This is a genomic window from Streptomyces sp. NPDC006134 (assembly GCF_040628835.1).
In the GTDB taxonomy this organism is placed as follows: domain Bacteria; phylum Actinomycetota; class Actinomycetes; order Streptomycetales; family Streptomycetaceae; genus Streptomyces.
This window is the reverse complement of the sequence record NZ_JBEXTV010000020.1, coordinates 56267-113262: the sequence shown is the minus strand read 5'-3', so window position 1 is coordinate 113262 and position 56996 is coordinate 56267. Positions and strand designations below refer to the sequence as shown.

The 56996-nt window shown below is 72.9% G+C and carries 51 protein-coding genes and 4 pseudogenes (2 of these 55 running past the window's edge); 17 read left to right on the top strand and 38 right to left on the bottom strand.

Translation table 11 applies throughout. The features are described from left to right. Both ABZ340_RS15940 and ABZ340_RS15935 read left to right on the top strand, forming a co-directional pair. On the top strand, positions 1–572 hold the 3' portion of the coding sequence (locus ABZ340_RS15940; RefSeq protein ID WP_358782372.1) for a hypothetical protein. It extends 91 nt beyond the left edge of the window; the window shows 572 of its 663 coding nt (coding positions 92–663); its start codon lies off the left edge, out of view; its stop codon occupies positions 570–572. 73 nt (positions 573–645) lie between these two features. After that, a pseudogene (locus ABZ340_RS15935) lies at positions 646–792 on the top strand (AAA family ATPase); the annotation flags it as partial. A gap of 81 nt (positions 793–873) precedes the next feature. Here the strand turns inward: ABZ340_RS15935 and ABZ340_RS15930 are convergent. The 3 genes from ABZ340_RS15930 to ABZ340_RS15920 all read right to left on the bottom strand — a co-directional run bounded on the left by ABZ340_RS15930 (position 874) and on the right by ABZ340_RS15920 (position 3037). Next, positions 874–1419, bottom strand: coding sequence for a GNAT family protein (locus ABZ340_RS15930; RefSeq protein ID WP_358782371.1), 546 nt, complete (start codon positions 1417–1419; stop codon positions 874–876). Between the two features lie 31 nt (positions 1420–1450). Further along, complete coding sequence (locus tag ABZ340_RS15925) at positions 1451–1804, bottom strand: hypothetical protein (RefSeq protein ID WP_358782370.1); 354 nt, start codon at positions 1802–1804, stop codon at positions 1451–1453. A 303-nt stretch (positions 1805–2107) separates the two neighbouring features. Beyond that, complete coding sequence (locus tag ABZ340_RS15920; protein ID WP_358782369.1) at positions 2108–3037, bottom strand: MFS transporter; 930 nt, start codon at positions 3035–3037, stop codon at positions 2108–2110. A 79-nt stretch (positions 3038–3116) separates the two neighbouring features. On the opposite strand from ABZ340_RS15920, the gene ABZ340_RS15915 reads away from it, so the two are divergent. Beyond that, positions 3117–3266: a hypothetical protein gene (locus ABZ340_RS15915; RefSeq protein WP_358782368.1), complete on the top strand. Its 150-nt coding sequence runs from the start codon at positions 3117–3119 to the stop codon at positions 3264–3266. Between the two features lie 221 nt (positions 3267–3487). Here the strand turns inward: ABZ340_RS15915 and ABZ340_RS15910 are convergent, their stop codons facing one another. Then, positions 3488–3889 carry a RidA family protein gene (locus ABZ340_RS15910; protein WP_358782367.1) on the bottom strand — a complete coding sequence of 134 codons (402 nt, stop codon included), beginning with the start codon at positions 3887–3889 and terminating at the stop codon, positions 3488–3490. Positions 3890–3990: 101 nt separating this feature from the next. Here ABZ340_RS15910 and ABZ340_RS15905 point away from each other — a divergent pair, with 101 nt between their 5' ends. Further along, positions 3991–4374, top strand: coding sequence for a helix-turn-helix domain-containing protein (locus ABZ340_RS15905; RefSeq protein WP_358782366.1), 384 nt, complete (start codon positions 3991–3993; stop codon positions 4372–4374). Beyond that, positions 4311–4961: pseudogene (locus ABZ340_RS15900) on the top strand (hypothetical protein); the annotation flags it as partial. The gene ABZ340_RS15905 and the pseudogene ABZ340_RS15900, both read left to right, overlap by 64 nt. Here the strand turns inward: ABZ340_RS15900 and ABZ340_RS15895 are convergent. Together ABZ340_RS15895 and ABZ340_RS15890 are read right to left on the bottom strand one after the other, a co-directional pair. Next, positions 4955–5836, bottom strand: coding sequence for a phosphotransferase (locus ABZ340_RS15895; RefSeq protein ID WP_358782379.1), 882 nt, complete (start codon positions 5834–5836; stop codon positions 4955–4957). The pseudogene ABZ340_RS15900 and the gene ABZ340_RS15895 overlap by 7 nt on opposite strands. A gap of 1063 nt (positions 5837–6899) precedes the next feature. Next, positions 6900–7061, bottom strand: a complete 162-nt coding sequence (locus ABZ340_RS15890; RefSeq protein WP_358782365.1) for a hypothetical protein — start codon at positions 7059–7061, stop codon at positions 6900–6902. Positions 7062–7654: 593 nt separating this feature from the next. Here ABZ340_RS15890 and ABZ340_RS15885 point away from each other — a divergent pair. Next, complete coding sequence (locus ABZ340_RS15885; RefSeq protein WP_358782364.1) at positions 7655–9070, top strand: MFS transporter; 1416 nt, start codon at positions 7655–7657, stop codon at positions 9068–9070. Positions 9071–9462: 392 nt separating this feature from the next. Here the strand turns inward: ABZ340_RS15885 and ABZ340_RS15880 are convergent, their stop codons facing one another. The 22 genes from ABZ340_RS15880 to ABZ340_RS15775 form a co-directional block, all read right to left on the bottom strand. Beyond that, positions 9463–9885 (bottom strand): hypothetical protein, encoded by a 423-nt coding sequence (locus ABZ340_RS15880; RefSeq protein WP_358782363.1) that lies wholly within the window; start codon positions 9883–9885, stop codon positions 9463–9465. A 477-nt stretch (positions 9886–10362) separates the two neighbouring features. Next, positions 10363–11112 (bottom strand): GNAT family N-acetyltransferase, encoded by a 750-nt coding sequence (locus ABZ340_RS15875; protein WP_358782362.1) that lies wholly within the window; start codon positions 11110–11112, stop codon positions 10363–10365. A 240-nt stretch (positions 11113–11352) separates the two neighbouring features. Continuing rightward, positions 11353–12459, bottom strand: a complete 1107-nt coding sequence (locus ABZ340_RS15870; RefSeq protein WP_358782361.1) for an endonuclease/exonuclease/phosphatase family protein — start codon at positions 12457–12459, stop codon at positions 11353–11355. Between the two features lie 41 nt (positions 12460–12500). Beyond that, a complete protein-coding gene (locus ABZ340_RS15865) occupies positions 12501–13478 on the bottom strand; it encodes a hypothetical protein (RefSeq protein WP_358782360.1) in 978 nt (325 codons plus the stop codon). Between the two features lie 32 nt (positions 13479–13510). Next, positions 13511–13741 (bottom strand): hypothetical protein, encoded by a 231-nt coding sequence (locus tag ABZ340_RS15860; protein ID WP_358782359.1) that lies wholly within the window; start codon positions 13739–13741, stop codon positions 13511–13513. 23 nt (positions 13742–13764) lie between these two features. Continuing rightward, positions 13765–15261 (bottom strand): hypothetical protein, encoded by a 1497-nt coding sequence (locus ABZ340_RS15855; RefSeq protein WP_358782358.1) that lies wholly within the window; start codon positions 15259–15261, stop codon positions 13765–13767. A 100-nt stretch (positions 15262–15361) separates the two neighbouring features. After that, positions 15362–15961, bottom strand: a complete 600-nt coding sequence (locus ABZ340_RS15850; RefSeq protein WP_358782357.1) for a hypothetical protein — start codon at positions 15959–15961, stop codon at positions 15362–15364. Next, entirely contained in the window at positions 15958–20166 is a 4209-nt protein-coding gene (locus ABZ340_RS15845; protein ID WP_358782356.1) for a LamG-like jellyroll fold domain-containing protein, read from the bottom strand. Before ABZ340_RS15845 ends, ABZ340_RS15850 begins: the two co-directional genes overlap by 4 nt. Further along, the gene (locus ABZ340_RS15840; RefSeq protein WP_358782355.1) at positions 20163–21479 is read right to left on the bottom strand and encodes a baseplate J/gp47 family protein; all 1317 of its coding nucleotides are present in this window, start codon (positions 21477–21479) and stop codon (positions 20163–20165) included. The genes ABZ340_RS15845 and ABZ340_RS15840 overlap by 4 nt, the downstream gene beginning before the upstream one ends. Continuing rightward, positions 21472–22056 carry a hypothetical protein gene (locus tag ABZ340_RS15835; RefSeq protein WP_358782354.1) on the bottom strand — a complete coding sequence of 195 codons (585 nt, stop codon included), beginning with the start codon at positions 22054–22056 and terminating at the stop codon, positions 21472–21474. The genes ABZ340_RS15840 and ABZ340_RS15835 overlap by 8 nt, the downstream gene beginning before the upstream one ends. Then, positions 22053–22433, bottom strand: coding sequence for a hypothetical protein (locus tag ABZ340_RS15830; protein WP_358782353.1), 381 nt, complete (start codon positions 22431–22433; stop codon positions 22053–22055). Before ABZ340_RS15830 ends, ABZ340_RS15835 begins: the two co-directional genes overlap by 4 nt. Continuing rightward, complete coding sequence (locus ABZ340_RS15825) at positions 22433–24211, bottom strand: hypothetical protein (RefSeq protein ID WP_358782352.1); 1779 nt, start codon at positions 24209–24211, stop codon at positions 22433–22435. Before ABZ340_RS15825 ends, ABZ340_RS15830 begins: the two co-directional genes overlap by 1 nt. Further along, positions 24202–24606 (bottom strand): hypothetical protein, encoded by a 405-nt coding sequence (locus ABZ340_RS15820; protein ID WP_358782351.1) that lies wholly within the window; start codon positions 24604–24606, stop codon positions 24202–24204. Before ABZ340_RS15820 ends, ABZ340_RS15825 begins: the two co-directional genes overlap by 10 nt. Then, the gene (locus ABZ340_RS15815) at positions 24603–25112 is read right to left on the bottom strand and encodes a hypothetical protein (protein WP_358782350.1); all 510 of its coding nucleotides are present in this window, start codon (positions 25110–25112) and stop codon (positions 24603–24605) included. The genes ABZ340_RS15820 and ABZ340_RS15815 overlap by 4 nt, the downstream gene beginning before the upstream one ends. Next, positions 25097–28741: an AHH domain-containing protein gene (locus ABZ340_RS15810; RefSeq protein ID WP_358782349.1), complete on the bottom strand. Its 3645-nt coding sequence runs from the start codon at positions 28739–28741 to the stop codon at positions 25097–25099. The genes ABZ340_RS15815 and ABZ340_RS15810 overlap by 16 nt, the downstream gene beginning before the upstream one ends. 27 nt (positions 28742–28768) lie before the next feature. Continuing rightward, entirely contained in the window at positions 28769–28948 is a 180-nt protein-coding gene (locus ABZ340_RS15805) for a hypothetical protein (protein WP_358782348.1), read from the bottom strand. 20 nt (positions 28949–28968) lie between these two features. After that, entirely contained in the window at positions 28969–29367 is a 399-nt protein-coding gene (locus ABZ340_RS15800) for a hypothetical protein (protein WP_358782347.1), read from the bottom strand. Positions 29368–29394: 27 nt separating this feature from the next. Continuing rightward, entirely contained in the window at positions 29395–30702 is a 1308-nt protein-coding gene (locus tag ABZ340_RS15795; RefSeq protein WP_358782346.1) for a hypothetical protein, read from the bottom strand. A 58-nt stretch (positions 30703–30760) separates the two neighbouring features. After that, positions 30761–31576, bottom strand: coding sequence for a hypothetical protein (locus ABZ340_RS15790; RefSeq protein WP_358782345.1), 816 nt, complete (start codon positions 31574–31576; stop codon positions 30761–30763). Between the two features lie 514 nt (positions 31577–32090). After that, a complete protein-coding gene (locus ABZ340_RS15785) occupies positions 32091–32720 on the bottom strand; it encodes a DUF998 domain-containing protein (RefSeq protein WP_358782344.1) in 630 nt (209 codons plus the stop codon). 100 nt (positions 32721–32820) lie between these two features. Then, positions 32821–33117, bottom strand: coding sequence for a hypothetical protein (locus ABZ340_RS15780; protein WP_358782343.1), 297 nt, complete (start codon positions 33115–33117; stop codon positions 32821–32823). A gap of 3 nt (positions 33118–33120) precedes the next feature. Next, a complete protein-coding gene (locus tag ABZ340_RS15775) occupies positions 33121–33378 on the bottom strand; it encodes an AsnC family protein (protein ID WP_358782342.1) in 258 nt (85 codons plus the stop codon). A gap of 71 nt (positions 33379–33449) precedes the next feature. On the opposite strand from ABZ340_RS15775, the pseudogene ABZ340_RS15770 reads away from it, so the two are divergent. From ABZ340_RS15770 to ABZ340_RS15755, 4 genes and pseudogenes are all read left to right on the top strand, one after another. Next, a pseudogene (locus ABZ340_RS15770) lies at positions 33450–34115 on the top strand (MFS transporter); the annotation flags it as partial. A gap of 74 nt (positions 34116–34189) precedes the next feature. Further along, on the top strand, positions 34190–34966 hold the full coding sequence (locus ABZ340_RS15765) for an MFS transporter (protein ID WP_358782341.1): 777 nt from the start codon (positions 34190–34192) through the stop codon (positions 34964–34966). A 57-nt stretch (positions 34967–35023) separates the two neighbouring features. After that, complete coding sequence (locus ABZ340_RS15760) at positions 35024–35368, top strand: hypothetical protein (protein ID WP_358782340.1); 345 nt, start codon at positions 35024–35026, stop codon at positions 35366–35368. Positions 35369–35458: 90 nt separating this feature from the next. Continuing rightward, positions 35459–36742, top strand: a complete 1284-nt coding sequence (locus ABZ340_RS15755) for a serine hydrolase domain-containing protein (RefSeq protein WP_358782339.1) — start codon at positions 35459–35461, stop codon at positions 36740–36742. On the opposite strand, the gene ABZ340_RS15750 is transcribed toward ABZ340_RS15755, so the two are convergent. Beyond that, complete coding sequence (locus tag ABZ340_RS15750; RefSeq protein ID WP_358782338.1) at positions 36714–38114, bottom strand: erythromycin esterase family protein; 1401 nt, start codon at positions 38112–38114, stop codon at positions 36714–36716. The genes ABZ340_RS15755 and ABZ340_RS15750 overlap by 29 nt on opposite strands. Positions 38115–38353: 239 nt before the next feature. On the opposite strand from ABZ340_RS15750, the gene ABZ340_RS15745 reads away from it, so the two are divergent. The 3 genes from ABZ340_RS15745 to ABZ340_RS15735 all read left to right on the top strand — a co-directional run bounded on the left by ABZ340_RS15745 (position 38354) and on the right by ABZ340_RS15735 (position 42271). Further along, positions 38354–39388, top strand: a complete 1035-nt coding sequence (locus ABZ340_RS15745) for a phytase (protein WP_358782337.1) — start codon at positions 38354–38356, stop codon at positions 39386–39388. A gap of 862 nt (positions 39389–40250) precedes the next feature. Then, positions 40251–41654, top strand: coding sequence for a cytochrome P450 (locus ABZ340_RS15740; protein ID WP_358782336.1), 1404 nt, complete (start codon positions 40251–40253; stop codon positions 41652–41654). Between the two features lie 164 nt (positions 41655–41818). Next, positions 41819–42271, top strand: a complete 453-nt coding sequence (locus ABZ340_RS15735) for an MmpS family transport accessory protein (RefSeq protein ID WP_358782335.1) — start codon at positions 41819–41821, stop codon at positions 42269–42271. Positions 42272–42442: 171 nt separating this feature from the next. On the opposite strand, the gene ABZ340_RS15730 is transcribed toward ABZ340_RS15735, so the two are convergent. From ABZ340_RS15730 to ABZ340_RS15715, 4 genes and pseudogenes are all read right to left on the bottom strand, one after another. Then, positions 42443–43168, bottom strand: a complete 726-nt coding sequence (locus ABZ340_RS15730; protein WP_358782334.1) for an aspartate/glutamate racemase family protein — start codon at positions 43166–43168, stop codon at positions 42443–42445. Between the two features lie 23 nt (positions 43169–43191). Beyond that, positions 43192–44673: an NCS1 family nucleobase:cation symporter-1 gene (locus ABZ340_RS15725; protein WP_358782333.1), complete on the bottom strand. Its 1482-nt coding sequence runs from the start codon at positions 44671–44673 to the stop codon at positions 43192–43194. 965 nt (positions 44674–45638) lie between these two features. Further along, a complete protein-coding gene (locus ABZ340_RS15720) occupies positions 45639–46298 on the bottom strand; it encodes a GntR family transcriptional regulator (RefSeq protein WP_358782332.1) in 660 nt (219 codons plus the stop codon). 168 nt (positions 46299–46466) lie between these two features. Beyond that, a pseudogene (locus ABZ340_RS15715) lies at positions 46467–47898 on the bottom strand (amidohydrolase). A 391-nt stretch (positions 47899–48289) separates the two neighbouring features. Here ABZ340_RS15715 and ABZ340_RS15710 point away from each other — a divergent pair. From ABZ340_RS15710 to ABZ340_RS15700, 3 genes are all read left to right on the top strand, one after another. Then, on the top strand, positions 48290–48856 hold the full coding sequence (locus ABZ340_RS15710) for a heme-binding protein (protein ID WP_358782331.1): 567 nt from the start codon (positions 48290–48292) through the stop codon (positions 48854–48856). A gap of 126 nt (positions 48857–48982) precedes the next feature. After that, positions 48983–50149 (top strand): hypothetical protein, encoded by a 1167-nt coding sequence (locus ABZ340_RS15705; protein ID WP_358782330.1) that lies wholly within the window; start codon positions 48983–48985, stop codon positions 50147–50149. Positions 50150–50276: 127 nt separating this feature from the next. After that, positions 50277–50894: a DinB family protein gene (locus ABZ340_RS15700; RefSeq protein WP_358782329.1), complete on the top strand. Its 618-nt coding sequence runs from the start codon at positions 50277–50279 to the stop codon at positions 50892–50894. Positions 50895–50958: 64 nt separating this feature from the next. Here ABZ340_RS15700 and ABZ340_RS15695 read toward each other — a convergent pair whose 3' ends face one another. Next, positions 50959–51744, bottom strand: coding sequence for an SDR family oxidoreductase (locus tag ABZ340_RS15695; protein ID WP_358782328.1), 786 nt, complete (start codon positions 51742–51744; stop codon positions 50959–50961). A 152-nt stretch (positions 51745–51896) separates the two neighbouring features. Here ABZ340_RS15695 and ABZ340_RS15690 point away from each other — a divergent pair, with 152 nt between their 5' ends. Then, entirely contained in the window at positions 51897–52553 is a 657-nt protein-coding gene (locus tag ABZ340_RS15690; RefSeq protein ID WP_358782327.1) for a TetR family transcriptional regulator, read from the top strand. A gap of 540 nt (positions 52554–53093) precedes the next feature. On the opposite strand, the gene ABZ340_RS15685 is transcribed toward ABZ340_RS15690, so the two are convergent. From ABZ340_RS15685 to ABZ340_RS15670, 4 genes are all read right to left on the bottom strand, one after another. Beyond that, entirely contained in the window at positions 53094–53672 is a 579-nt protein-coding gene (locus ABZ340_RS15685) for a TerB family tellurite resistance protein (RefSeq protein WP_358782378.1), read from the bottom strand. Positions 53673–53949: 277 nt separating this feature from the next. Continuing rightward, on the bottom strand, positions 53950–54357 hold the full coding sequence (locus tag ABZ340_RS15680; RefSeq protein WP_358782326.1) for a DUF779 domain-containing protein: 408 nt from the start codon (positions 54355–54357) through the stop codon (positions 53950–53952). Continuing rightward, positions 54357–55874, bottom strand: coding sequence for an aldehyde dehydrogenase (gene adh, locus ABZ340_RS15675; RefSeq protein WP_358782325.1), 1518 nt, complete (start codon positions 55872–55874; stop codon positions 54357–54359). Before adh ends, ABZ340_RS15680 begins: the two co-directional genes overlap by 1 nt. A gap of 134 nt (positions 55875–56008) precedes the next feature. Further along, positions 56009–56996, bottom strand: partial view of a transcriptional regulator gene (locus ABZ340_RS15670; RefSeq protein WP_358782324.1) — the 3' portion only. The gene runs 242 nt beyond the window's last position; the window shows 988 of its 1230 coding nt (coding positions 243–1230); its start codon lies beyond the right edge, outside the window — the gene reads right to left on this strand; it ends in the stop codon at positions 56009–56011.

Genomic DNA, 56996 nt, shown 5'->3' with positions numbered 1-56996 from the left:
GCGCCCGCGGTATCGACGCGGACGAGTTCCTCATCGCGCTGGGCGCCGACCTCGACGAGCTCGCCGGCCGTATCCCCTGCAAGGACCTCGTCGTGCTGGCGAAGCGACGAGGTGACCGGTCACCTCACGTGCATCGCGCGATGTACGGGACGTGCGGCGACTGGGTGTACGTGCTGGAGGACTGGGGCATGGCGACGTGGGCCACCGGCTACCGAACGGTGGAGTCGATGTGGCCCGCACCGGACGAGGAGATCGTCTGCGTGACGATGAACCGGTGGAGCCCACCGCAGAGGATCATCCATGTGCCGGGAGACGTGCCCGCCCGGCAGGCCGAGTTCGGGGAGGACACCGGGGAGGACTCGGCCCTGGACGCGGCGCTCCACGCGGCCGGCGCGGTGTTCCCGTCCATCGGAGAGGTGGGTGAAGCCGCCGTGGTGGCGTACTACGAGGAGCACGGGTCCCGGCTGCCCGTAGCGGTGTTCACAGCCGTCGGCGACCACTGCGGCCTGTCCATCGATCAGGAAGCCGTCCGGGCCGGTGACCTTCCCGCGGTCCTGCTTCCCATGGCCTGACCACCCCGCGACGGTGCAAGCGGGTGGTCGGGGTTACTGCCGGGCGGCTCCCCCTCCCTCTCTCCCCGCCGCCCAGCCGGTCGAAGCCGCGGATGAGGAACAGTCGCACAAGGCCCTCACCCGCTACGGCCGCGTCGAGCTTTTGCGCATCGACGAGCTGGGCTGCACGGAACCCGCCCGGCGTGGCGCCGGACTCCTCTTCCAGGTCCTGGCCGAACGCCCCGCCCAGGCAGGCCGGCCCAGGCACCCGCCCGACGGCTTGCCGGCCCTCACGGGCAGCGGGCCGTCCCGCACCGCCCTCTCACCCGGACACGGGCTCCGCATCCGTTGCCAGACGGGCATGGAGTTCCACGTCGAAGCGGACACCGTCGTATTCGAGCTTCTGCCGTTGCCGCCCTTCCACCGCGAAGCCGGCGGCGCGAGCCACTCCGCACGAGGCCGGGTTGTTCATCCGGTGCCCGAGCTCCAGCCGGAAGAGTTCCGCATCGTCGAAAGCCCAGCGGGCCACAGCACGGCAGGCGCGGGAAGCTGTACCCCGGCCACGAGCCGTCGCCGTCGTCCAGTAGGACACCCACCCGACGGCATGACGCCGATCCACCGAGCCGACGCATACCTGGCCGAGAACGAGGCCATCGCCGTCGACGACGGCGAAGGAGTAGGCGGAGTCCGCAGCCCATTGGTCACCACGAGCTGTTATCCACCGCTCGGCAGCCTGGACGGAATCAACCGGCTCGATGGACTGTCCACGCATGAGCGGATCCGCGAACGCGGTCATCACCGCCCAGGCATCCTCGGTCCTCCACCTCCGCAGCACCAGGCCGGAGGAGGCATCCACACGATCGCGCACGACGCGAGTCTTCCTCGGCCGGCATCGCCTGTCACGTCGGTTTTCCCAGCGGTGGTCCCCTCAGGGGCCGGGCTCCTGTCAGGGACGTGACCCGGCTTCCATCACAGTGAGTGGCTGTCATTTCTCGTCGGCACCAGTGCGGTCGGCGTGCGGGGCCGGTGGCCGACACGACACGAACGGCGACCAGGTCATCGTGGCCGGTGGCCTCCGGGTCCGGGGAGGAGACGATGGCCATGTGCTCGCCGTGACCGTCCCGGCGCCAGGCCGGCGCGGTCTGCGCCGCCAGGTCCAGGGTGGGCACCACGAGCAGCACCAGCCGTGAGAGGGCGTCGGTCTGGTCGGCGGACAGCGGCCGCTTCCCGGGCCGGCCTGGTGCGGGAGCCACGCCCTCCCCCTGGACGAGGTGGCCGCCGCCCTGGACGTGCGGCGGGCGACCGTCAGCGGCTGGGGATCGGGCAAGACCGGGCCACGGCCGCCGGAACGGGAGGCTCGCCGCCGAAGCCCTCGGTGAGGTCTGCTTCCGCGACAACGGCCGCCGCGCCCACGGCCTGGAAGTGGAGTTCACCGGCCTCGGGCACCTCGAGTCCGAGCTGTACGGGTGCGGTGCGGGTCTCCCGAGTCCGGGCAGTCGATGAGCCGAAGCGCGGTAGTGGTCACACAGGCAGGCGTGATGTCACCGATGTGACGACTACATCGGCCAGGCGCGCATGGAGCGCTTGCGGGCCGCGACGATGGCCGCTGGCGCAGCGACAGAGGCGAGGGCGCCGCACAGGACGGCGAGGACCGGGTAGCTGGTGATGGCGACGACGACGCCGGAGGCCAGACCGCCGACAGCGCCCGCGATGGCGAGGGCGACGTCGACCAGTCCCTGGACCTTGGCGCGGGTGGCCAGGGGCGTGCTGTCGGTGACGATCGCGGTGCCGGTGACCAGGCCGAAGCTCCAGCCGACGCCGAGCAGCACGAGGGCGAGGGCGATCAGGGTGAAGGAGTGGCCGGGCGCGAGGGCGGCGACTGCTCCCGCGGCGAGCAGTGTGCCGGCCGTCACCGCGCTCATCGCAGTGGCGCCGAATCGGTCGACGAGGCGGCCGGCCAGTGGCGACGGCAGGTGCATGGAACCCGTGTGCAGGGCGATGACCAGGCCGGACGCGGCGGTGCCGAAGCCGTGGGCGTGCATGTGGATGGGGGTCATGGTCGTCACGGCGGCCATGACGAGCTGGCTGAGGACGAGGACGACGACGCCGGCGGGCAGGCCGGGGCCGAACCGGGAGCGGGCATGCGCGGGTGTGTCCTCGTCCGAGGCCGCGGGCAGGGTGCGGGCGAGCAGCAGCGGGTCTGGGCGCAGCCATACGAGGAGGGTGAGTGCGGCCAGGGTGAAGGCGACTGTGGAGAGGAGGAACAGACCGGTCAGTTCGGGCAGGTGGAGCGCGGTCGCGAGGTGTCCGGCGGGGGTGGTGAGCAGGGGACCGGCGATGCCGCCGGCGGTGGTGGCGACGATGACGGTGGAGGTGGCGCGGACGCGTTGACGGGGTGCGGCGAGGTCGGCTCCCACGTACCGGGCCTGGAGGTTGGAGGTGGTGCCGGCGCCGTAGGAGATCGAGCTGGTCTTCGACGAGATCAAGACCCACCAGCGCGGCCGGCCGGTCCTCAGATCGCAGACCCCGGACGGAGTCCGGCAGGAGATCTACGCGCACCTGATCGTGCACCATGCCACCCGCGAGCTGCTGGACGAAGCCGCCCGCCTGCACCGCAGTACGGCAGAGCGGACCTCGTTCACCCGGGCCCTGCACGTCGTCCGCCGCACGGCGATCTCGCCGAGCGGCTTTTCCCCCCTCCGCCCGCAGACGTGACCGGCGCCTCGGGCTCGCCGAGATCGGACACAGCCTGTTACCCCGCCGCCGGCCCCGCAACTGCCCTCGCAAGATCCGCTCGTGCATCACCGGCTACGGCAGCAAGGCCTCTGGAGAACCCGCCAGCCACCGCCGTTCCCCAGTCGTCGTCACCCTGAACCACCGATGACACGACCACTAAAGCAACGGCATTGTGGTGTGGGACGTGCGAGGAGGAGATCTCAAGCGGGCAGTTTCGTGTCGATGACGAAGCTGATTTCGACGACCTGGCCGGGCAAGGTCAGTTCGGTGACCCCCAAGACCGTGCTGGCCGGGCGGTGGCCGCCGAAGTACTCCAGGTTGCCCTCCGCCGTCGCCGCGGCGTTCTGCCGCAGGTTCACCACGTACAGGGTCTGCGAGACGACCTGGTTCCGGGTGGCGCCGTAGTGGTCCAGGACTTTGTCCATGTTGGCGTGGGTCTGCTCGAGCTGGGCGGCGAAGTCGCCCGCGTGGAGGAACTCGCCCGCCTCATCGAACGAGAGCTGTCCGGAGACGTGGATCAGCTCGCCGGACTTGATCGCCTGTGCGTAGCCGAAGTCGCTCTCGGCCGGCACGCCGTAGGTGAAGACATCCATGGTGTCCACAGTGCTCGCCCTTCCGTTCTGCTCTCTTGTGGTTACTCGGAAACCGTAGGAGAGTAAAGGCCGACCTGGAAGAACGCACTTTTCGGTGACTGAGGAACCTGATGGTGACCAAGCAACTGGTCAAGGGCCTGCCCGAGGACGCCGACCTGCGGCGCGCGGACTCCCTGGCGCGGGAGATCTTCTCGGACATCGCCAACAAGTGGGCGCTCCTGATCATCGAGGCGCTCGGCGAGCGCACCCTGCGCTTCAGCGAACTGCGGAACGAGGTCGAGGGCGTCAGCCACAAGATGCTCACCCAGAACCTGCGCATGCTGGAGCGCAATGGCCTGGTCGACCGGAAGGTGCACCCCACCGTGCCGCCGCGCGTCGAGTACACCCTCACCGAACCGGGCCGGGCCCTGCGCACCGCGGTCGACGCCATATGCGGCTGGACCCACCAGCACCTCGGTCACATCGAGAGCGCACGCGGCCGTTTCGACGCCTGAGGGACACGCGGCGGCGCCCCCGCGCGTTGCGCGACTCCTTGACCGTTCTCACGTGGGCGGCCACCGGCACGGCCCGCGCTTCTCCTGCCCGGGCTACCGAGCCGCCCGGTGCCACCGGTTCAGAACCAGACGTCTCACAGGCGGCGGACCGTCCCATGGACTCGATGCCGTTTGAAGCGGACGAAGCCATGGCGGCCTGGTCGTGTCCTGGCGCGCCGCCCGTGGGGGCGAGAGGCCGGTCACGCGTACCGGGGGCGGGGTCCGGACAGTCCCCTGGAACGACGTCACGGTGGAGACGATCAACTGCCTTGCGGCGTGGGCTCGTCGGTGCCGGCGGGACCGAGCGTGCGCGAGGGTCCGTCCACGGTCCGTCCCCAGGAAGTCCCCGTGCCAGAGAGCACGGTCCTGCCCGCCCGCTCGGGCCCACCGGCATGCGGCTGTCCCGCGTCGGTCCCGGCACGTGGGCCATGGGCGGGCAGGGGCCCCGGATGTCCTGGGGGCCGCAGGACGGCGAGGAGTCCGTGCGGACGATCCTGCACGCGGCCGAGCAGGGCATCGGCTGGCCCGACACCGCGCCGGTCTACGGGCTGGGACATGCCGAGGGGGTCGTGGGTGCGGCGCTGCGGCGGCCGAACACCTGGCGTGCCAGTTCCCGTGCCTCCCGGGCCCAGGAGGTGAGCATGCGGAAGACCTCGGCCCGCTCCCCGTACAGCCGGTCGGCGTCCACGTTCCGGCTGCCGTAGACGGTGTGCCGGAAGTCCTGCGCGGCGCGCTTGAGCATGACGGGCACGAGCCAGGTCCACTTGGCGGCCATGACGCACATGCCCAGGCGCACCGCCGCCGGGTCGCCGTCCCAGCCGCCGTCGCGCAGGCCGGCGCAGTAGCTCTCGTACACGGTGCGGTCCAGGGCCGGGAGTTCCTCGGCGGGGCGGAGCAGGTCCAAAGCGGTGTCGGACACGTAGTTGCCGATGTCCGCGCCGATCCAGCCGGAACCGGCGAACGCCCAGTCGATGCCGACCGTGCGGTCCGCCTCCTCCAGGAAGTTCCTGGGCCAGGCGTCGTGGTGGCACAGGGTCTGCGGCAGCCGCTCGCCCAGCTCCACCAGGTCGTACCGCTCGTCGCAGAGCCGCAGGACGTCCTCGCGCAGGGCGCCGCCGAAGTGGCGCCGCATCAGCGGGGTCTCCCACAGCTCACGGTCGTGCAGCAGATGCCACTCGATGTCCGCCGAGGCCGCGTCCGGGGTGTCGAGGTACTCGCGCAGCATCCCGCTGCTCCAGGGGACTCCGCCCGCCGCCCAGCTGTCGTCGACGGCGCAGCGCCCCTGGGCCCGGCCGAGCCGGCGGGCGTGCCGGCCGGTGCGGTCGACGCTCCATGCCTCGCCCGAGGGCCCGGGCACGTCCCGCAGCCACAGGCTCAGCCGGCCGTCGGCCCGCTCGAAGACGCGCAGCAGGGCGGGTTGCACGACGCCCGCGTCCGTGTACGCCGCGGGCAGCCCCGCCAGGTACACGTCGGCCTCACGCCGCCAGTAGCGGTAGCTCGCCGGGGCATGGGAACCGCACCAGGTGTCGCCGACGCGCCCCGGTGAGATCACTTTCACGACCGCGGACCGGCCGCCGCCCGAGATCCTGGCCACCCCGGCGGTGACGCCGATGCGGTGCCCGTGGGCGAACTCCGTGATCCCGACTTCGCCGGTGCCCAGAATCTCCTCGGCCTCGGCCGCGATGGCCTTGTCCTCCGGAGTGAAATCCCGCACGGTTCAGCGCCCTTCCAGGTCGGCGGCCGGCCTCGGCCGCAACATTCTGATCCCAGGTCTCTCGGCGCCGCAAGAACGTCCGGCAGGGAAGGGGGCGCATTTGCAGCGCCTCCCGCAAGCGCTTTCTCGGAACGTTGCCGACAGGCTCCCGGGAGAGCGCGGAGCATGCTGCACCGTCTGTGCCACCCCGCCGGGATCCTGGACGCGCTTGGGCCGCCGGCCGCCGTGCCCGCCCTCCCCGACGAAGAGATGGGGCCATGCCGGCACCCTGCGCGACGCGTCCCCCGGGCCCGTGCGGTGCGCCCGGCCCGGGACAGGCTCGGGCTGCTGCGATTGCTGTCCGGCAGTCCCGGACGGGTGGGCGTGCTCGCGTCCTCCGGGGTGTGCCCGGCCGTGCTGCCGCCGCGACGGCCCTGGTCAGCGGATGGCTGATCGCCCGGATGACGGCGGTGGTCCGGGGCGGCGCCCCGGCCGCGGAGGCCGTCTCCCACCACTTCGACATCACCTCCCAGTGGCCGGTGCGGGACACGGTGTTCACCGCCGGGGGACGACCGCGCCGGGTCGGTGCCGTCCCGTCCCGCATGGCAGCCGGCCTCCTGGGCTGCGACCTGCTGCGCGGGAAGGCCGGTGAGCCCTCGGCGCACCAGCCGCCGGGCCGGGCGGCCCGCGAGCAGTCCGCCGCCGGACAGGAGGAACCGGCCGCCACCCTGGAGCGGTGGCGGGCGGCGGCCGAGAAGGCCCCGTCGCCCTTCCCCGCGGCGCAACGCCCCCATCACGGGCCGCGCCACCCCTCGACCACCCTGTACGCCAAGGGGCTGGGACACAGGGTCAGACGGGCCGCGGACCGGCTCAGGGTCCGCAGCTCGGCGTTCTTCGTGGCCGCCGCGGCCACCGCGCTCACCCGGCAGGCCGGGGCCGGCTCCTGCGCGCTCACGACCACCTGTGCCGACCGCACCACCGCGCGCACTCTCGACTACGCCGGGACCATCGCCCAGCAGGGCCTGCTCGTGTTCGGCTCGGTGGGATCGCCGTTCCACGACACGGTCCGCCGCGCCCGGCCGGGGCTGCTTCCTCCAGCAGCCGGCGATCCCTCCCCAGGCGGGCTTCTTCGACCCGGGCGGCTCGTCACTCGCCGCGCTCCGGATCGCGTCGATGGCGCAGGAGCGGCACGGCGTTTCCCCGGACGTCCTCGACGCCTTCGTATCCGAGCGCCCGGAGGCACTCCCCCGGAAAGTCCATTCCCTCCCGGCCCAGCCCCGGCGGCCACGGGTCCGTCCACGACGAGGACGGACCCGGGCACGGGACCACGGCCGCGCCGGGAGCCGGACACCGGCAGGCGCGCGGTACACGGTGTACGGTTCCGCCTCGCCCAGGGCGTCTCACATACTGGTACGCACTTCCCGGAAAGTAAGATGCCTGAGATCGTTACGGTGCCCGTACAGTTCGCACAGTCTTTCGGCGAGGGGGACGCGTGCGGAGGTCCGGGCCCTCGGTGACCGATCTCCACCTCGCGCGAAAGACCGAGCAATGCCCGCACCAGCCACCGGCTCAGCCCAGACCCCCGTCAATCCGCGGTCCCGCGTCCTCATCGCCAGCCTCATGGGCACGACGATCGAGTTCTACGACTTCTACATCTACGCGACCGCCGCCGTTCTGGTCTTCCCCTCCCTCTTCTTCCCGAGCAGCGACCCGACCACGGCGCTGCTGTCGTCGTTCGCGGTCTTCGGCGCCGCGATGGTCGCCCGTCCGATCGGGGCCGTCTTCTTCGGGCACCTCGGCGACCGGCTCGGCCGCAAGTGGACGCTGGTGGTCTCCCTGCTGACCATGGGGATCGCCACGTTCCTCATCGGCGTCCTGCCCACCTACGCACAGGCCGGCTGGATCGCCACCGCCCTGCTCGTACTGATGCGGCTCGCACAGGGCTTCGCGCTCGGCGGCGAGTGGAGCGGTGCCGCGCTGGTCGCGACCGAGAACGCCCCCAGCGGCAAGCGCGCCCTGTACGGCACCTTCCCGCAACTGGGCGCCCCGCTCGGCTTCATCATCGGCAACGGCCTGTTCCTGCTCATCGGGGCGCTGCTGCCGTCCGCGGCGGGTGCCGACCCCACGCAGCCCTCGGACGCCTTCGTCAGCTGGGGCTGGCGCATCCCGTTCCTGTTCTCCGCCGTGATGGTCGTGATCGGCCTGTGGGTGCGGTCGCGGCTCGTGGAGTCGGCGGTCTTCGCCAAGACCCGCGAGGCCGGGAAGGTGCGGAAGCTGCCGCTGGCGGCCGTGGTCCAGGGCCACTGGAAGCAGCTGATCCTGGGCACTTTCATCATGCTGGCGACGTACGTGCTCTTCTACCTGATGACCACGTTCTCGCTGAGCTACGGACGCGCCGCGAAGGACGCCGCCGTGCCCGGTCTGGGCTACAGCTACACCACGTTCGTCCTGATGATGATCTTCGGGGTGGTGTTCTTCGCGGTGTTCACCCTCGTCTCCGGCCCGCTCGCCGACAAGTACGGACGGCGCACCACCCTGATCTGGATCACCGCCGCGATCGTGGTCTTCGGGCTGGTCTGGGTGCCCCTGATCGGCCTGGGCACGCTCGGCGTGGTGCTGTGGCTCGTGCTCGGCTTCACCCTGATGGGCATGACGTTCGGCCCGATGGGCGCGCTCCTGCCCGAGCTCTTCCCGACGAGCGTGCGCTACACCGGATCCGGCATCTCGTACAACGTCAGCTCGATCCTCGGGGCGGCCGTCGCCCCGTTCATCGCGGTGGCGCTGTGGGAGGCCGGTGACGGCTCGCCCTGGCTGGTCGGCGTCTACCTCTCCGCGATGGCGGTGCTGACGCTGACCGCGCTCCTCCTCGGCAAGGAGACCAAGGACGTCTCCCTGGACGACGGCGAGGCCGTCGCCTCCGCCGACGACGGCGCCCACGCCGCGGTCGCCTCCGCAGCCTCCTGATCCGGCCGGCGTTCGCCACCACCGGGTGCCGTCTTCCTGGTGGTGGCGGCCGGGGAAAGGCGGCCTCAGGCGGGCCGGGGCCGGCGAGGCTTCCCGGGCGTGACGCGGGTGCGGAGAGCACGGCAGCCGCCGCCGGTGCTCGTGGAGGACCCGCCCGGCCGGGGTGGGCGGAGGCCGGTCACCGAGCCGTCCCCACCGCCCCGCACCCGGTGAAGCGGCCCCGCGGGCCGGAACGCGCCCGAGGCGGGCATCGCGGGGCCGCGCGCACACGGCTACGACACCAGGCGGGCCGCGGCGGCGAGGAAGGCGGTGCGCGGGGCCGCGCACACGGCTACGACCCCCGGGGACGGCTCCGGCACGTACCCGGCCGTCGCGGGGCCGCGCGCACGCGACTACGGCTGCGTCGCCGCCGGTACGAGGCGGGACAGACCGACCTTCTCACGCGGGCGAACGGTCGCCCTCTCGTCGAGGGTCCAGCCGTACGGTCCCGCGATCTCCAGCAGGCCGCGCACGCCGACGCACCGGTACAGGTGTGCGGCGATGTCCACCGTGCGCCGATCGCTCTTCTGCTTCCGGAGCAGCTTCTCTATCCGCTCCCGGTGGAAGGCGGGGTCGTCCTCGTGCCGCAGCTCGCCCCACGTCGTCCACCAGCGTGGCCGCGCGGGGAAGAGACCGAGGGCCCGGGTCGCCCCTTTCTCAGCCGAGCGCTCGAGGAAGGGAAGGATCCCGCAGACGACCTCCATCACCAGCCCGTAGGCCAGGAGGAGCGCCATGATGACCACCCACAGCACCACGTGGAACGGGAAGTACAGCACCGTCAGAACGAAGCGGAACCACCGTCCCGCCTTCGAACGCGGTGGGCGAGGCTCCCATACGCCGGACAGTCCCGCCGGTGGTGCGGCGGGCTGGTGGCCGGGCGGGGGTCCTGCGGCAGGGGGCGCCGGCTGGGCGTACGGCTGCTGCTGTTGCGGCCGGCCGTACGGGGGCGCCTGAGGCGGGTACGAGGGGTGTGCCGGGCCTGGGTGCCCGGCCTGGTGGTACGGGCCTGGCTGTCCGTACGGCCCGCTTTGCCCGTAAGGGGGTTGGGGAGATGACGGTTGCACCATGCCACCCAATCATCAGCACGTGAACATGGCAAAGCCCCGTCCCCTCGGCAACACGAAATCGCACGGCCCCTGTTCGCGGCGTTCGCCCGCGGGAGGGGGCGAGGCCGCGCGGGTTCCGCCCGGTGTGCGTGACGCCGCACGCGCATGTGTCCGCCCGGGACCCCTTCGGCCCTGTGCGTGTCCCGCTCAGTAGAGGATCGAGGGCAGATACGCCCCGGCGGGCTCGTTGTAGAGGCCGATGCTCATCAGGCTCAACAACTGCACCACCCGAAGGCTGTTCGCCAGACACCACTGCAGCAGCAGCGTGTTCCTCGCGGGAACGAGGATGCCGGGACCGCCGAAAGCCGGCGCCGAGGCGATCAGGGCCTGGAGGTCCGCGGTGGTCTCGGCCACGGCATGTGCGAAGAACGCCAGGTCCGTGGCGTAGCCGGTGAGCCGTCCCGCGCGCTCGACGACACGGGCCGTGCCCTGCTCGAGCGCGTCGGCGACTTCGCCGCCACGGTCCACGCCGTGGACCCGTCGGCACAGTTCGTTGCACGCGACGAGGTCCGCACCGGTGGCCTCCCGTACGGGAAACCCGGATATCGCACGCAGGATCGCCGGTCCCTGCATACAGGCGACCGTCTCCCGGAAGGCGAACCCCAGGCTCGCGTACAACGAGAACGACCTGGTGTGATATCCGCTCTGCAGCAGCCGGATCCCCGGCGCCCCGCGTTCATCGGCCCGGTCCATCACGTCCCGCATCAGCCGGCGGCCCACACCCCGGTTCTGCACGGCGGGGTCGATGGTGATCGGCCCGACCCCGGCGACCGGTGAGCGCTCGTCGAGAAAGTTGCTCCCCACGACCCGTCCGCCGAGCTCGGCGACGACGCTGTAGAACGCCGGGTGGGTCAGCCCCGCCTCGATCAGCGCCACACCGACCTCGGGGCTGGGCACATCGGGTGGAAAAGCGTGTGCGCGGGCGATCCCCGCGAAGGCTTCGAAACAGATCCTCCCGCATTCCGCGGCATCGTCCGCGGTCCCCGGACGCAGTACGAGATCCACGGTCGGTCACCTCCTCGGCCTCACTCGCCGTCGTCCCGGCCGGCCGGTGTCCCGGCTGTGCCGGCCGGGGCGAGGACGACGGTCGGTAGTCACAGGTCCTCGGGCGCTTCGCCCTCGCAGCCGGTCCGCGCGTCACACGTCGAGGTCCGCGTACAACGCGGCGTGGTCGGACGCCTGGGTCGTCTTCGACGTCACCGTCGGGAACGAGTCGAAGGTGTCGGGCGCCCAGATCCCCCGCCGCTCCACCTCCACCGCCCGGACCGCCTCGAACAGGTCCGGCGAGAACATCAGATAGTCGATCTTCTGCCGGAGCGAATTGCCGGTCCCGTAGGTGCCGGGCGGTCCCGTGTAACCGCTGTGGCTCATCGCGTCCCGCAGCCCGGTGTCCAGGAGGAGACCGATGGGCTCGCTGTCCGGGGAGTCGTTGAGGTCTCCCGCCACGGTGACGAGCGGGGTCCGCCGGAGCGCGTCCTCGTAGATCTCCTTGACGCGCCGGGCCTGGGCCTCGCGCTTCTTGGCGCTTACGGCCGGGGCGCCGAAGCCCTTGCTCTTGAAGTGATTGCCGAGGACCCACAGCGGCTGCCCGTCGCCGAGCTCGACCTCGAACTCCGGGCAGTCGCGGCTGAAGACCGGGGGCCGGCCGGGGGCGCCGTCGAAGATGTGCGAGCGCACCGAGGTGACGGGGCGCCGGCTGAGCAGTCCGATGTCGATGCCCCGGCTGTCGTTCCCGTCGATCAGCATGTTGAACGGGTACCGCTTCTCCCCCATCCGGCCGGCCAGGACCTGGTTGTTGAAGCGCTCCAGGGTGAGCCGGTCCTCGACCTCGACCGCGAGGAGGATGTCGGCGTCGACTTCGGCGATCACCCGTCCGGTGTTCTGGAGCGCCTCCCCGTTCACGTCGTCCCGGACGAGCTCCGCCCAGCCGACCCAGTGGGCCCTGCCCTTCGCGGTGATCTCGATGCCGCCGCCCTGCCCGGCCTTGAAGAGCTTGGCCCCGCCGCGGGTCTGGTTCACCACGATCGGCCGGTCCCTCGACTGGGAGTCGGCGGCATCGTGGCGCTCGAGTATGCCGACGACGGTCTCCTTGTCCTCGTCCGTGTACGTCTCGTGGTCCAGGAGCGAGACCAGGAGTGCGAAGTCCTCCAGTATCCTCTGCCGCTCGGCCGCGTCGTCGAGCGCGAAGACGTGGGGGCGCCGGAAGAGGTTCTCCACGTTGAACGTGGCGATGCGGATGGTCATGGCGCTGCCCTCCTTGTGTGGTGGTGGTGCTCCGGCGTTCGCTAGGGTTCGAACCCGCGGGCGGGTCCTCTGACGTTGTCCAGGACGAGCTGGCCCTGTCTGTCGACCGCGCGGGTCACCGTCTCCTGCAGGATCCCGAAGCCCGCCGCCCAGGCGACGATCTGGGCCTCGGTGTCCAGGTTGCTCAGTCCCGGCAGGAATTCGCCGCTCAGCAGCAGCAGGCCCAGGGCGGCGGACAGGGCCCCCACCGGCAGCCGCAGCACGAGCAGCAGCACGGCTATGTGGTACGGCCCGGAAGTGCCCTGGATCTTGCGCAGGGACACGGCACCGGCGAGCGCGGCGGCGAGCGCGCCGATGAACTGCACGAGCAGCAGGTCCCCGCCCTGGGCCGAGTCGCCGATGGGGCACACCTTTCCCTCCGGAGGGTTGAAGCAGAACTTCTCCGCCACCCCGGTGACGAGGAAGCCCCACACGGTGAGCGCCGCGGCGATGACGGTCATCATCACGACGGATGCCGCGACGATCTGGCCGAAGCTGCGGACTCTCGCCCGTTCCGCCTCCTCGGCCTGGTTCGCCGCGTGCAGCGTGCTCACGGCCAGGTCCCGCAGGTCCGGGGTGAGCAGGTTGCCGTTGCGCTCCAGCGCCGCCTGGAGGTTGACCAGACACTGGTCGTCGGGGGCGAGATGGAGGCGGGCATGGGTGAGGATCCGGGATCCTTGCCAGCCCAGCTCGCCGGCCGGCAGGAGCCGCAGTATCCCGACCTCGGCCTCGTGCACGTTGGCCAGGGCCGCGTCCGCGTACACCCCGACGACACGCTTCTTGAGCCGGTGCCTGTCGCTCAGCGCCTGCCGTGCCGCTTCGAGCTGCACGTCGGCTTTGGCCACGACCTCGGCGTCGGCGGGTGCCGGCCCGAGTGCCTTGATCCTGTTGAGCTGCGACTGGAGTTCCGCGATGTGGGCGCCGAGCCGCGCGCACCAGGCCGACCTCCTCTGGCCGGCCACATCTCCGTCGTTGTCCATGACGATGGCCCTTCAACCCGGCAGACGGCGCCCTACGGCTGTCTTCCGGCCCGGTCGCAGGCCGCGCCGTCGGTGTCCTCCGCGCCGTCGGCCGGGCCTTGCCGGTCCGTCAGCAGCTCCTCCAGGACCCGGATCGCGCCGCTGACACGCAGCAGCGACTCCCTCAGCGCGGCTTCCTGCTGGACCAGGTCGTGCAACTGGCGCCTGCCTTCCTCGAAATCCCGCTTGAGGTCGGCGAGACGCGCCTGCATGCGTGCCTGCATGGTGCTGCTGCCCCTTTCCGGGGTCATCCGGCTGCCGCGACGGGCGCGAACACGCTCTTGCCGGCGGGCTGCCCGTGAGCCTCCGGGTACAGATAGCGATACCGCTCGGCCGCCGGCTTCTCCTCCTCCGGGGTGATGCGGTTGGCGTTGGCCCACGCGTCCTGCCGTACCCCGGTGACCTGCCAGAACACCGTGACGCCCGGCTTGTCGGTACGGATCGTGAAGCTGTTGTCCCGGACCCCGCCGGTCACCGCCGCGATCGCCAGCTCGCCCATCGGCGTGAGCTGGCAGCGGTAGTCCCGGTTGAGCGCCTCGAAGTAGCCGGGCAGTTCGACGGTGGCCTCGCCGTTCTCGTCCGTGACGACGGTGCCGTCGTACAGGTTGGTCATGTCCGGGGACTCGACGAACGAGTGCGACAGATACCTGTGGGCCGGATCCAGCGGATGGTCGATCTTGAAACCGCCGCCTGCCTTGACCAGGGGGCCGATGACGGTGGTCTCACCGCTGTTGACGTTCATCCGCAGGCCCCATTTGACGGCCCCGACCCCGAAGAAGCCGACGATGTCGTCGTCGAGCATGCCGATGAACGCCCGGTCGCCGACGCCCTTCTGGTTGAGCCAGACTCCCGCCGAGCCGTCGTCTCCCTGCCGTATGCGCATACGCCGGGGGACGTCCAGGCCGCCGCCCTGCCCCGGGTGGATCGTCAGCCGGTCCGTGCCCGACCACAGCCGCGCGCTGCCCTCGGAGGCGTACCACATCCAGCGGCCGCCCCCGGTGCCGGGATCCTCGATGAACTCGCCGGCCGAACGGTCCTCGAACGACAGGCCGGCGGAGTCCCCCGCGCTGTGGAGGGCGCCCTCGACGTGCAGGGGCAGGCGGGGGGTGTCGGTACCGACACCGATCCGGCCGCCCGCGTCGATCACCAGACGGTCGGTGTCCGCGAGCACGTCGGTGAAGTGCCACGCGCCGTCGGTGCCGGGACGCATCCCGACGGTGCACCCCTCCCCGGCCTCGTTGGTCAGCTGCAGGCCGGAGCCCCACCCGGAGCCGGAGGACTTCAGCAGCAGGGCGATGTCGTCGGACTGTCCGCGGTCGATCTCCAGCGCGGCCGACGGAGCGTCCGTGCCGATACCGACGTCGCCGCTGAAATGGCCCGCCACCTGGGTGCCGGTGGCGACGATGCCGGTGGCGCCCTCGGTACGGAGCCCGACGCCCGAAGGGCTGGCCGCCTTCACGCCGGTGCCGCTGGTGCTGGTGCCCGAGACGCCGATCCCCGTGGAGCTGAAGCCGGCCACCCCTGCCGCGTTGTCTCCGTTGGCGTGACCCAGCACCCCGACGCCGCTGTTGGTGACGTTCACGCCGAACACGCCGGCGCCGGTGACGGGTTTGCCGCTGCTGCCGATGACGGCATGGCCTTTCGACGTGTCTCCCCATACTCCGAATTTCAGCGGCGGGTTCTCCTGCGCCGGGTCGAAACCACTGACGCCTTCCTGGGTGGCGGGCGGACCGATGGATGCCATCGCGTTCTTTCCCTTCTTGTTTCTGCTTTCACTTCGGTTTTCACTTCGGTTTTCACTTCGGGTTTTACTTCGGATTTCTCCTCGGCTTTTTCTCCGGCTCTCACTTCGACTTGTACGAGATCTGGATGCAGAACAGCTTCACCACGTCGTTGGGGGCGTCGGTCACGTCGGCGGTGATGAAGTGCCGGTGCGTCTTGTTCATGACGGTGTGCCGGCTCGCCGGCAGGAACACCTGGCGGAAGGCGGTCGCCACGACGAGGTCCTCCGAGACGTCCCCGTCCAGCGCGCGGCGCCGCAGGCGAACGGTGGGCAAGGCGCTGGTGGCCGTGCCCTCCTCGCCCAGGATCTTCAGCGACTTGATCTCCGCGCCCTCGGGCAGCGTCACGTTCATGATGCCGTGGGCCTCCCGTTGGCCCGCCGGCTTCTCCGCACCGTCGCCGATCAGCTTCCAGCCGGCCTCGGTGCCGGAGGCGTCGAGAATGGGGCGGCGGGGCGCCAGGATCGGCATCAGGGTCAGAAAGGACTCCGCGGGGGACAGCGCCTCGATCAACGGGTTGATGACGTCCGCCAGGGAGGCGAACTCCGCCGCCAGGTCGTGGAATCTGGCGTTGAAGCCGTCCTTGCCCCCGGCCTGGACCCGGTCCTTGTTGTCGATCCAGTCGGTGTGGGCGAATTTGGGAACGTAGGAAGAAGCCATCATCGTCGTCCTTGTCCGGGCGGTCGGAACCGGGAGGGGTGGCGATCCGCCGTGCGATAGGTCGGAAAGGTGTAGGCGGGCAGCAGGTCGGCGTCGGCGCCGGAGAGTTCCCGCACGCGCCGGCGCAGGCGTTCGGTCCGCAGCTCCACGCCGACGGGGTGGAACCAGTTGAGGATGTTCAGCACGAGGTCGTAGCGGTCCTTGCCGATCCGCACCTCCGGCAGCGCCTCCAGCCGGGGGGAGAGCCGGACCTCGCACTGGTACGGGCGCAGCCCGGCCGCGTCGAAGTAGCCGGCCCGGACCGGGACGAGGCCCGGGGCCAGGCCCTTGATGCGCGCGAGCGGGCGGGTCGTCGAGGGGATCTCGGCCCGGCCCGGGCCCTCGGGCGTCACCGACCAGACGAGTTCCTGGTCGCCGCCCGGCCCCAGCGGCTGCCGGGAGACCAGCCGGGGCGGCCTCGCGGGGACGTCGGAGACGGGCGCAGGATCGGCGAGCAGCACGGACGCCTCCTCCCGCGGCGCGGCCAGCAGACAGGGCCGGTACGGTGCCGAGGCCGGGCTGAGCGCGAGCGCCGGGCAGTCGCCGCCGGGGGCGAACACGGCGGGCAGCAGGGTGTCGGTCGCGACATGGACGAGGTGGACGCGCCCGGCCACGGACCCGGTTCCGGCGGTGGCGACGTACAGGAACTCGGCGTTGGGGCCGGCCCGCAGCGCGAGGGGAAGGGTGCCGTCCGGGAAGCCGCCGACGGTCGCAGCGGGGGCCCGGGCGTCGGTCGCGTACACCTGGACGGTCCCGGCGCGGCCGGCCGGCGGCGTGTCACGGACACAGGCCACGTAGAGCTTCGCGCCGTCCGGGGAGAAGGCGGCGGCCGGCAGGTCGCCGGCCCCGGTGGCGACCGGATCGCCGCGGGGTTCGAGACCGGGCCGGCCGGCCCACTGGAACCGGCCGCCGTCGAGCAGCACGGCGAGCCCGGCGCTGTTCGGGGCGACCGCGAGGGCCCGGGGGGTGCCCGGCAGGGACGTGACCGCGGTCTGCTGGTGGGTCTGCGCATCGTACGCGCGGACGGTGTCGTCACCCGCACAGGCGACGTACAGCCGTTCGCCGTCGGTGCCGAGCGCGACGGGGCGCGGCCCGGTGGGGACGGAGGGCAGGGGCGCCAGCGTCTCCGGGTCGAGTGCCTGCACCGTGTCGGACCGCTCGTGGGCCACGTGGAGGCGTCCGCCGGCGAAGGCGAGCGGGCCGGGGAAGGGGAGGACCGGTTCGGACCGGGCGAGGGTGAGGGAGGGGAAGTCCCCGGGGCGGTCGGCTGCGACGGCGAACGAGGTCACCCGGTGGCTGCCCGGGAGGGAGAGGTAGAGCCGCCCGCCGTCGCCGTCGAAGCAGGCGTCGGCGGGCGCGGCGTGGGGGGCGGCCGTGAGCGTCGCGGCCTCGCCGTCGCGGATCTCGCCGGGTCCGCGCAGCTCGATCTGCTCGCCGGCGGCGGCCGTGGCCTCGACGCGGTGGTCGGTGCCGGGCTCGGGCGGGCCGTCGTCGACGGGGACGGCGACGTGCTCGAATCCCGCGGCGAACGCCCGTGCCGCCAGGGCGGGCGCGGTCAGGGAGGAGTGCCGCAGCGTCAGGGCTCTGCCTTCGCGGTGCGGTCCGGGGCCCGCCGGTTCGAAGGCCTTGAGGACGGACAGGGTGCCGGGGGTGCCGGCGAGCTGGTCGAGCAGCCGGTCGAGGGCGAGGGCGGCGGTGCGGTGCATCCGGCGGCCGGCGGGGCCGGGGCCGTAGGCGACGGGGCGGGGGGTGCCGGACAGGTCGTCGGTGCGCACGGCCAGGTAGCTCGGGTCGAAGGCGCCGTCGGGCGGCCCCGCGGCCTGGTCCCGGCCGGTTCCGACGGCGCCCGTCCGGCTGATCGACCGACCGGCCGTGAGCTCGTCGCCGGGCAGGCCGATGCGGAGGACCCGGCCGGTGCCGCGGGTGTGGCCGGCGCGGACCACCTCGGCCTGCACCGTCACCTCCCCCGCGCTGCGGGCGTCCAGCCGGGCCGGCACGCCCTGGCCGACCTCGGCGTCGCCCGGGCCGGAGCGGGTGACCGACCAGCGGACCTGGACGTCGGTGAACCGGGAGGGGTCCGGCTCCAGGGTGAGATCCAGTCTGCCTTCGGCCGGTACGTCCGTGCCCGGCAGGGGATCGGGCGTCGCCGTCAGGGTGACGATCCGGAAGGCAGGCCCTGCCGGCTGGGCCACGTGGACCAGGCCGTCCAGGGTGTGGAGGACCCAGCCGAAGCCGGCCGCGTGGGCCTGTACGGCGAGTTCGCCGGAGTCGAGGGTGTCGTGGCGCAGCAGCAGCGCCCGCCCGATCCGGTGCAGGTCGGTGGCGGCCGGGTCGTGGGCGCGCAGCACGTGCAGTCTGCCGGGCCCTTCGGGGCGGACGGACTCGACGCGGTGCAGCAGGGTGTCCAGGGCGGTCTTGGCGCCGAGCTGCATCAGCCGGCTGTTCTCGCCGGGGCCGAACGCGAGGCGTTCCTCGTCCTCGCCGCCGTAGCGGCACAGCCATGCCTCGTCGAAGTCGGTCTCCTCCTCCGCCGTACCGGCCGCCTGCGCCTCGTCGGCGGTCCGGTCGCCGTCGGCGGAGATGCTCTGGCCGCGGCGCAGGGGTGTGGGCAGCACACGCAGCGTCAGAAAGCCGCCGGCCGGCCGGCCTTCCGCCTCGTGGACCTCGAACGGCGCCGACACCGCCGGATCGTCCGCGAGGGACGGGTCGTCGCCGAGCGCGGGGTCGCCGGCGAGGGGGCCCGCTTCGTTGAGGGCTTCCTCCAGCGCCTCCTTGGTGGGGACGAGCCAGCGCTGGAAGAGGCTCAGGCGCCGGCGGTAGTGGTCGTCGTCCTCCCCCGTGACCGGTGCGAACGAGGTCCGCGCGGTCCGCGAGACGCGTACTTCCTCCAGCAGGCCGGTGAACTGGGCGACGGCGGTGGTGCCGTCGGGGGACGCTTCTCGGCCCTGGCCGAGGACGAGCGGGTCGGGGCCGGACAGGTCGCCCAGCTCCGGCACCCGCTGCCGGGCCACCTCGGCGCCGTCGAGGTGGAGCCTGATCAGTGCGGGGGGTGGTCCGGGCGTCGGCCCGGCGGGGCGCTCCAGCCGTTCGACGACCGCGGCCACGTGGTGGAAGGCGCCGTCGCCCAGGTCCCGGTCGGCGTACAGCTCCACCGTCCTGCCGTCGCGGTCGGCGAGCGACAGCCGCAGGTTGTGGTCCACCCGCCGAAACGGGCCGACGGTCAGCGCCCAGCCGGGCGAGGCGGCCGAGTTCAGCACCGCGCGCTTGGCGACGACCGCGCCGGCCGCGGTGGCGGCGGGGGCCGGGCGGACGACCGCCTCGACGGTGAGGGAGGTGTCCGTGCCCGCCGCGAAGTCCGGGTCGCCGGCCTCGATGAGGGTGACATGGGCGGCGCCGGTGAACTCGAAGGCCCGCGAGAACCGGCCGGTGCGCCCGCCGCGCGCACCCGTGTTGGCGCACGGATGGGGCGGGGCGCCGAACCGCTCGCCCGCGCTGGCCACGACCGCGTCGCTTCCGGCCGGCTCGGCCGGCTCGTCCAGGTGGTAGAGCGCCACGGTGTCGTCGTCCCAGGTGTGCGGCCTGGGCGGGAAGCGGGGCGCGCCCAGGTCCAGGCCCAGCAGGTCCAGGCTCGCGCCGCGCGCGGTGCGGGCGTGACGCTGGGCCTGGACCTCGCGCAGGCGCGCGGTGAGGTCCTCGTAGTCGTACCCGATCACCCACAGGAGTTTGACGAGGTTGCCGAGCAGCACGGTGACCTGCCAGTCGTCCGCCGACCCCGGGGCGGGGGCGAGGGGCTCGATCCGGGTCAGCCTCGTCCGGCGGGTCCGTCCGCCCGCCCGGCCGGGAAGGGGAACGGCGATGGCCCGGCCGGCCGGCCATCCGGCGGGGACGGGCACGTCGACGTGTTCCTCGGCTTCGTCGCGCTGCCCGGGTTCCGGGGTGCAGAACACGCGGACCACGAGCGGTTCGGACGGCTGCCGCCGCGGTGCCAGCAGGTAGCGGGGGGAGTCCGGTGGCCGCCCGTACCGGTTCAGGTACTCCTGGAAGGAGTACTCGGCGCGCAGCGTCCGCGTCGCGGGGTCCGGTACCAGCGTGACGTCGAGCCGTTCCATGCCCCGGTCGTAGGCCGGGGTGAGGCCGCGCCGCATGATGTCGAGGAAGTCGAGGGTCATTGGCTCGATACCTGTATGTCGATCAATGGGCTGTCGAGAGCGAACCGGGCCACCTCGTCGGCCGCCAGCCGGAGGTTCTCGCCCACGGAGAGTTCCTGCGCGCTGCCGAACAGGGGTCCGCCGTGGGTGATGCCGCCGAACGCCGGTGCCTGGCGGCGCAGCCGCAGGTTCTGGACGTCGACCACGCCCGGGGTCGACCGCGCGGTGAGCACGACGTCGGAGTGCAGCACGGCGCGGCCGAGGCGCAGGCGGTCGACGCCGGCGTGCAGCGCGGCGATGAGCTGCCCCCTGATGGCGTCCGGGTTGTGTCCCGCGTCGATCACCAGGGTGGCCCTGATCCCGACGTCGACCTCGTTGGCGGGCTTGACGTGGGGGAAGATCGACACCGGGCGCCACTGGCGCACCGTTTCCGTCACGGCGTCGTGGACGGCCGGGATGTCCCCTTCCTCGCGGAACCACGGCCAGCCCGGCTCGACGGCCACCACGACGTCGAAGTAGTACGGGGAACCGGTCTGGCGCCGGCCGGAGAAGGCGCGCTCCCCGAAGCGGAAGGTGTTGAAGCGGTTTCCGGCGGCGTCGACGCCGCCGAGCGGGTCGAAGACCGCCGCGTCGCGGACTCCGGGGATGTCCAGGATCCGGGCCAGCAGGGCGTCCTGGGTCCACAGGGTGCGGGGCACACCGAGCAGCCGGGCGCGGTAGACGTCGTCGGGTTCGAGCAGTTCGCCGCCGGTGATCGCCTCGGGGTTGGTGACGGAGACGGCGGCCGGGCCGAGGTTGAGGTGGGTGCGGGCCCAGGTGGGTTCGATCCGCAGTTTCTGGGCCGGCGGCAGATCGCCGTCCGGGCCGCGCTGGACGGCGCGTACGCCCGCCCGGACCGGCTGCTCGCCCGCCCTGAGGGTGACCGGGGCGAGGATGCGCAGGCTCTTCCTGGGCGGTTCCTCCCGCTCGACGACGGTGCCCGGGGGCAGTACCCGCGGCTGGTCGGGCCGGACGCCGGTGAGGGTGAGTTCCACCTCGCCGGCGGCCTGGAGCCGGCGGCGCGGCACTCCCAGGTCGGTGCCGAGGAGGTCCAGCGCGGCGCCCTGGGCGGTGGTGGTGAAGTTGGCGTAGAACTGGTCCTCGGCGCTCTTCCACAGCTCGTGGACGTGGACGGCGGCGGCGTCGAGGATCTTGCGCAGCGGGCTGCCCGACGTGAGGTCGACGTCGTCGCCGAACATGGCGCGGGCGCGGGTCTGCTGGTCGGCGACGATGCGGTCGATGCCCTTGACGACGAAGCCGTCCGCGGTCACGCCGTAGGGGTCGTGGTCATTCAAGGCGTCCTCCGGACCGTAGCGTCAGCGTGTCGCCGGCGACTGTTTCGATGATCACGTAAGCGGTGTACGACCGGTCGGCCGGAGCTTCCGCCGCGGGATGCGGGCCGGCCGCCCGGCCGAGCCGGGGGCCGAGTTCGAGGAAGCGGGGGTCGTCCCGGAAGAAGACCTCGCGGATGTCGGTGACGCGGCGGTCGGCGCTCAGGCAGCGGACGAGTTCCAGCTTGATGTACTCCTTGCGCGCGGGGCGGCTGAGCGCGTAGCGGCCCACGGCGAGGCGGTCGAAGCCGAAGGTGCTGTTGAGGCGGTCGTCGCCCAGCTGGGTTCCGACCGTCAGCGTCAGGGCCTGGATCAGGGCGTCCAGGCCGTCGACGGTCTCCGGGGCCCCGGTGCGGGGGTCGACGACGAGGTCCCCGTCGTCGACGGCGAGGCTGTGGCCGAGACCGGGTGCGCCGGCCGGGTCGGGGGCGGGGACACCGGGGACGGTGAGCCCCAGGGCGGCCGGGTCCCAGCCGGGGTCCGGGGGGTCCGGAATGCCGGAACCGCCGAAGGGCGGGCCGCCGGCGCCGGGGGTGCTCATCGGATCGCCTCCAGGACGTCCTGTCCGGGATCGGCCACGCTCCACGTGCCCGGGGGTGCCCCGGGCGGGACGGTGACGCCCCGGGCGGTGGACAGCAGCACCGGCTTGCCGCCGACCGTCAGCTTGGCCGACAGGCCGGGGGGCAGGGTGGCCGTGGTGAGGCAGGGTGCCGGGCCGCCGCTGGGGTTGGTGCCGGTACAGGGCGTGATCATGCCGGGCACCGGCTGGGCGGCGGAGCCGAAGGCGATGCCGGCCTCCGCTCCGGCGGTGAGCACCCCGCTCCCCCGTACGGTCATCCGCGGGTCACCCCCGGTGAGTCTGCGCCGGCCGCCGTGGGAGCAGGCGAGCACGGCGCCCTCCACGAGTACGAGTGCCATCAGGTGATCGCCACCTTTCCCTTGTCCCCCACGGTGAGGGTCACGCCGCCGGCGCTGAGGGAGATCGTGCCGCCGCTCGCCGAGACCGTGACGTCCTTGCCCGGTGCCGCCGACACGGCGATGTTGCCGTCCTTGTCGAAGCGCACCTCCGCTCCCGAGCCGTGGCACAGCAGGAGCTCCTCGGCCGGGCCCGGGGCCGGGCGTTCGCCGACCTCGGAACAGCCGGCGGCGCCGGCGCAGACCTTCAGCCCGATCGCCTCCACCACCCGGAGTCCTTCGGCGGTGGTGAGGTCGTTGACCCCCCGGTTGACGGGCCGGGGGTCCGGCCCGCCGGACAGTTCGGTCGGCAGGCAGAGCCACCAGTCCCCGGCGTGCGCCTTCGGGCGGTCCATCCTGGCGTCGTCGGCCCACAGGAACCCGGTGACCACGGCGTCCTCGCGGTCGTCGTGAACCTGGTTGAGCAGGGTCCGCATGCCCTCGTACACCGGGACGGACAGGCCGACCTTGTGCCAGGCGAACGGCGAGGCGACCGGTTTGTCGTACAGGACCGGGCCGCCGGGCTCGATCGGCGCGTCGACGCTCGGCGAGGCCGCGGAGGCGCCCGGTTGCCGGCCGTACGACACGGTGGCCACGCGTTCCGCGGGCTGTGCCTCCCGGACCTGGCCGACGTCCACCGAGGGGGTGATCGCGCGCTCGTCGCGGATCTTGGCGGTGATCGCGTCGGCGATGGCCAGCGGGCTGCCCTTGCGGACGGTCTCGGTGGTGCGCCGGTTGCCGTCGCCCTCGGTGAACGGGGCGGCCCGCCCGGTGCAGACGTAACCGGTGCGGGGCGAGAAGGAGTGGGTGAGCTGGATGATCCGGAATCCGCGCAGCGGGTTCTCGTAGCCCTCGACGCTCGCCGCGACCAGTTCCCCGGCCCGCAGCCCGGGAGCGCCCAGCGCGGTGAAGTCGAAGGCCGGCACGGACCCGCCGTCCGGCAGGTCGGTGGTCACCCGCTGTCTGCCAGTGGCCCCGATCCGGACGGGCTGGAACTCCGCGAGGCGTGTGCTGGTGCCGGGCGTGACCAGGCTGTCCTCCCGGCTGATCAGGGAGAGGAGCGCCGACAGGTCGGGCACCGTCGGCAAGCCGGTCGCCGGCGGGTGGGTGACGGCCGTCCCGAACTGCGCCTCCCCCTCCTGTACCAGGACTTCCGCGCCGCACCGGTCGGCGATGCGCTCCAGCAGGCCGAAGGCGTGCTGGGCGTCGGCGTTGATGCTCGGCTGCGGGGGACCGGCCGGGGTGACCTCGCCGACGAGCTCCACGCCGGTTCCCTCGGCGATGAGCCTGGCGGCCTCGGCGAAGGTGCAGTTCTCCCGGGAGAAGCGGGCCGGTCTGCGCCGGCCGGTCGCCTTGTCGACCTCCACGGTGACCAGGCGGAAGGACGCCTCCTCGTAGCCGGTGAGCCGCACGCCCAGCGGGGGGAACCTCTTGGAGGCCGTGATGGTGTCCACCCGCCCGGTGAGGACGGCCTTGCGCGAGCCCGGGTTCTCCAGATAGCCGAGGGTGATCTCGATGTCGACGCCGCCCGCGGTGCCGGGCTCACCGGTGAGCGCCCCGGTCAGCTTGCGGTGTGCGGACAGCGGCAGCGAGGTCAGGTGGATCTCGAAGTCGCCCGGCTGCCCGATGCCGTAGTTCACGACGATCTCGGCCTCGGACAGGATCAGGCCCCCGGAGACGTCGTTGGAGACCGTCAGTCCCAGCTCGGGGAAGCTGATCCGGTACCAGAGGATCACGCCCATCGCAGTGCCACCCCGATCACGATGCTGCTGCCGTAGTGCCCCCGGCCGTTGAGGTTGCCCCGGGCCACCTTGGCTTCGAGGAGGCGGATCGCCAGCCGGCCGGCGTGGTGGACGAGGTCCGGCTCGGGGACCAGTTTGCGCAGGAGGACCACGCGCGGGCCGTCGGGGCCCCGGCGCGCCACCCGCAGCACCAGATAGCCGGGGGGCGCGGACGGGACGGTGATACGGCCGGGTGACGCCAGGTCGTACAGCGTCGAGGGCGGGTCGTCGCCTGCGTCGCCGAGGACGGCGTACAGGCCGAAGTCGTACCTCGTGCCGCCGATGACGCAGCCGAACGCCTGGGGCAGGCCCTCGTCGGGGTCGACGGGCAGCCGGTGGAAGGCCGGGGTGGTCACAGTTCACCTCCGAGCTGGCGCTCCAGGGGCACCATGCCGCTGACGCTGGGGACGGCGGCCACGCCGGCGGCCAGCGCCATGTCCAGGGCCTCGCCCAGGACGGCGGTCAGAGTGGAGCGCGGTACGTGTTCCAGCGTGATGCTGACGTCGAGGGCGTCGCGCTTCTGGTTGGACTGGGTGAACCGCAGGCTGGTGATCTGCATGTCGAGGCTGACGGTCATGCCGCTGACGACCGGGATGCCGGCGAAGTTCATCGACGGCGCGGTGGCCGGGGCCAGGGCCCTGGAGGTCAGCGCCATCGCCTCCAGCAGTTTCTTGAAGACGAGCCTGCTCCCTCCGACCAGCACCGCCTCCAGGGAGATGGTCCGGGTCGTCGGCGAGACCAGCTGGGCGAGTCTGCTGCCCGCGATCCGGGCGACCTGGTATCCCTCGTTGAGGGTCAGGCTGGTGACCGTGAGCAGCGGCACCGGGCCGATCAGGACGGGCACGTTCACTCCGGCGGCCATGGTCGGCGCCTCCTGCTTGTGCGGGTCCGGCCGGCGGCCTCGACGATCTCCAGGAGTTCCTCGTCCGTCAGCCAGTCGATGTCCTCTTTCCGGTCGGTGAGCAGCTGAGCGAACCGTTCTCCCCTGGTGGCGCCGTCGCGGACGTGGAAGAACCGGCCCTCGCGCAGTTCCTCCGCCATCGCGGCGAGCGTCTCGCGGACGGTTCCGCTGTGCCTGGCCTCGATCAGGCGGAGGGTCAGTTCCCTGTAGTACGCGTCGGTGTGCAGGGTGGGGTGGCGGGTGTAGGCCTCCGGGACCGTACGGGGGTCCGTCGAGGTGCGGGGCAGGTGGATGCCGTTCTCGGGGGCGTTGCGCCATGCGATGCCGGCGTCGTCGAGGATGCGGCGGGCCAGTTCGGCGCGGGCGTCGCCCTCCGGCACGATGTGGTGGGTCTCGTGGCCCGGCGGGCGCGGATTGCCGAGGGCCGCCATCGCCCTCTCCAGCTCGTCCGAGGGGCGGCTTGCCGTGGTGAGCCGTCGGTGCATGCCCTCCGTGGGGGTGAGGGCCTCCGGGGGCGCCTCGCCCGCCTCGTGGAGCAGGGCCCGCTCGTCGTGGCCCGCCCACCGCTCGGCGTCCTTCCAGGCCGCGGCGAGGTCCGCCTCGTCGGCGTAGGCGCCCGCCCGGTCCGGGCGTGCGGCCTCGAACCGGTCGAGGATCTCCGTCACCAGCCAGGGGTCCTTCCGGGACCGCCGGACGAGGCCGTCCAGCAGCCGCTGGGCCACGGCCGGTTCCCTCGCCCCGCTGCGGAACCGGGCCCTCAGAGCGGCGATGCGCTCCAGGACGGCCGCCCGCTCGGCGGCGCCCGCCGGGCCGCCCGCCCGCAGGGCCGCCCCGCCCGCGATCCGGCTCCAGGCCACGGGGTCGTCCTGCGCCAGCCGGGACAGCAGTTCGCCGTACGCGGCCATCCGGTTCTGCGCACGGGCGTCGTTGCGGAGGCGGCCGAGGTCCAGCAGGAGGACGTCGAGCAGCCCGGTGTCGCCCGCGGACCGGCCGACGGCCGCCCTGACCACGTCGAAGCCGACCTCCCGGACGGCGTCCATGCGCATCCCCTTCGACGCCAGCACGGTCAGCAGGTCCATGTCGGCCTCCCGGCCCGGCCCGATCCGCCCGTGCCCGATGTGCTCCATGGCCGCCAGCAGCACGGGGCCCTCGCCGTCCTCCAGCGCGGCGGCCAGCCGGGCGAGGTCCTGCTCGCCGAAGCCGTGGGGGCCGGCCAGCCACTGGAACGTCCGGCCCAGTTCCCCGGAGAGACCGCCCGACTTGGCGGCGAGCGTGTGCAGGATCTCGGCCTTGCGCAGCGACGTCCCGACCGCGGGCCCCAGTTCCGGATGCGCGGCCAGGCCGGCCAGTGTGCTGCCCTCGGCCACCTCGAACCGCTCCAGCGCCGAGGCCAGCCGGACCTGGTCCTCGGCCGGCAGGTGGGAGAGCAGCGCCAGTACGTCCTTGTCGTCGCGGACGCCGCGCAGCACCTCGCTCCCGGCGCGCATCGCGCCGGCGACCCGCACCATCCGGGCCGCGATCACTTCCGCCTCGGCCGCCCCGACGGTCCTGCCGAGGGCCGCGAGGATGCGCAGGACCAGCTCGAGCTTCTCGGTCAGGCCGACCGCGGAAGCCGCTGCCTTGAGCTCTCCGAACCCGACGAACCAGGACGCGACCTCGACCACCACCGCCCACTTGATCTTGGTCACGACCCGCTCACCGACGTGCAGCAGCCCGGCGCCTTCGAGGCCGTACACGAGCTGCTTGCCGATCTGCCCGACCAGCGGCGCGCACTCCTCCTGTGCGGGCCGGTAGCCGTGTCCGGCCAGTTCGAACAGGACGACGAGGTGGGCGAGCCGGCCGATCCCCTCGATGACCTGGGCCGGTCTGGTCACCATCAGCGCCAGCCCCTCGGCCATCCCCAGGAGCATGTCGGCCACGGCCACGGCCGCCGCCTCGATCTGCAGCAGTACCGACAGGCTCAACCGCAGCGCTCCGCCCGCCGGCGCGCTCTGCCGGAGCGCCTCCCGTACCTCCGGCGGCATCCGGAACGCCTCGGCGAACAGGTCCGCCACGGTGGCGACCGTGAACGGCCTGTGGTCCCCGAACCGCTCGCCGACGGTCGTGAGCAGACTCCACAGCGTGTCACCGACGTCGCGGAACAGCTGCTCGTCCAGCTTGTGTTCGGCCAGGACGGCCAGGACCGCTTCCAGTTCGGTGACGCTCTTGAGCGTCCGCATGATCGCGACGACGGCCCGTTCGTGCTTCTCCAGGGTCCACGCCTGGACCAGGACGCGCAGGTAGCGGGTCTTGGTCTGCCAGTCGACGAGGGAGAAGGCGACCTCGCCGAGGAGGGCGAGACGGTCCGCGGCCTCCTGGAGGCGGTCGTCGTCGCCGGCCAGGGCCCGGTCGACGAGCCGGTCGAGATCGCCGAAGACCAGCCGTCGGGCCTCCTCGTCCGCCAGTTTCGGTCCCTCCGTGCCCAGGCGCCGCACCAGCCGCTCGGTGGCCGCGGAGTCCGCGGTGAGGAAATTCCCCTCCTGGGACACCACCGTGTGGACGGCGTAGCGCCGGCCGGCCTCGTCGACCACGCTCCCGAGGACCTCACCGCCTCCTGTGCCGATCTCCACCAGGGAGGCGTCGCCCCGGACCGGCCGGGCCTCGGCGAGCCTCCTCAGTTCCCTGTCGGAGACCGTGGGGGTGGTGGCGGCCGCCCAGAGCCGGCTCTCCGGGTCCCCCACCGGGCCCTCCAGCACCACGAAGGACCGGGTGCCGAAGACGCCCGCGCCGAGTTGCACGGCCCGGATCACGCTGGTGGCCCGGACATACCGGTCGGCTCCCGAGACGGTCACGACCCGGCCGCCGAGCAGGTGCATCACGACGTGGCCCTCGAACACGCTGGGGCCCTCGACCACTTCGTCCCGGGCGGGTTTGGCGGGTACCGGCTCGGCTTCCGGGGCCTGCGCCTCCTGCGTTTCTCCCGGCGGCGACGGCTCGGGGCCCGGCACGGCGGCACCCTGCTCCGGCCCGGGGTCGCCCGGTGCGCCGGCGGTGGCGCCCGGTGGGGCCGGGGGGACGGGGGGCGGAGGAAGGGAGGCCGGGGGGACGGGGGCTGGAGTCCGGCCGGCCGCCGGCCGTCGTCCGGGCGGGGCCGCGGGCGGGGCCGCTTCCTCCGCGAGGCCGGCCGGCAGGACCAGGGCGAGGAGCAGGCCGCCGGTCCTCCCGGCTTCCCCCTCGGCGCCGTCACCGGGCACCGCGGCGGGCCACGAGCCGTCGGGGGGCGCGGGCGGCGGCGTACCGGTGGGCGCTTCCCCGGCGGACCCCAGCCGGGCCACCGCGCCGGCGACGGCCCTGAGCAGCACCTCCTCCAGCGCACGCCGCCGGTCCTCCCCGGGGTCGTCGCTGAAGGTCACCGACTCCGGCAGGTGCGGCCGGATCCCGAACGTCGCGGCGCCCTGTCCGGCGGCCGCCGCCCCCACCTCCCGACGGGCCGAGTCCAGTCGGCCGGCGAGCGCCTCGGCGACGGCTCGCTCCAGTTCCGCAAGACGTGCTTCCGTCAGGTCTCCGCCGACCGTCACCGTGATCGGGAAGTGGCACGCCATCCGTGGCATCCCCGCTCCTCGGGCTCGTGCCGCCGCTCAGCTCAACGCGCGGTGGAGCGCGTTCCAGACCTCTTGGACGATGTCGTTCTTCGTCTCCTCCGGGATGTCCCCGGCCATGACCACCTCGACCGGGAAGTAGTAGTCGGCGTGGGGCGCCGCCGCGGCGGTGTCCTGGGCCTGGAGGGGGTATGCCTGTTCTTCGTCGGGGTGGGACATGAGTGGCTCCGGGCCCGTCGCTAGGCGTTGTTGCTGGGGCTGGTCTGCAGGCAGATGCAGTTGAACGTGGTGGTGGGCACGCCGTCGACGACCATGGTGCTCGCGGCGGACGTGATGTAGCAGTCGGTGAAGGCGATGGACTGGAACGACCAGTCGTCACCGGTCTGCTGCTGGACGGTGATGTTGAACGCGGTGTGTTTCAGGGCCATCTCGGTGAGCGTCGCCACCGGGGGGCCGATCGCCTTGACGGCCATGGTGAAGGTGAAGGCCTTCGGCTGGACCACGTAGGCCACGTTGTCGGCTTCCAGCGAGTGCAGCGGCTGGACCGGGACGTTGAAGGTGGGGTTGAACGAGTCGATGGGCGTCACGGGATCGCTGCCCCGCATCACCGCCAGCCGGGTGTCCCACTTTCCGGGCATGTTCTGTCAGCTCCCTTGTTCGTCTGTTCATCCGGTGAAGACGAGGCCGATGGTGAGCCGATGGATGGCGCCGGCGTAGACGACGACCACGCTCATGGGGACCGACCGGCTGCTCCGGGCCGTCTTGATCTGCTGTCTCTCCGCCGCGGTCAGCGTCGCCTCGTCCTTGTCGAAGAGCGTCAGCAGCGGGATGACCACGGTGTAGTCCTCGATCACTTCCCCCAGCACCAGCGGGTCCAGCACCGACTCCACCAGTGTCTGGACGGAGCGCAGCCCGACCCGGCTGACCCGCAGGTTGCCGATGCCCTGGATCAGGGCCGCCTTGATCCGGAAGTTGACGTCGTCCAGTGTCCGGACCGTGTCGATGTAGGCCTTGTTGCCGCTGCTGTCGGCGGTGAGCCCCTCCCCCAGGTACAGGGCGCCGCCCGGCAGCAGCACGGACCGGGTGACCCAGTTGACCTGTCCGGCCACGAACTTGTCGATCTCGGACTCGGAGAACGTGTCCGGCATCGAGATGCCGATGGGCTTCAGCAGCAGCGAGATGTGCGGCCGGTGCCCGGCGATGACCCCGGCGGTGGCCGCCGCCACGTCGTCGTCGGACTTGTGGGCCACCAGGACCATCCGCTCGTTCTTCACCGCTCCCTGGTTGAGGGCGACCGCCTGTTCCGCGCTCAGCGAGCGGTCCAGCATCGCCACCCCTATGCGTTCCTTGCCGTCGCCCTGGGGAGCCGAGACGTGCCCGGCCAGTTCGTCGATCACCGGCTTGTTCTCGGTGTTGAGAGGCGTGTTGGCCAGCACCACGATCTGGACGTCGAGTTTCGCCACCTCGTTCCTCAGCGCCTCGTTCCACTGCGGGTCGTCGTAGTCCACCTGCACCCCCCACACCCTGGTCGGGTGGGGCGACTGCCGGAACGCGATGCCGATGGCCCGTGCGAGTTCGGTGTTCTTCTGGCGTACCGGCGCGTCGGCTTCGTGCGACCGCTGCAGCTCCTTGTCCAGGGTCAGCTCCGAGGCGTTGGCGGGTGCCTCGGCCGGCGTCACCTTCGTCACCGTGCGTTCCTCCCCGTCGGCGTCCGTCCCGATGCGCAGTGCGGTGCCCTGGGGCACGGTCAGCGGGACGACGACGGTGTTCTTGCCCGCGTCGGCCTTGGCCGCGAGTGTGGTCGCGCCGCCCGGGTACGCAGTCGCCGCTTCACCGGGTGACGAGAAGTCCTTGGCGGAGGACTTCTCGGTGCCGATGCCGCCTCTTCCGACGACGGCGATGTCGCCGAACGCTCTCGTGGCGGGCGCGAACAGGTCGCTGCTGGGGTCGACGGTGATGTACTTGACCGGCATCGACCGCTCCTTCCGTGAGGTATGAAGTTCGGCCGCGGTACGTTCCGTCCAGTGGCGGTCACGCCTCGAAGGCGGCCACGAAGCCCTCGGCCGCCAGCAGGTCGGACACTTGGTCCTCGGTCGGCGCGGCCGGGTCCGGTTGCCGGGGGGAGGCGGGGAACACCGCCAGCCAGGCGCTGGCGGCGAGCAGTTCGCCGCCGTCGTACGTGTCGGGCCGGGCGCTCGCCCGGTCGAGCGCCTGCCTGCTGCCGACCAGCCGGCGCAGTGCGGCGGCGAGGTCGAGGTCGGGGAAGAAGAGCACCGAGATCCTCAGCCGGAAGCTGCGGGACGGCGCGGCCGGGTCGAACGGCGGCGGTTCGGTGTAGTGCAACCGGTAGAGGCGTGCCGAGTCGGCCTGGAGCTCCTGGTAGTCGGCCGCGCCGGTCAGGCGCAGGAGTTCCTCCAGTCCGGGACGGCCGAACTTCGCGATGAAGTCCTCCTCCGACACGTGGGCGACGGTCTCGGAACCGATCGCTTCGAGCGCGCCGGCCGTCGGCGCCACCTGCACCGGCACGACGGTGTCCAGGCACAGGTCGATCCAGTGCGCCGGTCTGCTGGTGGGGATCTCCAGGCCGGCCCGTGTCTGTTCGGGGGCCGGCAGTATCTTCTCCCAGCTGCCCCGGACCGCCAGCGGCACGGTGACGGGTACTTGGTAGTGCCGAGCCGTCACCACGGGTTTCCTCGTGGAGCGGACCTCCATGACGCCCGGCTCGTAGACCGCCGCCAGGAGTGCCCTGAGCCGGGACTGTCCGGTGTCGTCGGCCGGCACCAGAAGCTCCTCCACTTTGACCGGATCCAAATACCTGATCATGAGCCGGTCGACGAAGCCACTCATTTCCTGCTTTCCACGTGCCGGGCACGGGTGTTTGCCGAGCGTGTCGCGCGTGCGGAGCGGGACACGGCTCCGGGGACGCCTCTTGGGCGGCCGGGCGACGGTGGCCGCCGCCTCCGAGGCTCGTCGGCAGGTGCCCCGGACGCTTCGCGCTTCGGTCCACGGGGCGGGTGCCTGCCTCTCCTCGCAGGCTACGCCGTCGGTGGGGGAACGGCATCTCGGCTCCGCGCCCGTCCGGACGGCCGCGGGGGCGGCCCGGCCGCCGGGCGATGGTGCACCCGTCAACCACCGGGCAGGGCCCGCGTGATGCGCGGTCGCCGTGCGCGGGGGCGCCGTGTGCGCGGTCGCCGTGTGCGCGGTCGCCGTGTGCGCGGTCGCCGTGCGCGGGGGCGCCGTGCGCGGGGGCGCCGTGCGCGGGGGCGCCGTGCGCGGGGGCGCCGTGCGCGGGGGCGCCGTGCGCGGGGGCGCCGTGCGCGGGGGCGGTGCGGCGCCGCACGCGGTCGGCCCGTTCGAAGGGTCACCGCCGCTGCCGGTCCCCCGCCGCCTGGCCGGTGGTCTGCCGCTCCCTGTCCTGGACACGGCGGAGGCAGGAGGTGGCGACGACGAAGGGCCATACGGACTGGACGGTGGTGACGACGCGTTCCGCGACGCCGATGGCACCGTGACGGTGCATCTCGATCAGGAACCATGCCCCGCCGAGGGCCATCAGGGCGGTCGCCGTGAAGGAGGTCGCGGGCCGCAGGGCCCACGGGGCGGCGCCGCCGGAGGAGGCCAGCACCGGCCACACCGCCAGGAGGGCGAACCCGACTGCGGCCACTGTTCCATGGCGCAGGGAACCTCCGCTGCTCGGCGCGGGGAGCAGGGCCACCATCCACGTCGCCACGCCGCCGGCGCCCAGGGTCACGCGTCCGGCGGTCGCGGCCGCCCGCAGCCCCCAGGCGGTCAGCAGGTGGCAGGCGCCCAGAGCGAGCAGCGCCCCGGTCATCACCCAGAAGCCCGGTGTTCCGTACGCCGCCAGGACGCTGATCGTCTGGGTGAGAGGGTCGTAGTCCGGCCCTTCCAGCGACGCCGCGGTCGTCCAGCCGCCGATGAGCAGGACGGGCGCGCACCCCGACGAGAGCAGGACCCATCTGGGAACAAGCTGCATCGGACGACCATAAAGCGCCTCTTTCCGCCTCCGGCGCATACACCCGGGTGCGCCGCGTGCCGAAGGCGCCGGGGGTCCCGGCGGCGGGCGCGGCCGCCGGTCACCGCACTGCGCGGCCTCGTTCGCCCAGGAGCCGGCCCATCCGCTTGACCGCCCGCAGGCCCGTGAGCCGGCGCACCACGCGTACGCCGGGGAGCCGCTCGGCCGGCATCGTCGCGAAGGGGTGCACGTCCGCCAGGGACGGCAGCCACGCCGGGACGGTCAGGTCGGCCTCGCCGACGCAGGTGGCGACCAGGCGGGTCTCGGGCCGGGCGGCCGGCGCGCGGGCGGTCTCGTCGAGCCGGGCGGCGGGGACGCGCAGGGCGGCGGGGACGCGCAGGGCGAGGAAGACCGGCACCGGTCAGCCTGCCGCCTCCCAGGCGACATCGCAGCGGACGGCGACCCGCCCGGTGCCGAGGAGCCGGCGCAGCCGGCGCAGCGTGGGCTCGCTGACGGCGGCGGCGAGCGCCGCGTACGAGGCGCGGCCGTCGGCCGACAGCCGTGCCCAGCGCCGTGCGGCGGTGGTGGGGCTGATGCCGAGGACGTCGCCGAGCACGTTCCACGGAACGCGCGGGCTGATCTGCGGTGCGTGCAGCAGCTGAAGATCGGTCTCGGACACGGTGACGGATTCCGTCGAGGGCGACGTACCAGGTGACGGATATCGGCCGGATCGGCGCGGGTTGCGGGGACATGACGCACGGTGGTCCGCACTCCCGGTGTCCCACCGCCGTGTCGTCCTCCGTTCACCCCCTCGTCCGCGCATGTCCAGGGGCCCGTATGACCGTGTCCCCGCCGCCGGCGAAGGCGGCCACCGGGCCGGGTGCCGCCCCGGCCCGTATCGGTGCCGTCGTCGGTTTCATGGCCTTCGTCGAGCTGACCAGCGGCGTCTTCCAGGGTTTCGTGCCGCCGCTGCTGCCGTCGATCGCCTCGCTGCACCATGTGCCGACGGGAGACATCGCGCTGGTGACGAGTCTTCAGCTGCTCGCCGCGGCGGTGTGCGTGCCGGTGCTGACCAAGCTTGGTGACACGTACGGGCACCGGCGGATGCTGCGCCTGGCGCTCGCGGTGGTGGTGCTCGGCTCGCTGCTGGAGGCGTGGGCTCCGTCGTACGAACTCCTGCTGCTGGGGCGGTTGTCGACCGGGCCGTTGTCGGCGTGGCTGCCGCTGGAGACCGCCATCACGCGGGACAAGGTGCAGGGCGAGACGGGCCGGCGGGCCATCGGGCTGCTCGTCGGCTGTCCGACCGGTGGTGTCGCGCTCGGTTCGCTGCTCGCGGGTCCGGCCGAGGACCTGCTCGGCGGGGTGCGTCCGGCCCTGCTCGTCCTGGCGGTGCTCGCCGCGCCGGCGCTGGGCTGCGCGGTGTTCCTGATCCCGGAGACGTCCGTGCGGGCCGCGCGGCGCATCGACGCGGCCGGTTCGCGGGCCTCGCGGTGGCGCTGCTGCTGCTCCAGTACGGGCTGTCGCAGACGGCGAAGCCGGGCCGGGGTTCGCCGGCCGTCCTCGGCTGTCTGCTCGGCGGGGCCGTCGTCCTGGCGGCGTGGGCGTGGTGGGAGCTGCGCACCGAGCAGCCGGCGGTGGATCTGCGGGTCATCGGGGACCGCTCGATGTGGCCGGTGCAGCTCACGGCGATGCTGTTCGCGATCTCCCTGTCCGGCTCCCAGTCCCCCGACTCGACGTTCCTGGCGGCGGACCCGGAGCGGACGGGGTACGGCTTCGGCCTGGACACCACCGGCATCGCGCTGATCACGCTGCCCAGCCAGATCGCCTCGGTGACCGGCGCCGCGCTGCACTCCCGGCTCGCCGCGCGCGCCGGGCCGCACCGCACCATCGCCACGGGTGCGGCGCTGCTCGCCGTCGGGTACGGGGCGCTGTGCGTCGCGCACGGCGGCCCCGCGTCGTTCGCGGTGACCGTCACCCTCGTCGGGTGCGGCGTGGGCCTGATGTCCGGCGGCTTCCCCTCGCTGGTCGCCGAGCGCGCGCCCGCCGACCGGGCCGGGATCGCGGCGGGCGTCTACGACACCCTGCGCACCCTGGCGGGCGGCATCGCCGGCGGCCTGTTCGCCGTGGTGCTCAGCAGTAGTGTGCTGCTCGCCGGCTCGCCGCTGCCGTCGGCCGGGGCCTACCGCGTGGTGTGGCTGGCGTGTGCGGTGCCGGGCCTGGCCGCGGCGGGGCTCGTGCTGTTCGCGCGGCGGCGCACCGCGGACTGACCCGGTCCCGGCCTCCCTCGACTCTTCGCGCACGCACCACTGGAAAGGAAGTCCGCCATGCCGGCCCGGCCGACCACACCCCCGCCCTCGTTCCGCGACCGCGCCGAGGCGCTCGCCCCCGAACCGACCGCGCTGGGCCGCCGGGTCGTCGAGGACCTGTACGGGCGGGACGGCTGGTTCACCGCCGAGCACCCGATCATGGCGTCGGAGGACTTCTCCCGGGTCACGGCGGTGGCGCCCGGCGTCCAGCTCGGCCTGTCCGCCCGCCCGGCGGACGTGGGCGAGGCGACGGCGCCGTTCAACCATTCCCCGTACTCGGTCTTCGACGACGCCGCGCCGCCGAGGGGCGCCGCCGTGCTCGCGGAGATGGCGGCGCGGCGGCTCGCGGCCCCCACCGCGTAGCCGGCCGGCGGCTGGGCAGACCCGGTGACCGGAACCCGGTGCGCGGTGAGCCCGCCGCCGGTACCGGTCCCGGCGGGTTAGGGATGAGGAATGAGACCCAGCATGCCGCGCCGCCGGCACCGCCCGGCAGCGCTCCTCACGCCGCTCCTGTCCCTGTCCCTGGCCGCCCTGGCCCTGGCGCCGGGCCTGATCCCGCACCCGCCCGCGGGCGGTACTCCCGCGGGGACGGCCCGCCCCCTCCGCTCACCGGACCCGCGGGACCCCGCCGCCCCGGCCCTCACACCGGAGCGGTTGCGGCGGGAGGCGGCGGCCGCGCTGGCGACGACGCGGGCGGTGGGCCTGCACGTACAGGTGCGGGACGGGCGGCGCACCGTCGCGGCCGGCGCGGGCGAGGCCGCCCTGGGCACCGGCCGGCCGGTGCCGGACGGTGCGCGGTTCCGGGCCGCGAGCGTCACGAAGTCGTTCGTGGCCGTGACCGTGCTGCAGCTGGCCGCCGAAGGACGGCTGTCCCTCGACGACACGGTGGAGCACTGGCTTCCCGGCCTGGTCACCGGTCACGGCAACGACGGCGGCCGCATCACCGTCAGACACCTTTTGCAGCACACCAGTGGCCTGTACGACTACGACACCACGGAGTTCACCGGAAAGACGGCCGCGGCCTTCGAGCGCAGGAGGTTCCTTTCCGTCGATCCCCGCCGGATCGTCGCCGCCGCTCTGCGGCACCCCCCAAAGTTCCCGCCCGCCGCCCCCGGTGACCCGAGGCCGCGCTGGAGCTACTCCAACACCGGCTACTTCCTCCTGGGCCACATCGTCGAGAAGGCCACGGGACGCCCCTGGGCCGAGGAGGTGCGCGACCGGACCGTCCGCCCGCTGGGCCTCACCGGCACGCGCCTGCCCGGCGGCGATCCGTACCTGCCGAGGCCGCACGCGCACACCTACCACCGGTTCGCCGGGGAGCGCGGCTGGACCGACACCACCGTCCGCAGCATGCTGTGGGCCGGCCCGGCCGGGGCGCTGGTCTCCACCTCGCACGACCTGGACCGGTTCTTCACGGCTCTGCTCGACGGCAGGCTGCTGCCGCCCCGGCAGCTCGCCGCGATGCGCACGACCGTCCCCGTCAACGAGGAGCACGAGCAGTTCACGCCCGGGATGCAGTACGGCCTGGGTCTGATGCGGCAGCCCCTGCCGTGCGGCGGCAGCCGCTGGGGCCACCACGGCGACCTCGAGGGCACCTTCGTCAGGACGGGCTTCACCGACGGCGGACGGCGCTCCGTCGTCGTCACGGTCAACGGCAGGACCACCGACGACCGGCAGCTCCTCGTCGTCGAGAAGGCCCTGCAAGGGCTCATCGACCGGGCGCTGTGCGGGCGCTGACCGCGCCCGGGACGGAGGGCAGCAGGTCGGCGGCGCGCACCCGGGACAGATGGATCAGGAGGTCGTACGAGCGGGCCGGCGCGATGTCGTACGTCTCCCGGTCCTCCGGATAGGAGGTGCCGACGCTGCGCATGGGGCGGGCCGTGGCCAGCCAGCGGCGGGCCGCGTCCGGCACGGTCCGCAGGTCCAGGAAGTAGCGGTCGTGGCGCACTTGGTCCAGGACGTGCTCGTTGCTGCCGGGTCCCAGCGGCCCGACCGTGTGGGTGAGCATCTCCCGCTCCTGCGGATCGGTGGCCTTGAACGAGCCCCGCCCGAACGTGAACCCGAGGCTCACGTAACGGCCGCCGAGCCGGTCGCGCAGGTACGCCCCCTGTGTCCGGGGAAGGACCTGCGGGTCCTCGGGCTCGTAGCCGACGTGGTTGTTGTGGCCCGAGAGCAGGATCTTGTGCCCGGTGTGCTCACGCCACCAGACGACGTTGTCCGCCATGGCTTCGTCCCGGTACCGCATGGCCTCGGCGACCTGCCGGGGGTCCTCGAAGTCGAAGGAGTACCCCTTGGCCGTCTGGTCGATCACCGTGGCGTGGCGCAGCACCCAGGCGAACGCCTCCCGGCCGGTCCCGCCGCGTGGCGCGAGCGAGGTCAGCAGGGCCAGGGCGCGCGCGGTCCGGGAGGCCATCTCCTGCCGCTCGGCCGGCGGCCGGGTCAGGTACGTCCGCTGGTGGACGCCGGAGGGAGTGGTCGGCCGCAGCCCCCGGTACAGCTCGTCGAAGCGCGGGGAGAGCTCCGGGTGGGTCCTGGCGACCCAGTCGGTCACCCGGTCGTACGTCTCCGGTCCGGTGTAGCCGTAGTCGTCCCCCATGAACCGGACCGGGTCCTGCGGGTGCCGGCGGTTGTGGGCGCGCATCCACTCCACCAGCGCCAGATATTCGGCGGCGTTGTGGAGCGCGTAGGTGTAGTGGAACTCCTCCCGCATGATGCGCCGCGGGTCCCCCTCGCCGCGCAGGACGTAGGCGTCGAGGCGGGCGGCCGTGCTCCACGCCGTCTCCAGGGCGAAGGTGCGGAAACCCCGCTGCCGCACCAGGTACCGGAAGACCCGGTGCTTCGTGGTGAGGAACTCGTGGGAGCCGTGCGTGGCCTCGCCCATCCCCACCACCGACGCCTCCCCGACGGCCTCGCCGACCGGGTGCAGATCGCTCGGGTCCGCGCCGGGCCCGGTCGCGCGCAGGGGGTGCGCGGCGTGTTCCAGGACCGGCACGATCCGCTCGTCCGGTGCCCCGGAGTCCGCGGGGGCCGCGAGTGCCGTGAGGGCAAGCGTGACGACGGACGACAGCAGGACGAGGACCGGCGACGGGCGCGGACGCAGGATCGGCATACCCGCACCTCTTCCCGAAGGACGGCAGCCACGCCGGGCCCGGCCCTGAGATTCATCCGTTCGGCCTACGGCATGCTCAGGTCCGTACGGAGGCGCGGGCCGCCTACCGGTTCGGTGAACTCCTCGCTCCACGCGTTCAGTTGTGGTTCATCGCATCGTCGTCGGGGCCTTCTAGGTTCGCCCTGCCCTTGATCGATCATCACCATCGTCACAGGGGCATCACCCGGAAGGAGACCCCCGTGCCCGTAGCCAGATCCGCCGCCCGCATCGGCGTCGCCGCGGCCGTCGCCGCCGCGGCGCTGCTCACCCAGGCCACGTCGCCCGCTCTGGCCGCCGCCGACTTCGACGTCACGGCGACCGTGGAGACGACGCCCGTCGGGCACGGCGGCGACGCCGCCGACGACCCGGCGATCTGGGTCGACCCGGACGACCCCGCCCGGTCCGTGGTCATCGGCACCGACAAGCAGGGCGCCCTGGAGGTCTACGACCTCTCCGGCGCCCGTCTGCAGCGCATCGGCGGCGACCACGGCAACAACGTCGACCTGCGCGGCGACATCGTCGTCTCCGCGGACGACGAGGCGGAGGGCGGCGACGGCGCCCTGCACGTCTACCGCATCGACCCCTCCACGCGGCAGCTCGAGCACCTGGCGGACGTCCCCACCGAGGTCACCGCCCACGGTGTCTGCATGTACCGGTCGCCGTCCACGGGCAAGCTCTACGCCTACCCCAACTCCACCTCCGGCCGCCTGGAGCAATGGGAGATCGCGGTCAGCGGCGACACCGTCAAGGCCACCTCGGTCCGGCTGTTCGACGCGGGCGGCGCGGTCGAGGGCTGCTACGCCGACGAGCGCACCGGCAAGCTGTACCTCGGCGAGGAGGACACCGGCGTCTGGGTGTACGGCGCCGAGCCGTCCGCGGGCACCACCCGCACTCGGCTCGACACCACCGGATCCGCCGGGCACCTCACCGCCGACGTCGAGGGCATCACCGCGGCCGGCGACCACCTGTTCGTCTCCTCGCAGGGCAGCGACGACTACACCGCCTACGACCGCTCCTCCGGCGCCTATCTCGGCCGGTTCTCGGTGGTGAACGGCACGGCGGCCGACGACTGCGAGGACACCGACGGCATCGACGCCACCGCGTCGGCCCTCGGCACCGCCTTCCCGCAGGGCATGTTCGTGTGCCAGGACGGCGCGAACTCGACGCCCGGCAGCAGCGGCAACCAGAACTTCAAGTTCGTCCCGCTCCAGCGGATCACCGCCGCCCTGGGCTGAACGGGGCCGCCCACGCCCGCGGGAAAGGGGGGAGCCGCCCCTCCGCGAGCCCTTGTCCTCGCCGGCCGGCAGGCCACCACTCGACGAGACGGCTCGGCGTCCCGCCCGTACCCCGTGCGGCACAGGCCGGCGGCCGACGGCCCCACCCGAAAGCGCGTCCCACGGTGTTCCCGCGGACGGTGACGGTTGCGGACGGTGACGGTTGCGGCCGGGGCCGCTGCCGTTCCCGGCGGGAGTCCGCCGCCGGCGTCGACGGACCGCTCGTACCGGGCCCTCACCGTGCCCGCAGCGCGAAGGGGTGGCGTCCGGGCCGGCTCCGCATACGCTCCGGCCGCGTGGCCGACGCGTGCTTCCGGCATCCGCGGCTCGCCTGCTGGACATCGGCTGCGGGACAGGCGTCTTCGCGCTCCCGCCGGCCGCACCCGGGATCGAGGCCGGCGGCACCGGTCCCGCCCGGGTGTCCATCGGCATGGCCCGGGCCGAACCCGGTGGTGAGCGCGCGCTGGATCTGAGAGTCCGCCGCGGACGGGCAGGTGCCGTTCCCGGATGCGACGCCGCGTTTCCGGGAACGGCAGGAGACCGAGGCGGATCCGGCCGCCCGGGGTTCCTGGTGGAGGGCGTTCGCGACGCGCCCGGCCGGGCCCGGGATGCGTCTTCCTCGCACGGCGTCCCGGGGGCGGCCACGTCCGAGACCGGTGCCTCACGCGTCACGGGCACCGGCCCGGTCCGGCCTTCGGACCGCCGGTTTCCGATCCGGCCGCCGGGCCGCCGGGCGCCGGTCTCCGGCGGGGAGCACCGTGGCGCAGACCACGCTCCCCGCCGGATTACGCGGGGGAAAGACCAGGGAAGCCATAGGGCGCCCATGATCGATTCGAAGGGAGCCCTCGTGACGCTCGTAGCGCCTCCCCCCATACCCAGGGCCGCGGGATCGCTTCCGCTGCTGGGCCACGCGGTACAGCTCATGCGCGACAACCTCGGCTTCATCGCCTCGCTGAGGCGCGACTACGGCCCGCTGGTCGAGATCACCCTCCAGCCGGGCACCCGCACCGTCATCGTCCAGGACCCCGAGCTCATCCGCACCATGCTCGTCGACCTCGGTCCCGGCCTGGACAAGGGCCGTTTCTTCGAGAAGATGGGCCAATTGCTCGGCGACTCCGTCGTCACCGCCGCCGGGCAGGACCACGTCCGCAAACGCCGCCAGCTCCAGCCCGCCTTCGCCCGCGCGGAGATCGCCCGCTACGTCGACATCATGCGCGACGAGGTCACCGCGGCCGTCGACGGCTGGAGACCCGGCCAGACCCTCGACGTACGGGAGGCGATGGTCAAACTCTCCCTCGACATGCTCGCCAAGACGGTGTTCGCCGGCAGTCTCGACGACGCCACCTTCCGCCGTCTGCGGCGCGACCTGTCGGTCGTGATGAACGGCGTCGGCGCCCGCATCATGCTGCCCGACTGGGCCGAGAAGCTGCCCCTGCCCGTCAACCGCCGCTTCGACCGGGCCCGGAACGCGGTACGCGCCACCATCCAGCGGGCCGTCGACGAGCTCCAGGCCTCCGGGCACGACACCGGCGACATGCTCTCCCTGCTGCTGCGCGCCACGGACGAGAAGACGGGCCGGCCGCTGACCGGGCACCAGATCTGCTCCGAGATCCTCACCCTGGCCGTGGCCGGCACCGAGACCACCGCCTCCGTCCTCTCCTGGATCCTGTACGAACTCGCCCGCCACCCCGGGATCGAGGCGCGCGTCCTGGCCGAACTCGACGAGGTCCTGGGCGACAGGCCGGTCGCCTTCGAGGACGTCACCCGGCTCCCGTACCTGCGGCGTGTCATCGACGAGACGCTGCGGCTGCACCACACCGGCTGGCTCGTCACCCGGCGGGCCGTCACCGACACGCGCCTCGGCCCCTGGACCCTGCCCGCCGGCACCGAACTCGCGTACTGCCAGCACGCCCTCCACCGCGACCCCGCCCTGTTCCCCCGCCCGGAGGTCTTCGACCCCGACCGCTGGCTGGACAGCGAACAGCCGCCTCCCTCCGGGGCGTTCCTCCCCTTCGGCGCGGGCAAGCACAAGTGCATCGGCGACCGGTTCGCGCTGACCGAACTGGTCACCGCCGTCGCGACGATCGTCCGCCGGGTACGGCTCGGCCTGCGGGGGCAGTCCGTGCGCCCGGTGGCCCGGGCCACGGTACGTCCCCGGACTCTGCTGATGACCGTACGGCCCCGGAAGGAGGCGGCCGGCCGCGCCGTCACGCCCACGGTGGGCTGACCCGGGGAACGGCTTCCCGGCCGCGCCCGGACCGTGCGGTCTCCGCGGCCGGCCGGGAACGCCCCGGCCAGGGGTTCCCCACCACTTGACAACACGTTGACTTGACCCAGTCTTTACTGTTGTCTGTGCATGCACAGTCCGCGTGACCTGGGGGGTCGTCCCGAATGAACCGCATCAGCCGCTCCGTCGCCTCCGCGCTCGTCGCGAGCGGCCTCGTCCTCGGCCTCGGCGCCTGCTCCGACATCGCCGACGAGGCCACCAAGCAGGTCGAGGAAGAGGTGAACAAGGAGGTCGACAAGCAGATCAGCGAGGAGTACCAGGTCACGTACGAGGTGACCGGCGACAAGGTCGACTCGATCGAGTACAACGCGGGCGGTGGCGACGCGGCCGATCCCAAGCTGGAGTCGGTGCAGAACCCCACGCTGCCGTGGAAGAAGACGGTGACGCTGCGCGGCATCGAGGCGCCGACCGTCATGCCGGTGGCCGTGGACCTCACCGACGACTCCGGAAAGCTCTCCTGCAAGATCGTGTACAAGGGCAAGGCCATCGCCGAGAAGTCCGGCGCGGGCGCGGTCCAGGTCGCCGGCTGCGTCGCCGTCTCGCCGATCGTCGGCTGATCCGGACGTGCGGGCGGCGCATCGGCCGGCCGGCGCCCGCACCACGCTCCGCCGTTCGCATCGTCCCCTTCGCCGGGGCCGGTGCGACGGTGCGGTGCCGGCCGGGAGCGCGTGCGGGGCGCGTCTGCGTCCGGCACCCGGGCGACGCGCCGGTTCCCGGTGTCCGCCGCGTCAGCCGGCCTGCACGGGCCAGTTGAGGATCCGCTTGGGCCGCGGTGGCGCGTAGGTGCGCACCTTGGACGTGGACAGCCCGAGGCGGACGAGGGACTCGGCGATCGTGACGGCGGCGGTCACCCCGTCGACGACGGGCACCCCGGTACGTTCTCCCACGCGTTCGGCAAGGCCCGACATGCCCCCGCAGCCCAGGCAGACGACCTCCGCCCGGTCCTCCCGGACGGCCCGTACGGCCTGTTCGGCGATGGCGTCCACGGCCGCTTCCTCGTTCTGCTCCAGCGCGAGGACGGGGAGTCCGCTGGCGCGGACCGAGGCGCAGCGTGCGCTCAGCCCGGCCGTGTGAAGGCGCTCCTCGATCAGCGGGACCGTGCGGTCGAGGGTCGTGACGACGGAGTAGCTGCGGCCGAGGAACCGGGCGGTGCTCGCGGCGGCCTCGGTGATGTCGACGACCGGGACGTCGAGCAGTTCCTGGAGCCCTTCCCGGCCGTGTTCGCCGTACCCGGCCTGGATGACGGCGTCGAACGGTTCCGGGTGGGTGCGGACGGCCTCCATCACGGCGACGGCGGCGAGGTAGCTCTCGTAGTTGCCCTCGACGGATTCCGCGCCGAAGGGCGGGGTGAGGGGGACGATCTCGGTGCCCGGCGACGCGGCGCCGGCCGCCTGCTCGCCGATCGAGTCGGTCATGGACTGCGTGGTGTTGACGTTGACGACGAGGATGCGCATGGCTCTGCTTTCTGCTGGATGGGTCATTCCGCGGCGACGGCGATGGACTCGCCGTCCACGTCCCGCATCGGCACGGTGCGGTCGGCGATGACCGTGTACAGCGCGGCGGCCAGGAGGGCGCCGACGAACCAGGAGAAGCCGGCCGCGGCGTGGAAGGCGGGCACGAGGGCCACGACGACGGCGATCGCCGCGCTGGGGACGAAGGCGGCGACGGCCCGCGGGTTGCAGCCGCGGCGGTAGTGGTACTCCCCCTGCGCGTCCTCGGTGTAGAGGTCGAGGACGTTCACCCGGGACTTCCGCAGCAGCCAGTAGTCCGCCATGATCACGCCGAAGAGGGGTCCGAGCAGGGCGCCGAGCCCGCCGAGGAAGTAGTTGACCACGACCGGGCTGTTGTAGAGGTTCCAGGGCGTGATGACGAGCCCGAGGACCGCGCTCACCAGGCCGGCGCGGCGGAAGTTCAGCCGGCGGGGGAAGAGGTCGACCAGGGCGTAGATCGGGGCCACGAAGTTGGCCAGCAGGTTCACGGCCACCGTCAGGGCGATGAGCGCGAGTGAGGCCGTGGCCAGCAGGGCCATGTTGGGGATGGTCCGGACGATGTCCGTGGGGCTGGTGATGACCTGGCCGTCCAGTTTGAACTGGGCCCCGCTGAGGACGGCCACGATGACGGCGAAGAAGAGCATGTTCACCGGGATGCCGATGACGTTGCCGCGGACGATGGAGGCGCGGCTTTTGGCGGAGCGGGTGAAGTCGCAGAAGTTGAGGACGAACGTCCCGTAGATCACCACCCACAGCGCGGCGGCCTGGAAGATCTGCAGCCACATCTCGCCGCCGGTGAACGGGTCGTCGACGGACAGGGAGATGGAGCCGTCCGCGCGGAAGAACATCCAGGCCGCGAGGGCGCACATGGTGATCAGGGTGGTGGGTGCGGCGAAGGCCATGTACCGCCGGATCATCTGCATGCCGTAGCTGACGATGAGCACCTGGAGGCCCCACAGGGTCATGAAGGTGATCCAGTCGAGCGTCGACTGGCCGAGCAGGGAGCCGGTGTCCAGGCGGCCCAGCTCCGGGAACATCGCCACGAGGAGGGTGCCGAGCACGGAGGCGGCGAGGTAGGTCTGGATACCGAACCAGGCGATGGCGACGATGCCGCGGACGCCGGCCGGTACTTTCGCCCCGTTGACGCCGAACGCGACACGGCTCATGACGGGAAAAGGAACACCCGTCTTGTACCCCATGAAGCCGGACAGGGTCAGCAGGAGGAAAAGAAGGACGGAGGCGAGTGCGAAGGCCGTCAGGATGCCCCATACGTTGAGCCCCAGCGCGAAGAGGCCGATGGCGAACGCATAGTTTCCCAGACTGTGTACGTCGTTGGCCCAGAGCGTGAAGACGTTGTAGGCACCCCAGCGGCGTCCTTCTTTCTTCGTCGGGGCGAGATCGTACGTGTACAGGCCGGAACTGGCGGAATTGCTGGTTTCCACGGACGACCGGTCATCCACGGCAGTCATGAGGGCTCCGGGAGGGGGAGGCGGGAACTTCAGGGGATTCCACGAAATGGAAGTTAACTTCCGCTGAAGAGAACGTAGTTTTCGCCTACAGCACCGTCAAGGGGTGCGCGGTGACGAGTTGGAAGTCCCGCCAGGGACGTGGATGAAGTGCGGAAACAGCGTGGTGACACCGTGGAAGCAGCACTTGCCGCCGGCCTTGGCGGCGAACGGCCGGATACCCCGCGAGGAAAGAGCGAAACATCGATTCCAGCCGATGGGGAGCCACCCGGTCCAGCCTGCCCGGCGGCCGTCGAAAACATTCGTCCGGGCCGCAGGAAACTCCGGCGGCGAGGTTCCCGAGCGAGTATGTCGCGCGCCGCCGAGCGCGCCACTCGAAGGGAACGGCGGCACGGAAATCCTGCCCCTCCGCCGCCCCGGGGAATCCGGGGCGGAAACTCCGCGGAGGCGCACCTCGCCCGAAATCGCAGGGTGGAGTTTCCGACGGAAAAGCGTGCGGATCCCTTTCCCCTGCCCGTTCGGATTCCTCACCTGCCGCCACCCTGCGCCGGGCGCTGGAATCGGCACTCCGGCCAAGGCCGTGGTGCACGCCGAGGCCGCGACGACGGGAGGACTCTTCGGCTTTCCAGGCACCTCACAGGATCATCCGACCGCTTGGCCGAGATGGTATACCAAGTGGGCGGCAGGTTGAAGAGGTCCGATGGAGGCGCCGTCGGCAGAGGCGTTGATCCGGGTGGTGTCGGGCGATGAACCCGGTGCCGCGCCTCGGTCTCGGCCTGCGGTGCCGCCGGGCCGTCTTCCCGGGGCCGGGACCGTGCTCGGTCCCCTGGCGCGCGATGGCGCGTCCGACGCCCTTCGCCCGGACCTGGTGGCGGCAGCGGTCGTGCCCGCGGCCGGAGGTCTCGTTTCCTCCTGTCAGAGCGACCGAGGCGCCCCGGCCCACGGGCCCACGGTCACCCCGCGTTCCGTCAGAGGCTCTGAGCCCGGCTCTGCTGCCGGTGCCTCATGACCGCGCTGCGGCTGGTCGCCAGGTGTTTCCGTACCAGCGCCTCGACGCCTTCCACATCGCGTTCCGCGATGGCCCGGTAGAGGGCCTCGTGCTCCAGCGCGATGCCCAGCAGGTCGTCGTGCTGGCCCAGGAGCCACCGCATCCGGCTGCGCAGGACGCGTTCGAGTTCGCTCAGGAGCTCGTTGGCCGCCAGGGAGGTGACCGTCTGGTGGAAGTCGGCCGCCGCCCGGCGGGCGGCCACCGCGTCGCCGGCGCGCGCCGCCGCCAGCTCCGCGTCCAGGTCGGCCCGCAGCTTCTCCAGGCCGGCGCGGGTGTGCCGCTGCGCGGCGAGCCGGAAGGACAGGGTTTCCAGGGCCGAGCGGACTTCGTCGAGGTCGGCGACATCGGTGGGGGTGAATTCCCGGACCACCGCCCAGGTGCGGGGCCGGGGTGTCACGAGCCCTTCGGCCACGAGCGCCTTGAGGGCGTCCCGGACGGGAAGCCGGCTCACGCCCAGGTGCTCGGCCAGCTCCCGTTCGACCAGCCGGCTGCCCGGCCGGCGCACGCCGTCGAGAATCTCGTCGCGCAACTGGCGCGTCACCCGCTCCGACTCGGGGGTGAAGTCCCCAGAGGCAGTCATCGTCGTCCTTCTCTCGTCCAGACCCGCGGCACGACGGGGCGCGGTGCCGTTGTGCCGCGGAACTCCCCGGCACAGCGACCTTAGCGAACGCCCGTTGCGCACCGGCCGACGGCGGGAGGTCCCCGCGCCGGCCGGTGGCCCGAGGGCCCGCGCTCCGGGCCGGCCCGCTCAGGACGCGCCGGCCGCCCGGGAGGCGCCGGGGACGAGCCGGCCGTGGCGGGCCACGACGGTGCCGCCGCGCACCACCATGTCGCGGGGAGGCATGCCGACGACGACCTGGGGCAGGCACTCGCCCTGCACAAGGACGAAATCGGCCGGGCTGCCCGGGGTGAGGTCGGACCGCGGCAGGCTCATCACGCCGGAACCGCCGTGGGCGGCGGCCTCGTAGCAGGCGGCGAGTTCTTCGCCGAGCCGGACGTCCGTCACCCAGCCCAGCAGGTGCGCGCGGTGCACCATGCCGGCGTTGCCGAAGGGGCTCCAGGCATCGCGTACTCCGTCGGAGCCGAGGCCGACCACGACCCCGTGGGCGCGCAGCTTGTCCACGGGCAGGACGAGGGGCCGGCTCGGCGCCACGGCCGTCAGGGAGATGCCCAGTTCGGCCAAGACGTCCGCGAATGAGGCGAGTTCGCCGTCGGACAGGCCGGGCAGGCAGAAGACGTGGCTGACGGTGACCTTGCCGTGCAGGGACAGCGCCCGGGTGCGGTCGACGATGGCGCGCGGCACGGTCAGGCCCTTGGCGTCCGTGTCGTGCAGATGGATGTCCACTCCGGTGCCGTAGCGGTCCGCGAGACCGAAGACCAGGTCGAGCTGCTCTTCCATGGCACCGTCGAAACCGATCGGGTCGATGCCTCCGGCGATGTCCACGGCGCCGCTGCGCGCGGCTTCCGTGAGCAGGGCGGCCGTCCCCGGTGCGCGGACGACGCCGTGCTGGGGGAAGGCGACGATCTGCACGTCCAGAGCGTGCGCCGGCCGCTCGCGCGCGTCGGCGACGCCCTCCACGCCGGCCATGCCGTAGGCCGGGGCGACGTCCACGTGCGCTCTCATCGCCCGGGTGCCCCGGGTTGACGGCGTGCGCCATCAGTCCGTACGCCCGTTCCGCGACGGGGCGCCGCTGGCCGTGGAACAGTTCCACGTCCTGGGCGGCGAAGTCGGTGATCGTGGCGGCGGGCCTGCGGGGGACCCAGGGACCGCCCCACGTCGTCTTGTCGGGGTGGATGTGCGCGTCGACCAGGGACGGCAGGGCGATGCGTCCGCCGCCGTCCACGACCTGAGCGCCCTGCGGCCGTGCGCGTCGAGGCGGGGGACGCTCGCGGGGATGCCGCCCCTGCGGCGCGGCCCGGCACTGTGCACCTTTCCCGAGCGGATCACGACGACCGCGTCCTCGGTCACCTCGCCCGTCGCCGGGTCGAGCAGCGTGCCGCCCTCGATCACCAGATCGCCCGCCGGGGCGGCGTCCCGTGCGGCGCCCCGGCGGGCGTGCGGCCGCCGCGGGGCCCGCGGCGGAGAGTGCGGCCGCGGTGCCCGCCAGGACGGCGGCACCGGCCAGCACGCCGCGTCGCGTGATCCGGTTCGCAGGGGGCGGGGTGGGCGCGAGACACATGGCGGCTCCTGGAGGGCTGGTGGGATCGGTGGGAGGCGTCGGCGCGAGGCACGGCGAGGCTGAAGTTTTTGTATACCAAAGTGCCGGACTCTCGTAAGGGGCAGTGACTCACTTCCTGTTTTCCCGCCCCAAGAGCGGACAGAGAGCTTTCCACCACCCAAAAATGGTATTCCGTTTTTCTTGACACTCGTGGACGCCGCGCACCGGGATGCGGCACCGGGGTCATCCGATCGGACGACAGAGCCGTCAGCCGTCCCGCGCGCCGGGACCAGCCGGTACGCCGACGGGTCCGCGGGGGATGCGGGCGGAGGCTGGAGGCACAGCGCACGGAGCGCTGTGCCTCCGACGTGAGACACGCGAGAGACGCAAGACGACAGGGAGTTGCCCGCCCATGCAGCACAAGGCCAAGAAGTTCTCCACCCGCGCCAAGGTCGTCGCCTCCACCGCGGCCGTCGCGGCGGTCGGCGCCGGGGTCTTCGGCGCGGTCTCCGCCTCCGCCGACACCCAGGCCGCCGCCCCGGCCGTGGCCCCGGCCGCGCTGAAGGCCAAGACCACGACCACCAGCAACCACCTCACCGTGGACGCCGCCACCGACGCCGCCCGGGCCGCGCTGGACGCCGCCGAGAAGGAAGGGCAGCGTGTGACGGTCGCGGTCGTGGACCGCAACGGCAACACCGTCGTGACCCTGCGCGGTGACGGTGCCGGCCCGCAGTCGTACGAGTCCGCCATCCGGAAGGCGTACACCTCCGTCTCCTGGAACGCGCCCACGTCCGAGCTGGCCAAGCGGCTGGAGAACGCCCCGAACCTGAAGGACATCCCGAACACGCTCTTCCTCGCGGGCGGCGCCCCGGTGGCGTACGGCAACGCGCCGATCGCGGGCATCGGCGTCGCCGGTGCCCCGTCCGGCGACCTGGACGAGAAGTTCGCCCGGGCCGGGGTCGCGGCGATCAGCCGCTGACCCCACCGCTCGGTGCGCTCCCCGGCCGTCGCCCTCCCCGGCGGGCGGCGGCCGGACACGGGGCGGCGCGCCGGTGCCGTCGCGATGCCCGGTCCGATGCAGTGGAGAGCGAACGGAGAGCAGACGATGACGAGCGGTATCCGCTCCGGGGCCACGGTCCTCACGGCGTGGTCCACCGCACTGACCGCGGTGCTGGCCCTGACCCTGGCCGGATGCGCGGGCGGCGACGGCACCCCGGCCGCACCGGGCCCCACGCCGTCCCCGCAGGACACGAGCGCCTCGCAGCGGCCCCCGGGTACGGCGCGCCTGCCCGAAGGGGCCCTGCTGGTCACGGACTTCGGCGCCGACACGGTCACCTTCGTCGACCCCGCCCGGCGCGGTGACGCGGCCGGTCTCGGCTCGGTGGAGGCCGGTACGGCGCCGTACGGGATCGCGGTCGGCGACGACGGCACAGCCTGGGTGGCGACGGCCGAAGGGGTCGCCGTCGTCGACACCCGCGCCCGGGAGCGCACCGCGCTGATCCCGTACACGACGGACACGGGCCCGGTGACGACCGGGGAGTACCGGGGCGGCGGCATGGGCATCGCGCTCTCCCCGGACGGCGGCCGGGTCTACGTCGGAGTGAACGTCCCCGGCGGCCGGGGCGCACTGGAGGTGATCGACGCCGGGAAACGGGAGGTGACCGGGACGGTGCCGGTCGGGCGCCGCCCCTTCGATGTCGACGTCTCCCCCGACGGCCGCCACGTCTACGTCACCGGCCACGACTCCTTCGACGTCACGGTCGTCGACACCGCCGACCGGTCGGCCCGCCGTATCGAGGTGGCCCCGTACGGCACCGAGGGCGGCCTCGGCTCCTGGCTCAAGCCGCACTACACCGCCGTACGCCCGTCCGACGGCGCTCTCCTGCTCCCGTTCGAGGGCGAACGCCTGGCCGTGGTCGACCCCGGCACCGGCCGGGTCCGTATCGAGCGCATGACCGCCGACACCCACCAGCACGGGGTGGCGGTCGGCCGGGACGGCACCCTGTACGTGGTCGGCACCGGCCCGATCGACCCGTCCGAGGACGAGGGTCCGTCCCTGACCGTCCGCGCCCCCGGCGGGCGGGAGCGGATCATCCCGCTGGACGGGCCGCACGAGTCGGTCGCCCTGTCGGCCGACGGCCGCACCGCCTACGTCACGGGCGGCTTCACCCGCGACGGCCACTGGGACGGCATCAGCGTCGTCGACCTGGAGACGGCCGGGGTGACACGCCTCGCCGTGGGCGACCGCCCGCTGGGCGTGGTGGTGCTGTGATCTCCGCTCCGGGGACGTCCCGGAGAAAACAAGGCGCGCGGAGGACGGCGGATGTGACAGGGTGACGGACCGGCGGACCGTTCCTCCGCCCCCGGCCGACCGGCCCGCCCCGCCACAGGAGTCTCCGGTGATCCCACCCCGCCTGGCCCCCTTGCTCGAACAGTTCGACTTCGCCCGCCGACGGCTCGTCGAACGCCTGGCAGGGCCCGTCGTGGACAGCGGCGACGGGACGGAGATCCAGGTCGCTCCCCTGACCGACGACGAGTACTTCTGGGAGCCGGTGCCGGACTGCTGGTCCGTACGACGGCGTGCGGACGGGCCGGGGCCGCGGGCGACTCTCCTGGCCGGTGCCGGTGACTGGGGGCGCGACGCCGCGCCGTATCCGCACCCCTGGCCGCCGCCCTTCACCACCCTCGCGTGGCGTCTGAGCCACCTCGGCGAGATGCTGGTCCTGCGCGCCGACCACACCGCCGGCAGCCACGCGCTGACCCGGGACGACTGCCCGGTGAGCGGGAACGCCGCCGACGCGGTCGCCGCCTTCGACACCGGCGCCGCGGCCTGGCGCGAGGCGCTGCTCGGCGTCGACGACGCCGCGCTCGACACCGTCGGGTACTGCACCTACCCCCACGGCAGCGACCCGGAGGAACCGTTCGCCGGCATCGTGTGGTGGGTCAACCAGGAGCTGCTGCACCACGGGGCCGAGATCGCCCTCCTGCGCGACCTGTACCGCGCACGACGGCACTGACCTTCCCGCCGGCGGTGCCCCGGCGGGGGCGTGCGGCGCGGCGCCCGCGGAAGCGGGTTCCGCCTCAGAAGTGGGTTCCGCCGTCGATCCGGATCTCGGTGCCGGTGATGAACCTGCCGTCCTCCGAGGCGAGCATGGCGACCACACCGGCCACGGCCTCCGGCCCGGCGAACCCTTCCCCGAGCGCGGGCGACAGCTTCGCGAACAGGCTCCAGTCGGTGTCCTCGGGCAGGCCGGGCCCCTGGCTCTGCCGGCTCTGCCCGGAGCCGTCCGTCATGCCGGAGGAGATGGAACCGGGCTGCACGGCGGTGAACCGGATGCCCTGCTTGCTGTACTCGGCGGCCAGCGCGTGCGTCATCGACTGGATGCCGCCCTTGCTCGCCGCGTACGCCGCCATGTAGGGGTGGGCGAACATCGCGGACGTCGAGCTGAAGTTCACGACGGCCGGGGCAGTGCCCCGCAGGAGCGCCGGTATCGCCTCGCGGATCATCAGGAACGTGCCGGTCAGGTTGACCGAGATCACCTTGGTGAAGTCGGCGAGGGACGTCTCGTGGGTGTGCGAGGAGCGCAGGATGCCGGCCGCGTTGACCAGGACGTCCAGGCCGCCGAGGGCCGCGAGGGCGGCGGCGACGGCCCGGCGGACGGACGCCTCGTCGGCGATGTCCACGACGACCGTGGTCAGGCGCTCGGCGCCGGCACCGGCCCGGGCGACGGTGTCCTTCAGTCCGGCCTCGCTGACGTCGGCCGCGACGACGCTGCCGCCCTCCGCCAGCAGGCGCAGCACGGTGGCCTGGCCGATGCCCGAACCGCCGCCGGTGATCAGCGCGCGGCGGCCTTCGTAGCGGTTCATTTCGTCTCCCTGGTGGTGCGTGGAAGCCCGGCCTCGGGGTGCGGGCACGGCAGCCGGCGGGCCGCTCGACGTTCACGGTACGCCCAAGTGGCACGTTTTGCCATTTCGGCATTTCGTGCCTACATCTGCCCGTGCCGCGTAGGCTTCCCCTCATGAGCCAGCCCCACAGGTCCCGCACCGCCGCCTCGCCCTCCCTGACCGAGCGCCGCAAGGCCGCGACCCAGCTCGACATCGCGCGGGCGGCGGCGGAGCTGTTCGCCATGAAGGGACCCGACGGGACGACCGCCGAGGAGATCGCGGGCCGGGCCGGGGTGGCGCTGCGGACCTTCTACCGGTACTTCCGCAGCAAGCAGGACGCGGTCGGGCCGCTGCTGTCGTCCGGTGGGGACCGCTGGCGCGCGCTGCTCGCCGAGGCGGGTCCCGGCACCGGCCTCTCGCAGGCTCTGGAGTCGGCGGCCGTCGCTTCCCTGTCCACACCGGACGACGTGGCCGGCGAGGGGCTGCGGTGGACACGGGGGCTGCTGCGGGCGGCCCAGGACGATCCGGCCCTGCGGGCCGTGTGGTACCGGGTCAACCAGGAGTCCGAGGAGAAGCTGGTGCCGGTGGTGGCACGTCTGGCGGGGCCGGACGCCGACCCGCTGGAGGTGCGGCTGGTCGCCGCCGCGGCGACCGATGCGATCCGGGTGGCGCTGGAGACGTGGGCGGTCACGGGCGAAAAGGCCGCCGAGGAGGACTCCCCGGCGCGGCTGGTGGTGCGGTGCCTGCGCGAACTGACGGGCGGCCTGCGCCTGGTGACGCACGGCCGCTGAATCCTGCCGCCGCCTCGCTCCCGCCGATGGCGACCGCTCCGGGCCACTGACGGGAGACCGGCGGGGGGAGGGGGCGGGGAGCCGCGGAGGACGGCAAAGACCTGCGGAGACCGGCGAGACCGGGCCGCCCGAGGAGCGGTGTGCGGCACCGGTCCGGGCCGGTCCCGCCGCCGGGCAGGCGGCACGCGACAGCCAGGCGGACGGCACGCAGCCGGACGGGCAGCACACAGCAGCCGGGCGGGCGGCACACGGTAACCGAGCAGACGGGCGGCACGCGGCAGCCGCCCGTCGGCCGGTGCGTCCTGCGGCGGTCCGCGTGCCGGACGGACCGGCGTCAGGGCCGTGCCGGCAGCGGCGGTGCGATCGGCCCCGGGCCCACCTCGGGCCGGGCACCGGCGGACGCTCCCTCACGCGCCGTCCGGCCGCACCGGCACGCTCAGCCTCTCCCTGCGTGCCCGGCAGTGCGCCGCCCGGCCTTCAGGGACGCGCCGGGCGGGCGGTGCGGACCGTGGCCGCGGCGCGTGTGCCGTGAACGGTGGCTCAGACGCCGAACTCCGCGGGCGACAGGCCGAGGGCGGCGCAGGCGTCGCGGACCGCGGCCTGCTCCGAGGGCTCGAAGTACCCGTCGGCGCCGGCGACGACGATGCCGGTCTGGACGACCGCGCGGGCCTCCACCGGCTTCTTGGCCGCCTTGGCGATCTCCTGCAGCGCCTCGGCCCTGCCCGTGGGGAAGTCGGCGAGGAGCCGGTCGATGTGCCGGCTGAACCTCTGCCGGAGCTGCTCGGCCGGGAAGTTCCGCAGGACCTCGTTGGAGACGATGAGCTCCTCCACGCGCTGCCGCTCCGCCGGCTCCACCGATCCGTCCGCCGCGGCGACCAGGGCGCACATCGCCATGCTGGCGTCCCGGTAGGCACCGCTCTTGAGCTCGGTCCGGGCCGAGGCGAGCTGGGACTTCAGCAGTCCGATCAACTGGGCCTTGGAGCCCGTGGAGGCGGCCGGTCCCCGGCCGTGCCCGCCGCCGGGTCCCGGACCGGCGGCGCCGTGCCCCCCTCCTGCCCGGGCGCTCTGGGCCTGCTGAAGGTTCTTGGCCTGGTCCTTGAGCCGGTCCCACATCGCCACTGACGCCACCTCTGCTTCTGCCGCTGTCCGTCCGGACTCGGTCGTCGTCCCGCTGTTCGCGGTCCCTTGAGTGAACGGCCGTCACAGCGGCATGGTTCCCGTACGCGGGGAAAGGGCGGGCGCCCTGCCCCGCGCCCGCCCCTTTCCCTGCCGCCACCGGCCGCTCCGCGGCACCGCGCGGTCAGCCGGTCACCCGGACAGCCGGTCTCCCGGTGAGCCGATCTCCCGGTGAGCCGATCTCCCGGTAAGCCGGTCTTCCGGACAGCCGGTCTTCCGGTCAGCCGGTCTCCCGACCGGCCCCCGTCGGCAACGGCGGCTCCGCGTCCACCCGCTGCCGTTCCTCAGCGGTGAGCAGCCGTGAGCGGAGCAGGAAGCGCACGCCGTCGGGAGCTTCGAGGGAGAAGCCGCCGCCCCGGCCCGGGACCACGTCGACGGTGAGACGGGTGTGCCGCCAGCGGGCGTACTGGTCGGCGCTCATCCAGAACGGCGTGTCACCGGCGACACGGCCGAGCAGGACGTCCGAGCCGCCGACCCGGAACTCGCCGCGCGGGTAGCACATGGGCGCGCTGCCGTCGCAGCAGCCGCCCGACTGGTGGAACATCACCGGCCCGTGCCGTCGCGTCAGGTCGCGTACCAGTTCCTCGGCGGCCCCGGTCAGCTCCACTCGCGTCACCCGCGCGGCCATCAGAAGAACCCGAGCTTCTGCGGCGCGTAGCTCACCAGCAGGTTCTTCGTCTGCTGGTAGTGGTCCAGCATCATCTTGTGGGTCTCGCGGCCGATGCCGGACTTCTTGTAGCCGCCGAAGGCCGCGTGCGCCGGGTAGGCGTGGTAGCAGTTGGTCCACACCCGTCCGGCCTTGATCGCGCGGCCGAGCCGGTAGGCGGTGTTCCCATCCCGGGTCCACACGCCGGCGCCGAGGCCGTACAGCGTGTCGTTGGCGATCTCGACGGCCTCGTCCACCGAGTCGTACGTCGTCACGGACACGACCGGGCCGAAGATCTCCTCCTGGAAGATCCGCATGTCGTTGGTGCCCCGGAAGATGGTCGGCTCGATGTAGTAGCCGCCGTCGAGGCCGTCGACCGTGCGCGGGCTGCCGCCGGTGAGGAGTTCGGCGCCCTCCTTCCGGCCGATGTCGATGTAGGAGAGGATCTTCTCGTACTGGTCGTTGCTCGCCTGCGCCCCGATCATGGTGGCCGGGTCGAGCGGGTTCCCGCCGGTGATGGCCTCGGTGCGGGCGACGCAGCGCGCCATGAAGTCGTCGTAGATCGAGGAGTGGACCAGGGCGCGGGAGGGGCAGGTGCACACCTCGCCCTGGTTCAGCGCGAACATCACGAAGCCCTCGACCGCCTTGTCCAGGAAGTCGTCGTCGGCGGCGGCCACGTCCGGCAGGAAGATGTTCGGGCTCTTGCCGCCCAGTTCCAGCGTGACGGGGATGATGTTCTCGCTCGCGTACTGCATGATCAGGCGGCCGGTCGTGGTCTCGCCGGTGAAGGCCACCTTGGCGACGCGCGGGCTGGAGGCGAGGGGCTTGCCGGCCTCCACGCCGAAGCCGTTGACGACGTTGACCACGCCCGGCGGGAGCAGGTCGGCGATCAGGTCGATCACCAGCAGCAGGCTGGCCGGGGTCTGCTCGGCGGGCTTGATGACCACGCAGTTGCCCGCGGCGAGGGCGGGGGCGAGCTTCCACGCGGCCATCAGGACGGGGAAGTTCCACGGGATGATCTGGCCGACCACGCCCAGCGGCTCGTGGAAGTGGTAGGCAACCGTGTCCGCGTCGATCTCGGCGACACTGCCCTCCTGTCCGCGCACCACGCCCGCGAAGTAGCGGAAGTGGTCCACGGCGAGCGGGATGTCGGCGGCCAGGGTCTCGCGTACGGGTTTGCCGTTCTCCCAGGTCTCGGCCACGGCGATCTTCTCGAGGTTCTCCTCGATCCGGTCCGCGACGCGGTTCAGCACCCGGGCGCGCTCGGCGGCGGACGTGCGGCCCCACCGGGGAGCGGCGGCGTGGGCGGCGTCCAGCGCGCGTTCGACGTCGGGGGCGGAGGAACGGGCGACCTCGCAGAAGACCTCGCCGGTCACCGGCGACGGGTTGCCGAAGTAGCGGCCCTCGGCGGGGGCGACCCAGTCCCCGCCGATGAAGTTGTCGTAGCGGCGGGCGAATTCGACGATGCCGCCGTCGGTCCCGGGCTGCGCGTACACCATGGCTGCTCTCCTCGGAGGATGGCGGGTGCGGTGGTACGGCGGCCGGTCCGGGCCGCCGTGACGCGGTTCACTGTGCCGCCGCGAGGTTGGCGTGAGGTTGGCGCCGGGCCTGCCGGTGAACGGCGGGCCGGGTCTCAGTCGTTCAGGGCGGTGCGCAGCCGGCCGGCCACGATCGGGCGGCGCGGGTCGCCGGGAGGGAGCAGGCGCAGCGCGTGTTCGTGCACCTCGGCGTCGTACGGGGCGCACGCGCCGTAGCGCAGGGCGGGTTCGGGCCGGGGCCCCGCCAGCACCGCCTCCCGCACGGCGACCTCCAGCCGGGCCCGCCACTCGACGAGGCCCGGTGCCTCGGAGCGGGGCAGCAGCGGTCCCCGGTAGTGGCGCAGGGCGGTGGTCAGGTCGCCCCGTTCCAGGGCGCGCAGGACGTCGGCGGCGTCGCAGGCGACCGGGAGGGTCAGCGCGTAGCGGCGGGGGGTGATGCCGCCGCCGAGGGCACGCCGCAGGTGGGAGATCTCGGCCTTGACGGTGGACGCGGTCACGGGCCGGTCGCCGTGGAGTGCCTCGCGCAGGCGTTCGGGCGTGAAGCCGCGCGGCTCCAGGGCGAGGAGCGTGAGGATCTCCAGCTGACGCGGGCGCAGGGGCAGCGGGGCGCCGTCGCGTTCGGCGCGCTCGGTGCCCAGGCAGGTGAGCCGTACCGGGCCGGGCGCGGCCGGGGCGGGGGACTCGGTGCGCAGCCTGCCCTCGATGGCGGTGACCAGCGAACGCACGGTGGACATGGCCAGCGGGTGCGAGCGGTCCCAGGTGGTGGACAGGTCCAGCACGCCCAGGACGCGGCCGTCGGGGCCGCGCACCGGCGCGCAGTAGCAGACCCAGCCGTGCAGCGCCGTCACGAGGTGCTCGGCGGAGAAGACGGTGCTGGGGCGGCCTGTGCGCAAGGCGAGGGACAGGGCGTTGGTCCCCATGGCGGGCTCGTCCCAGCGGCCTCCCGGCGCGAAGTTGACCCGCTCGGCACGGCGCCGCATGGTCCGCCCGCCGCAGGTCCACAGGATGGTGCCGGACTCGTCGGTGACGGCGGTGACGAACCCGGCGTCGTGGGCGATGCTGTGCAGTTCGCCCGCCAGGTCG

Excerpts from the sequence above, each read along its gene's own strand:
- ABZ340_RS15790 (WP_358782345.1), bottom strand. The coding sequence starts at position 31,576 with ATGAGTGGCTTCGTCGACCGGCTCATGATCAGGTATTTGGATCCGGTC.
- ABZ340_RS15710 (WP_358782331.1), top strand. The coding sequence starts at position 48,290 with ATGCAGCACAAGGCCAAGAAGTTCTCCACCCGCGCCAAGGTCGTCGCC.
- ABZ340_RS15860 (WP_358782359.1), bottom strand. The coding sequence starts at position 13,741 with ATGCAGGCACGCATGCAGGCGCGTCTCGCCGACCTCAAGCGGGATTTC.
- ABZ340_RS15760 (WP_358782340.1), top strand. The coding sequence starts at position 35,024 with ATGCCGGCCCGGCCGACCACACCCCCGCCCTCGTTCCGCGACCGCGCC.
- ABZ340_RS15695 (WP_358782328.1), bottom strand. The coding sequence starts at position 51,744 with ATGAACCGCTACGAAGGCCGCCGCGCGCTGATCACCGGCGGCGGTTCG.
- ABZ340_RS15905 (WP_358782366.1), top strand. The coding sequence starts at position 3,991 with ATGGTGACCAAGCAACTGGTCAAGGGCCTGCCCGAGGACGCCGACCTG.
- ABZ340_RS15730 (WP_358782334.1), bottom strand. The coding sequence starts at position 43,168 with ATGCGCATCCTCGTCGTCAACGTCAACACCACGCAGTCCATGACCGAC.
- ABZ340_RS15785 (WP_358782344.1), bottom strand. The coding sequence starts at position 32,720 with ATGCAGCTTGTTCCCAGATGGGTCCTGCTCTCGTCGGGGTGCGCGCCC.
- ABZ340_RS15830 (WP_358782353.1), bottom strand. The coding sequence starts at position 22,433 with ATGGCACTCGTACTCGTGGAGGGCGCCGTGCTCGCCTGCTCCCACGGC.
- ABZ340_RS15735 (WP_358782335.1), top strand. The coding sequence starts at position 41,819 with ATGAACCGCATCAGCCGCTCCGTCGCCTCCGCGCTCGTCGCGAGCGGC.
- ABZ340_RS15855 (WP_358782358.1), bottom strand. The coding sequence starts at position 15,261 with ATGGCATCCATCGGTCCGCCCGCCACCCAGGAAGGCGTCAGTGGTTTC.
- adh (WP_358782325.1), bottom strand. The coding sequence starts at position 55,874 with ATGGTGTACGCGCAGCCCGGGACCGACGGCGGCATCGTCGAATTCGCC.
- ABZ340_RS15850 (WP_358782357.1), bottom strand. The coding sequence starts at position 15,961 with ATGATGGCTTCTTCCTACGTTCCCAAATTCGCCCACACCGACTGGATC.
- ABZ340_RS15705 (WP_358782330.1), top strand. The coding sequence starts at position 48,983 with ATGACGAGCGGTATCCGCTCCGGGGCCACGGTCCTCACGGCGTGGTCC.
- ABZ340_RS15865 (WP_358782360.1), bottom strand. The coding sequence starts at position 13,478 with ATGGACAACGACGGAGATGTGGCCGGCCAGAGGAGGTCGGCCTGGTGC.
- ABZ340_RS15800 (WP_358782347.1), bottom strand. The coding sequence starts at position 29,367 with ATGCCCGGAAAGTGGGACACCCGGCTGGCGGTGATGCGGGGCAGCGAT.
- ABZ340_RS15870 (WP_358782361.1), bottom strand. The coding sequence starts at position 12,459 with ATGACCATCCGCATCGCCACGTTCAACGTGGAGAACCTCTTCCGGCGC.
- ABZ340_RS15810 (WP_358782349.1), bottom strand. The coding sequence starts at position 28,741 with ATGCCACGGATGGCGTGCCACTTCCCGATCACGGTGACGGTCGGCGGA.
- ABZ340_RS15720 (WP_358782332.1), bottom strand. The coding sequence starts at position 46,298 with ATGACTGCCTCTGGGGACTTCACCCCCGAGTCGGAGCGGGTGACGCGC.
- ABZ340_RS15740 (WP_358782336.1), top strand. The coding sequence starts at position 40,251 with ATGATCGATTCGAAGGGAGCCCTCGTGACGCTCGTAGCGCCTCCCCCC.
- ABZ340_RS15750 (WP_358782338.1), bottom strand. The coding sequence starts at position 38,114 with ATGCCGATCCTGCGTCCGCGCCCGTCGCCGGTCCTCGTCCTGCTGTCG.
- ABZ340_RS15755 (WP_358782339.1), top strand. The coding sequence starts at position 35,459 with ATGAGACCCAGCATGCCGCGCCGCCGGCACCGCCCGGCAGCGCTCCTC.
- ABZ340_RS15825 (WP_358782352.1), bottom strand. The coding sequence starts at position 24,211 with ATGGGCGTGATCCTCTGGTACCGGATCAGCTTCCCCGAGCTGGGACTG.
- ABZ340_RS15835 (WP_358782354.1), bottom strand. The coding sequence starts at position 22,056 with ATGAGCACCCCCGGCGCCGGCGGCCCGCCCTTCGGCGGTTCCGGCATT.
- ABZ340_RS15815 (WP_358782350.1), bottom strand. The coding sequence starts at position 25,112 with ATGGCCGCCGGAGTGAACGTGCCCGTCCTGATCGGCCCGGTGCCGCTG.
- ABZ340_RS15725 (WP_358782333.1), bottom strand. The coding sequence starts at position 44,673 with ATGACTGCCGTGGATGACCGGTCGTCCGTGGAAACCAGCAATTCCGCC.
- ABZ340_RS15680 (WP_358782326.1), bottom strand. The coding sequence starts at position 54,357 with ATGGCCGCGCGGGTGACGCGAGTGGAGCTGACCGGGGCCGCCGAGGAA.
- ABZ340_RS15845 (WP_358782356.1), bottom strand. The coding sequence starts at position 20,166 with ATGACCCTCGACTTCCTCGACATCATGCGGCGCGGCCTCACCCCGGCC.
- ABZ340_RS15805 (WP_358782348.1), bottom strand. The coding sequence starts at position 28,948 with ATGTCCCACCCCGACGAAGAACAGGCATACCCCCTCCAGGCCCAGGAC.
- ABZ340_RS15795 (WP_358782346.1), bottom strand. The coding sequence starts at position 30,702 with ATGCCGGTCAAGTACATCACCGTCGACCCCAGCAGCGACCTGTTCGCG.
- ABZ340_RS15690 (WP_358782327.1), top strand. The coding sequence starts at position 51,897 with ATGAGCCAGCCCCACAGGTCCCGCACCGCCGCCTCGCCCTCCCTGACC.
- ABZ340_RS15885 (WP_358782364.1), top strand. The coding sequence starts at position 7,655 with ATGCCCGCACCAGCCACCGGCTCAGCCCAGACCCCCGTCAATCCGCGG.